Annotated in this window: 56 protein-coding genes and 1 tRNA gene; 35 read left to right on the forward strand and 22 right to left on the reverse strand. The window is 72.7% G+C overall.

The genetic code is table 11. The features are described 5' to 3' along the window. Positions 1-105 precede the first annotated feature (105 nt). Complete coding sequence (locus AB4880_RS11660) at positions 106-1374, forward strand: RNA polymerase sigma factor (protein WP_367919406.1); 1269 nt, start codon at positions 106-108, stop codon at positions 1372-1374. A gap of 12 nt (positions 1375-1386) precedes the next feature. Here the strand turns inward: AB4880_RS11660 and AB4880_RS11665 are convergent, their stop codons facing one another. From AB4880_RS11665 to AB4880_RS11685, 5 genes are all read right to left on the reverse strand, one after another. Further along, positions 1387-1770 (reverse strand): hypothetical protein, encoded by a 384-nt coding sequence (locus AB4880_RS11665; protein WP_367919407.1) that lies wholly within the window; start codon positions 1768-1770, stop codon positions 1387-1389. Then, positions 1767-2090, reverse strand: coding sequence for a hypothetical protein (locus AB4880_RS11670; RefSeq protein WP_367919408.1), 324 nt, complete (start codon positions 2088-2090; stop codon positions 1767-1769). Before AB4880_RS11670 ends, AB4880_RS11665 begins: the two co-directional genes overlap by 4 nt. Further along, positions 2087-3700 (reverse strand): radical SAM protein, encoded by a 1614-nt coding sequence (locus tag AB4880_RS11675; protein WP_367919409.1) that lies wholly within the window; start codon positions 3698-3700, stop codon positions 2087-2089. The genes AB4880_RS11670 and AB4880_RS11675 overlap by 4 nt, the downstream gene beginning before the upstream one ends. After that, a complete protein-coding gene (locus AB4880_RS11680) occupies positions 3697-4485 on the reverse strand; it encodes a prolipoprotein diacylglyceryl transferase (RefSeq protein WP_367919410.1) in 789 nt (262 codons plus the stop codon). Before AB4880_RS11680 ends, AB4880_RS11675 begins: the two co-directional genes overlap by 4 nt. Positions 4486-4554: 69 nt before the next feature. After that, positions 4555-5484 (reverse strand): AraC family transcriptional regulator, encoded by a 930-nt coding sequence (locus AB4880_RS11685; protein WP_367919411.1) that lies wholly within the window; start codon positions 5482-5484, stop codon positions 4555-4557. A gap of 189 nt (positions 5485-5673) precedes the next feature. Between AB4880_RS11685 and AB4880_RS11690 the strand changes: the two genes are divergently transcribed. Both AB4880_RS11690 and AB4880_RS11695 read left to right on the forward strand, forming a co-directional pair. Further along, positions 5674-6219 (forward strand): flavin reductase family protein, encoded by a 546-nt coding sequence (locus tag AB4880_RS11690; protein WP_367919412.1) that lies wholly within the window; start codon positions 5674-5676, stop codon positions 6217-6219. 10 nt (positions 6220-6229) lie between these two features. Beyond that, complete coding sequence (locus AB4880_RS11695) at positions 6230-7807, forward strand: 4-hydroxyphenylacetate 3-hydroxylase family protein (RefSeq protein ID WP_367919413.1); 1578 nt, start codon at positions 6230-6232, stop codon at positions 7805-7807. Positions 7808-7922: 115 nt separating this feature from the next. Here AB4880_RS11695 and AB4880_RS11700 read toward each other — a convergent pair whose 3' ends face one another. Continuing rightward, positions 7923-9176 (reverse strand): MFS transporter, encoded by a 1254-nt coding sequence (locus tag AB4880_RS11700; protein WP_367919414.1) that lies wholly within the window; start codon positions 9174-9176, stop codon positions 7923-7925. A 155-nt stretch (positions 9177-9331) separates the two neighbouring features. On the opposite strand from AB4880_RS11700, the gene AB4880_RS11705 reads away from it, so the two are divergent. Further along, entirely contained in the window at positions 9332-9829 is a 498-nt protein-coding gene (locus AB4880_RS11705) for a thioesterase family protein (protein ID WP_367919415.1), read from the forward strand. Between the two features lie 201 nt (positions 9830-10030). On the opposite strand, the gene AB4880_RS11710 is transcribed toward AB4880_RS11705, so the two are convergent. Beyond that, entirely contained in the window at positions 10031-10378 is a 348-nt protein-coding gene (locus AB4880_RS11710) for a DUF2568 domain-containing protein (protein ID WP_367919416.1), read from the reverse strand. A 2-nt stretch (positions 10379-10380) separates the two neighbouring features. On the opposite strand from AB4880_RS11710, the gene AB4880_RS11715 reads away from it, so the two are divergent. Both AB4880_RS11715 and AB4880_RS11720 read left to right on the forward strand, forming a co-directional pair. After that, a complete protein-coding gene (locus tag AB4880_RS11715) occupies positions 10381-11148 on the forward strand; it encodes a helical backbone metal receptor (protein WP_379229127.1) in 768 nt (255 codons plus the stop codon). A 77-nt stretch (positions 11149-11225) separates the two neighbouring features. Next, positions 11226-11411 (forward strand): hypothetical protein, encoded by a 186-nt coding sequence (locus AB4880_RS11720; RefSeq protein ID WP_367919418.1) that lies wholly within the window; start codon positions 11226-11228, stop codon positions 11409-11411. Positions 11412-11420: 9 nt separating this feature from the next. Here the strand turns inward: AB4880_RS11720 and AB4880_RS11725 are convergent, their stop codons facing one another. Further along, positions 11421-13046, reverse strand: a complete 1626-nt coding sequence (locus AB4880_RS11725; RefSeq protein WP_367919419.1) for a helicase HerA-like domain-containing protein — start codon at positions 13044-13046, stop codon at positions 11421-11423. 66 nt (positions 13047-13112) lie between these two features. On the opposite strand from AB4880_RS11725, the gene AB4880_RS11730 reads away from it, so the two are divergent. Both AB4880_RS11730 and AB4880_RS11735 read left to right on the forward strand, forming a co-directional pair. Next, positions 13113-13409: a type II toxin-antitoxin system VapB family antitoxin gene (locus AB4880_RS11730; protein ID WP_367919420.1), complete on the forward strand. Its 297-nt coding sequence runs from the start codon at positions 13113-13115 to the stop codon at positions 13407-13409. 30 nt (positions 13410-13439) lie between these two features. Beyond that, a complete protein-coding gene (locus AB4880_RS11735) occupies positions 13440-13976 on the forward strand; it encodes a LytR C-terminal domain-containing protein (protein WP_367919421.1) in 537 nt (178 codons plus the stop codon). A 12-nt stretch (positions 13977-13988) separates the two neighbouring features. Here AB4880_RS11735 and AB4880_RS11740 read toward each other — a convergent pair whose 3' ends face one another. Continuing rightward, a complete protein-coding gene (locus AB4880_RS11740; protein ID WP_367919422.1) occupies positions 13989-15482 on the reverse strand; it encodes a potassium/proton antiporter in 1494 nt (497 codons plus the stop codon). 71 nt (positions 15483-15553) lie between these two features. Here AB4880_RS11740 and AB4880_RS11745 point away from each other — a divergent pair, with 71 nt between their 5' ends. Continuing rightward, positions 15554-17035 carry an FAD-binding protein gene (locus tag AB4880_RS11745; RefSeq protein ID WP_367919423.1) on the forward strand — a complete coding sequence of 494 codons (1482 nt, stop codon included), beginning with the start codon at positions 15554-15556 and terminating at the stop codon, positions 17033-17035. 87 nt (positions 17036-17122) lie between these two features. Then, positions 17123-18292, forward strand: coding sequence for an aminotransferase class I/II-fold pyridoxal phosphate-dependent enzyme (locus AB4880_RS11750; RefSeq protein ID WP_367919424.1), 1170 nt, complete (start codon positions 17123-17125; stop codon positions 18290-18292). A 3-nt stretch (positions 18293-18295) separates the two neighbouring features. Here AB4880_RS11750 and AB4880_RS11755 read toward each other — a convergent pair whose 3' ends face one another. Next, on the reverse strand, positions 18296-19021 hold the full coding sequence (locus AB4880_RS11755; RefSeq protein WP_367919425.1) for a GntR family transcriptional regulator: 726 nt from the start codon (positions 19019-19021) through the stop codon (positions 18296-18298). A gap of 102 nt (positions 19022-19123) precedes the next feature. Between AB4880_RS11755 and AB4880_RS11760 the strand changes: the two genes are divergently transcribed. The 9 genes from AB4880_RS11760 to AB4880_RS11800 all read left to right on the forward strand — a co-directional run bounded on the left by AB4880_RS11760 (position 19124) and on the right by AB4880_RS11800 (position 29040). Then, positions 19124-20401: an amidohydrolase family protein gene (locus AB4880_RS11760; RefSeq protein ID WP_367919426.1), complete on the forward strand. Its 1278-nt coding sequence runs from the start codon at positions 19124-19126 to the stop codon at positions 20399-20401. Between the two features lie 30 nt (positions 20402-20431). Next, positions 20432-21121 (forward strand): hypothetical protein, encoded by a 690-nt coding sequence (locus AB4880_RS11765; RefSeq protein ID WP_367919427.1) that lies wholly within the window; start codon positions 20432-20434, stop codon positions 21119-21121. Continuing rightward, positions 21034-21627, forward strand: a complete 594-nt coding sequence (locus tag AB4880_RS11770; RefSeq protein ID WP_367919428.1) for a putative T7SS-secreted protein — start codon at positions 21034-21036, stop codon at positions 21625-21627. The genes AB4880_RS11765 and AB4880_RS11770 overlap by 88 nt, the downstream gene beginning before the upstream one ends. Before the next feature lies 1 nt (position 21628). Further along, positions 21629-22567, forward strand: coding sequence for a hypothetical protein (locus tag AB4880_RS11775; RefSeq protein WP_367919429.1), 939 nt, complete (start codon positions 21629-21631; stop codon positions 22565-22567). Next, a complete protein-coding gene (locus AB4880_RS11780) occupies positions 22564-23901 on the forward strand; it encodes a hypothetical protein (protein ID WP_367919430.1) in 1338 nt (445 codons plus the stop codon). The genes AB4880_RS11775 and AB4880_RS11780 overlap by 4 nt, the downstream gene beginning before the upstream one ends. A gap of 260 nt (positions 23902-24161) precedes the next feature. Continuing rightward, the gene (locus tag AB4880_RS11785) at positions 24162-25157 is read left to right on the forward strand and encodes an AurF N-oxygenase family protein (RefSeq protein WP_367919431.1); all 996 of its coding nucleotides are present in this window, start codon (positions 24162-24164) and stop codon (positions 25155-25157) included. A 3-nt stretch (positions 25158-25160) separates the two neighbouring features. Then, complete coding sequence (locus tag AB4880_RS11790; protein WP_367919432.1) at positions 25161-26855, forward strand: FAD-dependent oxidoreductase; 1695 nt, start codon at positions 25161-25163, stop codon at positions 26853-26855. A 20-nt stretch (positions 26856-26875) separates the two neighbouring features. Further along, positions 26876-27580 (forward strand): TetR/AcrR family transcriptional regulator, encoded by a 705-nt coding sequence (locus tag AB4880_RS11795; protein ID WP_367919433.1) that lies wholly within the window; start codon positions 26876-26878, stop codon positions 27578-27580. After that, positions 27580-29040, forward strand: a complete 1461-nt coding sequence (locus tag AB4880_RS11800; RefSeq protein WP_367919434.1) for a flavin-containing monooxygenase — start codon at positions 27580-27582, stop codon at positions 29038-29040. The genes AB4880_RS11795 and AB4880_RS11800 overlap by 1 nt, the downstream gene beginning before the upstream one ends. 96 nt (positions 29041-29136) lie before the next feature. Here AB4880_RS11800 and AB4880_RS11805 read toward each other — a convergent pair whose 3' ends face one another. Continuing rightward, positions 29137-30546, reverse strand: a complete 1410-nt coding sequence (locus tag AB4880_RS11805) for a VWA domain-containing protein (RefSeq protein WP_367919435.1) — start codon at positions 30544-30546, stop codon at positions 29137-29139. Position 30547: 1 nt separating this feature from the next. Beyond that, positions 30548-31432, reverse strand: coding sequence for an AAA family ATPase (locus AB4880_RS11810; protein ID WP_367919436.1), 885 nt, complete (start codon positions 31430-31432; stop codon positions 30548-30550). Positions 31433-31556: 124 nt separating this feature from the next. On the opposite strand from AB4880_RS11810, the gene AB4880_RS11815 reads away from it, so the two are divergent. Continuing rightward, complete coding sequence (locus tag AB4880_RS11815) at positions 31557-31934, forward strand: hypothetical protein (RefSeq protein WP_367919437.1); 378 nt, start codon at positions 31557-31559, stop codon at positions 31932-31934. A 77-nt stretch (positions 31935-32011) separates the two neighbouring features. Next, positions 32012-33367 (forward strand): helix-turn-helix domain-containing protein, encoded by a 1356-nt coding sequence (locus AB4880_RS11820; RefSeq protein WP_367919438.1) that lies wholly within the window; start codon positions 32012-32014, stop codon positions 33365-33367. 26 nt (positions 33368-33393) lie between these two features. Here the strand turns inward: AB4880_RS11820 and AB4880_RS11825 are convergent, their stop codons facing one another. From AB4880_RS11825 to AB4880_RS11835, 3 genes are all read right to left on the reverse strand, one after another. After that, a complete protein-coding gene (locus AB4880_RS11825; RefSeq protein ID WP_367919439.1) occupies positions 33394-34032 on the reverse strand; it encodes a hypothetical protein in 639 nt (212 codons plus the stop codon). 80 nt (positions 34033-34112) lie between these two features. Next, positions 34113-34259, reverse strand: a complete 147-nt coding sequence (locus AB4880_RS11830) for a hypothetical protein (protein ID WP_367919440.1) — start codon at positions 34257-34259, stop codon at positions 34113-34115. 208 nt (positions 34260-34467) lie between these two features. Further along, a tRNA-Ser gene (locus tag AB4880_RS11835) sits at positions 34468-34557 on the reverse strand. Between the two features lie 135 nt (positions 34558-34692). On the opposite strand from AB4880_RS11835, the gene AB4880_RS11840 reads away from it, so the two are divergent. The 3 genes from AB4880_RS11840 (at position 34693) to AB4880_RS11850 (ending at position 37902) form a co-directional block, all read left to right on the forward strand. Further along, entirely contained in the window at positions 34693-35919 is a 1227-nt protein-coding gene (locus AB4880_RS11840; RefSeq protein WP_367919441.1) for a GAF domain-containing protein, read from the forward strand. A gap of 94 nt (positions 35920-36013) precedes the next feature. Continuing rightward, the gene (exaC, locus tag AB4880_RS11845; RefSeq protein ID WP_367919442.1) at positions 36014-37537 is read left to right on the forward strand and encodes an acetaldehyde dehydrogenase ExaC; all 1524 of its coding nucleotides are present in this window, start codon (positions 36014-36016) and stop codon (positions 37535-37537) included. Continuing rightward, positions 37537-37902 (forward strand): DUF779 domain-containing protein, encoded by a 366-nt coding sequence (locus tag AB4880_RS11850; protein ID WP_367919443.1) that lies wholly within the window; start codon positions 37537-37539, stop codon positions 37900-37902. Before exaC ends, AB4880_RS11850 begins: the two co-directional genes overlap by 1 nt. Positions 37903-38018: 116 nt before the next feature. Here AB4880_RS11850 and AB4880_RS11855 read toward each other — a convergent pair whose 3' ends face one another. From AB4880_RS11855 to AB4880_RS11870, 4 genes are all read right to left on the reverse strand, one after another. Then, positions 38019-38450 (reverse strand): nucleoside deaminase, encoded by a 432-nt coding sequence (locus tag AB4880_RS11855; RefSeq protein ID WP_367919444.1) that lies wholly within the window; start codon positions 38448-38450, stop codon positions 38019-38021. A 20-nt stretch (positions 38451-38470) separates the two neighbouring features. After that, positions 38471-38953 carry a tRNA adenosine deaminase-associated protein gene (locus AB4880_RS11860; RefSeq protein WP_367919445.1) on the reverse strand — a complete coding sequence of 161 codons (483 nt, stop codon included), beginning with the start codon at positions 38951-38953 and terminating at the stop codon, positions 38471-38473. A gap of 125 nt (positions 38954-39078) precedes the next feature. Next, positions 39079-39750, reverse strand: a complete 672-nt coding sequence (locus AB4880_RS11865) for a class F sortase (protein ID WP_367919446.1) — start codon at positions 39748-39750, stop codon at positions 39079-39081. Positions 39751-39915: 165 nt separating this feature from the next. After that, positions 39916-40605, reverse strand: coding sequence for a response regulator (locus tag AB4880_RS11870; RefSeq protein ID WP_367919447.1), 690 nt, complete (start codon positions 40603-40605; stop codon positions 39916-39918). A 158-nt stretch (positions 40606-40763) separates the two neighbouring features. On the opposite strand from AB4880_RS11870, the gene AB4880_RS11875 reads away from it, so the two are divergent. The 4 genes from AB4880_RS11875 to pntB all read left to right on the forward strand — a co-directional run bounded on the left by AB4880_RS11875 (position 40764) and on the right by pntB (position 46942). Beyond that, positions 40764-43085: a sensor histidine kinase gene (locus AB4880_RS11875; RefSeq protein ID WP_367919448.1), complete on the forward strand. Its 2322-nt coding sequence runs from the start codon at positions 40764-40766 to the stop codon at positions 43083-43085. A 28-nt stretch (positions 43086-43113) separates the two neighbouring features. Next, positions 43114-43758 carry a uracil phosphoribosyltransferase gene (upp, locus tag AB4880_RS11880; RefSeq protein ID WP_367919449.1) on the forward strand — a complete coding sequence of 215 codons (645 nt, stop codon included), beginning with the start codon at positions 43114-43116 and terminating at the stop codon, positions 43756-43758. Between the two features lie 169 nt (positions 43759-43927). Beyond that, positions 43928-45502: a Re/Si-specific NAD(P)(+) transhydrogenase subunit alpha gene (locus tag AB4880_RS11885; RefSeq protein ID WP_367919450.1), complete on the forward strand. Its 1575-nt coding sequence runs from the start codon at positions 43928-43930 to the stop codon at positions 45500-45502. A gap of 15 nt (positions 45503-45517) precedes the next feature. Next, positions 45518-46942 carry a Re/Si-specific NAD(P)(+) transhydrogenase subunit beta gene (gene pntB / locus AB4880_RS11890; RefSeq protein WP_367919451.1) on the forward strand — a complete coding sequence of 475 codons (1425 nt, stop codon included), beginning with the start codon at positions 45518-45520 and terminating at the stop codon, positions 46940-46942. 186 nt (positions 46943-47128) lie between these two features. Here pntB and thpR read toward each other — a convergent pair whose 3' ends face one another. The 3 genes from thpR to mftR are packed head-to-tail and all read right to left on the reverse strand — an operon-like array spanning position 47129 to position 49063. Beyond that, a complete protein-coding gene (gene thpR / locus AB4880_RS11895) occupies positions 47129-47680 on the reverse strand; it encodes an RNA 2',3'-cyclic phosphodiesterase (RefSeq protein ID WP_367919452.1) in 552 nt (183 codons plus the stop codon). Next, the gene (locus AB4880_RS11900; RefSeq protein WP_367919453.1) at positions 47677-48426 is read right to left on the reverse strand and encodes a VIT1/CCC1 transporter family protein; all 750 of its coding nucleotides are present in this window, start codon (positions 48424-48426) and stop codon (positions 47677-47679) included. The genes thpR and AB4880_RS11900 overlap by 4 nt, the downstream gene beginning before the upstream one ends. Beyond that, entirely contained in the window at positions 48413-49063 is a 651-nt protein-coding gene (mftR, locus tag AB4880_RS11905) for a mycofactocin system transcriptional regulator MftR (protein ID WP_367919454.1), read from the reverse strand. Before mftR ends, AB4880_RS11900 begins: the two co-directional genes overlap by 14 nt. Before the next feature lie 54 nt (positions 49064-49117). Between mftR and mftA the strand changes: the two genes are divergently transcribed. Genes mftA through mftF form a run of 7 tightly spaced genes read left to right on the forward strand, consistent with a single transcriptional unit; the run spans position 49118 to position 54806 of the window. Beyond that, positions 49118-49240: a mycofactocin precursor MftA gene (mftA, locus tag AB4880_RS11910; protein ID WP_367919455.1), complete on the forward strand. Its 123-nt coding sequence runs from the start codon at positions 49118-49120 to the stop codon at positions 49238-49240. Further along, entirely contained in the window at positions 49240-49521 is a 282-nt protein-coding gene (gene mftB, locus AB4880_RS11915; protein ID WP_367919456.1) for a mycofactocin biosynthesis chaperone MftB, read from the forward strand. The genes mftA and mftB overlap by 1 nt, the downstream gene beginning before the upstream one ends. Next, positions 49518-50768, forward strand: a complete 1251-nt coding sequence (gene mftC, locus AB4880_RS11920) for a mycofactocin radical SAM maturase (RefSeq protein ID WP_367919457.1) — start codon at positions 49518-49520, stop codon at positions 50766-50768. The genes mftB and mftC overlap by 4 nt, the downstream gene beginning before the upstream one ends. Before the next feature lie 8 nt (positions 50769-50776). Further along, the gene (gene mftD, locus AB4880_RS11925; RefSeq protein WP_367919458.1) at positions 50777-52018 is read left to right on the forward strand and encodes a pre-mycofactocin synthase MftD; all 1242 of its coding nucleotides are present in this window, start codon (positions 50777-50779) and stop codon (positions 52016-52018) included. 9 nt (positions 52019-52027) lie between these two features. Continuing rightward, positions 52028-52711, forward strand: a complete 684-nt coding sequence (mftE, locus tag AB4880_RS11930; protein ID WP_367919459.1) for a mycofactocin biosynthesis peptidyl-dipeptidase MftE — start codon at positions 52028-52030, stop codon at positions 52709-52711. Next, complete coding sequence (locus AB4880_RS11935; RefSeq protein ID WP_367919460.1) at positions 52708-53436, forward strand: mycofactocin-coupled SDR family oxidoreductase; 729 nt, start codon at positions 52708-52710, stop codon at positions 53434-53436. The genes mftE and AB4880_RS11935 overlap by 4 nt, the downstream gene beginning before the upstream one ends. Continuing rightward, the gene (mftF, locus tag AB4880_RS11940; protein WP_367919461.1) at positions 53433-54806 is read left to right on the forward strand and encodes a mycofactocin biosynthesis glycosyltransferase MftF; all 1374 of its coding nucleotides are present in this window, start codon (positions 53433-53435) and stop codon (positions 54804-54806) included. Before AB4880_RS11935 ends, mftF begins: the two co-directional genes overlap by 4 nt. The last annotated feature ends 57 nt before the right edge of the window (positions 54807-54863 follow it).

Genomic DNA, 54863 nt, shown 5'->3' on the forward strand with positions numbered 1-54863 from the left:
CGGGCGGCCGCCCGCTTCGCGTTGAGTCGTGTGCCCGAGAACCCCTGTGGGCGGGTTCTCAGGCACACGACCCGCCCCGGCTCCGGCCGGCCCTAGGCTGGCCGCATGGCCGACGCCACCACCGCCGACACGATCACCGCCACCTGGCGGGAGGAGTCGGCCCGCCTGGTCGGCGCGCTGGTCCGGATGACCCGCGACGTCGAGCTCGCCGAGGATCTCGCGCAGGACGCGCTGGTCGCCGCCCTCGAGCGGTGGCCCGCCGACGGCGTCCCCGAGAACCCGGCCGCCTGGCTGATGACGACCGCCAAGCGCCGCGCCATCGACACCTTCCGTCGGGCCGAGAACCTGCGGCGCAAGACCCAGGAGCTCGGCCACGCCGCGGAGGAGGTGAGCACGATGCCCGATCTGGACGCCCAGGTCGACCACATCGAGGACGACGTCCTGCGGCTCGTCTTCCTCTGCTGCCACCCCGCGCTCACCCCCGAGTCCCGGGCCGCGCTCACGCTGCGACTGGTCGGCGGCCTGACCACCACCGAGATCGCGCGCGGCTTCCTGGTCCCCGACGCCACCATGGGCCAGCGGATCTCCCGCGCCAAGCGGACCCTCTCCACCGTCGGCGCCGAGCTCGAGCTGCCCACCGGCGCCGAGCGGATCCAGCGCCTCGACGACGTGATGGCCGTGGTCTACCTGATCTTCACCGAGGGCTATGTCGCCACCGCCGGCGACGACTGGGCGCGCCCCGACCTGGTCGCCGAGGCAATCCGCCTGGCCCGGCTGCTCGCCGACATCGCACCCGACGAGCCCGAGGTCCACGGCCTTCAGGCGCTGCTCGAGCTGCAGGGATCCCGGCTCGCCGCCCGGACCGACGCCGACGGCAACGCCGTCCTCCTCGACGACCAGGACCGCGCGCTGTGGGACGAGCTGCTCATCCGCCGCGGCCTCGCCGCCCTGGGCCGCGCCGAGGCGATCGCCGCGCGCGGGGTGCCCGTCGGGCGGTACTTCCTGCAGGCCGCCATCGCCGCCGAGCACGCCCGTTCCGCCACCGCCGAGGACACGGACTGGCCCCGCATCGCCCTGCTGTACGACGTCCTGGCCGACGCCGCGCCCGGCCCCGTCGTCGAGGTCAACCGCGCCGTCGCCCACGGCCGCGCGCACGGACCGGACGCCGGCCTCGCCGTCCTCGACGCGCTCCCGGCCGACGCGCTCGCCGAGTCGCCGCTCCTGCCCAGCGTCCGCGGTGACCTGCTCGCCCGCGCGGGGCGGCAGGCGGAGGCGGCGGAGGAGTTCGCCGCGGCCGCGCGTCGTACGCGCAACAACGGGGAGCGCTCCCTGCTCGAGCGCCGTGCCGCCGAGAGTCGGGCGGCGGCAGGCTAGCTGCGCCGGCGCCTACTCGTTCGACAGCAGGTAGATGAAGCCGGCGCACACGCCGCCGAGCACGATCATGGTCAGCGCCGCGCCCGCCAGGATCCCGACGCCCCACGGGCGCGTCTTCGGCGAGAACAGGAGCGGGACCGGGATCAGCAGCGGCAGCACCAGCCCGCTGATCAGGCCGACCGTGAGCGGGACGTTGGTGTCGCTGCCGGCGGGCGTCGCCGAGCCGCCGATCGTCACGCCCAGAATCGGACACATGATCGCCAGCAACGGGCCGACGAGCAGACCGCCGAGCAGATAGCCCAGCACCTTGCCGGACCGGTCGGACGCCCCGGGGCGGGGATGCTGCGGCGGGGGCTGCTGCGGGAACGGCGGAGGCGGGTAGGGCGGCTGGCTCATCGCACCCACGCCCACAGACCCACGCCACCGGCGGCGACCAGCGCGGCGAGGTAGAGGAGCACGAGGCGAGTATCCCCGAGCAGGCAGCGCGATCTCATCAGACCCGCCCGCCGGGCGCGCCAGTAGCCGACGAACCCGAGCGCCGCGAACCCGATGAGGGCCACCGGCCCCAGCAGCCAGCCGAGCAGGGCGACCGTCGCGAAGACGCACAGCCGGAGCGGGTCGTCAGCGCCCTCCGCCACGCCCTCCGCCCCGCCCTCCGCTCCGCCGTCTCCATGCGCGTCGACGCGCTGCGGCGACACCATGCGGGGGTCACTCACCGCCTCACCTCCCCGGCGAGCGTCGCTGATCCCGCCGCCGATCCCGTCGATCCCGTCGCCGTGGAGAGCCGCGTCCGCGCCAGCGGCACCCACGCCTGGAGAGCACAGAAGGGCGCGCACTGGTGGCCGCCCGACTCCTCGTTGACCGTCGCCACGTGCACGCAGCACTGGGTCAGCCGCTCCTCGATCATCGTGTTCATGTCCATGAACGGCTTGACCGTCACCCGCAGCACCCGCGCGCCGAGCAGCCGCCGCAGCCGCTGGTGCTGACCCGGCAGTCGGGACGACGCCAGCGTGGCCAGGGTGCCGATGCCCAGGTCGCAGCTCTGGCAGATGTCGCGCCAGATCGACGCCATCGACGGGTGGCTCAGGCTCGACTGCTCCGAGAGCAGGTCGAGCAGCGAGTCCTTGACGATCCGGCGCAGGTCGGCGGGCAGCGCGTCGTCGGCGATCCGGTTGGCGAGCAGGTCGGGCTCGAGGTCGAGCCACTGCTTGAGCCGCTCATGGCCGATCAGCGAGACCAGCGAGCGCCAGGTTCCGGCGTCGTCCTTGAGCAGGTAGCCCACCGAGCAGCAGTGCGGATGACTGCACGGCAACGCCGTCAGGTCGCGCCAGGTGACCAGGTCGCCGGTCTGCGGACCGAGCCGGGTCAGCACGCCGGTGTGGGTGAGCCTGTCGAGCGGGTCGATGCCGGTCGAGCGGCCGCTGCCGAAGACCGGCTGGATCGTCACCCCGCCGACGTACGGCGTGTCGAGCGCCCGCTTGACCACGAACCCGATCTCGTCGTCGTTGACGCCCAGCGCCGCCGTCATCGTGAGCGTGGTGAAGATGCCGCGGCTCGAGAGCCGGTCGATGGCGTCGTCCTTGAAGCGGCGGATGTCGGCGCCGCGGTGGTGGGTGGACGCCTCGGCACTGTGGCCGTCGTACTGGAGGTAGACCTCGACCCGCTCGCGGTGCCGGGTGAGCAGGTCGAGCAGCGCGTCGTCGCGCGCGATGAGCAGCCCGTTGGTGTTGATGAGGATGCGGACGACGGGCCGGCGGCCCACCTCGTCGAGCAGCTCGGCCAGGTGGGGATAGAGCGTCGGCTCTCCGCCGGAGAGCATGAGGACGTCGATCCGCCCGTTCTCACGGGAGATCCGGGTGTCGATCGACGCCAGCACCCGCTCGAGCGGCGCCACGCTCGCCAGCGCCGGCGACGACTCGGCGAAGCAGGTCGGGCACTTGAGGTTGCAGTGGTCGAGCAGGTCGGCGAGCAGGATGCAGGTGTGCTGGGTCTGCATCTCCGGCAGGCCGTCGGCATAGGCCGCCGGCACCGGCTTGAAGTTGCCGAGCAGGTCGGGGGTGTGGACCTTGGTCGGCGCGGTCCACTGCTCGAGGTAGCTCAGGATCTCGGGCGACTCGTCGTAGAGCGTGCGCACCAGGCCGTGGGTGGCGCAGCCGCGCTCGAGCCACACCCGGCCGTCGCGTACGGCGAGCCAGCCGCTGAGCCGGGCGACCTGGTCGAGCGGTCGCTCGGGATCGTCCTCGTGGCACAGCGGGCAGAACGCGTTGACGTAGCGGTGGATCCGCGCGTCGCGCAGCGGCATCCCCGCCCCCTTCGGAACGCTCATCCGACCTCCCCGACCGGTTGGGCGGCGCCTCGTGGCGCCGCGCGATAAGCGCCGCTGCACCACTGCCACGCGATCCGGGTGAGCACCAGCGGCACGGTCACCAGCAGGAACAGCTGGGGCCGGGTCAGGCCCAGCCAGGCGATCTCGTTGCCGCGCACGAACTCGACCAGGAAGCGGAAGATGCCGTAGGCCGCGACGTACCAGACGAAGGTCGTGCCCGGCGGCAGGTCGCGCCGCCGCAGCCACCACCAGAGCACCGCGAAGGCAACCAGGTGGAAGACGATCTCGTAGGCGAAGGACGGATGCAGCGGCACGCCCGGCGCGACGCCGAGCCGTGCCGCGTCGGCGTCGTCGAGCCGGATGCCCCAGCCCAGATGGGTCGGCGTGCCGGGCCTCTCGGTGAGCAGGCAGCCGACGCGCCCCACCGCCATGCCGAGCGCGACCGCCGGCGCGAACAGATCGCCGGTGCGCAGTCGGTAGCCCACCAGCCGCTTGGTGACGTGGACGCCGAGCCAGGCGCCGACCAGCCCGCCGAGGATCGACCGGTTGCCGTAGAGCCACTGCTCGGGCAGCGAGGCGTTGGCGCGCAGGTCGAGATGCTGGGCCCAGGTGCCGAGCCGCATCAGCAGCGCGCCGCCGACCAGCGCACCGGTGACGACATAGATCAGCCGCTCGTCGGTCTGCCCACGACGGCGCGCCTCGACGACGAAGACCACGGACGCGACGGCAACGCCCAGGCCCACGAACACCTCGTGGGTCGGCGCATTCCCGAGCGTCTGCAACATGCGGAGCATCGTCGCACGGGCCCCCGACGGAACCCGAGCGCATCCACAGGCACCGGCGAGCCGCGGCGATCAGAACGCGCGCAGGGTCTCCGACGGCGAGACGCCGTACCGCTCGCGGTAGGAGGCCGCGAACCGCCCCAGGTGGGCGAAGCCCCAGCGGTTGGCGACCTCGGAGACGCTGTGCCCGTTGCCGGTCAGCAGGTCGGCGTGCACCCGTTCGAGCCGGATGAGCAGCAGCTGCTGGGTCGGTGTCCGACCGAGATAGCGCTGGAAGCCCTGCTGCAGCCGCCGGATGCCGACGCCGGCCTCGCGCGCCAGCTCGGACGCCGTCCAGTCGCGGGCCGGGTCGGTCTCCATCGCCTCGACCACGCGGGACACGATCCGCGGTCGGACCGTGCCGCAGCCCGGCTCCTCGGGGAAGCAGGCGGCGACGAAGGCGGCGGTGAGCGTGCCGGCGAGGCGCCGGCCGACCCGGTCGTCGCGGGCGAGGGTGGGATTGCGGAGCGCCTCGGTGCCGATCGAGGCGAGCAGTCCGATCCAGGCGCGCCCGGCCTCGGTGCGCAGGTCGACCTGGGCCGGGAGCCGGTCGGTGTGCAGGCCCACCAGCGCGGTGACCTCGCCGACGAGATACGCACGCTCGACGCGCATCCCGACGATCGAGCAGTCGGCCGACCAGCGGGTCATCCGGGTCTGCTCGTCGGGCGGGCAGACCGTCGCCTGGCCGTCGAGGGAGAGCACGTGGTGGCCGCCGACCTGCGCCTCCAGGACGCCGCTGCGGGGCACGTTGACCGCCCACGCGCCGGGGTGGTCGGACTCGACCGAGACCTCGGAGCCCCAGCCGATCCGCGCCAGGCGGACCGGCCCGAGGTCGACGGCGCGCAGGTCGGCCGGCCCGGCGGGACCGCGCTTCACGACCAGCTCGTGCGGGAAGTAGGCGCGTGCGACGGCGGCCGAGAAGTCGCCCAGCTCCTGCGAGGACGCAGTCAGGGTGCCGGTCACGCGGCCCACCCCCCTTCTCGGTGACGCCGCTCACACTACCTGCGCACTTCTGTCCGCAAAACGCACTCGATCGAACCCGGTTCGCAATCCGGACAGGCCCTTCGCGCAGCGGATCGCAGGGACCGTCGTACCGGCCTAGCGTCCCCGTCCACCCACCTCTCGAGCCCCGGTCCCGGACGAGGAGCACCCATGGACCCGCACACCCTGCGCTCGACGTTCGGCCGTTTCGCGACCGGCGTCACCGTGATCACCTGCCGGACGCCCGACGGCGCCCACCACGGCGCGACCGTCACCGCGTTCACGCCGATCTCGCTCGACCCGCCGTTGGTCCAGGTCGCGCTGACCCGCACCTCGAAGGCGGCGGGCCTCCTGGACGGCGCGGCGTTCGCCGTCAACGTCCTGGCCGCCGACCAGGTCGACGTCGCGATGCACTTCGCGGGCCGGCCCAGCCCGGACCGCATCCCCTGGTCCGACGGTACGACGGCCCCCGCGCTCGCCGGCACCGCCGCGACCATCACCTGCCGCCCGTGGCGCACCGACGACGGCGGCGACCACCTGCTGTTCCTCGGCGAGGTGGTCGACGTCCGCACCACCGGCCGCCGTCCCCTGCTCTTCCACGACAGCGCCTTCCACCAGATCGGGAGCCGCTCGTCGGACGCGGTCTGGCTGGGCTGCCAGGACGACCCCCACACCAGCTGGTTCGGCGCGCTCGTGCCGGCCGACACCCACTACTGAGGAGAACCCGATGACCGACACCCTCGCCGAGGCCGCCTCGGACACCCCGACCGTCAACCCGGCGGCGAACGCGCCCGCCAACCAGCAGACCAACTTCGCCTCCCGGCCGATGACCGGCGACGAGTACATCGAGAGCCTCCGCGACGGCCGGGAGATCTACCTCCACGGCGAGCGGGTCAAGGACGTCACCACGCACCCGGCGTTCCGCAACCCGATCCGGATGACCGCCCGCCTGTACGACGCCCTCCACACCGGCCCGCACGTCGACGAGCTCACCGTGCCCACCGACACCGGCAACGGCGGCGTCACGATGCCCTTCTTCAAGACGCCGACGTCGTCCGCCGACCTGCTCAAGGAGCGCGACGCGATCGCCCGCTGGGCGAAGATGACGTGGGGGTGGATGGGCCGCAGCCCCGACTACAAGGCCAGCTTCCTCGGCACGCTGCACGCCAACAAGGAGCTCTACGCGCCCTTCGAGGCGAACGCCGAGCGGTGGTACCGCGAGTCGCAGGAGAAGGTCCTGTACTGGAACCACGCGATCATCAACCCGCCGGTCGACCGCAACCTGCCGCCGGACGAGGTCGGCGACGTCTACATGAAGGTCGAGAAGGAGACCGACGCCGGCCTCATCGTGTCGGGCGCGAAGGTCGTCGCGACCGGGTCCGCGATCACCAACTACAACTTCATCGCCCACTACGGCCTGCCGATCCGCAAGAAGCAGTTCGCGCTGATCTGCACCGTGCCGATGGACGCGCCGGGCATCAAGCTGATCTGCCGCTCGTCGTACACCGAGCAGGCGGCGCAGAACGGCGAGCCGTTCGACTACCCGCTGTCGAGCCGGATGGACGAGAACGACACCATCTTCATCTTCGACAAGGTGCTCGTGCCCTGGGAGAACGTCTTCATGTACGGCGACGTCGACCGGATCAACGCCTTCTTCCCGCAGTCCGGCTTCCTCCCCCGCTTCACCTTCCAGGGCTGCACCCGCCTCGCGGTCAAGCTCGACTTCATCGCCGGCCTGCTCATGAAGGCACTCGACGCCACCGGCTCCGGCGACTTCCGCGGCGTCCAGACCCGGGTCGGCGAGGTCATCGGCTGGCGCAACCTGTTCTGGTCGCTCACCGAGTCGATGGCCCGCGACCCCGAGCCGTGGGTGGGCGACGCGGTGATCCCGAAGCTGGAGTACGGCCTGACGTACCGGATGTTCATGATCCACGGCTATCCGCGGGTCAAGGAGATCATCGAGCAGGACGTCGCCTCGGGCCTGATCTACCTGCCGTCGGGTGCCGCGGACTTCAAGTCGGCGGAGGTGCGCCCCTACCTCGACAAGTACGTGCGCGGCTCCAACGGCGTGACCGCCGTCGACCGGGTCAAGGTGATGAAGGCGCTGTGGGACTCGATCGGCTCGGAGTTCGGCGGCCGCCACGAGCTGTACGAGCGGAACTACTCGGGCAACCACGAGAACGTGAAGGCCGAGCTGCTCTTCGCCGCGCAGGCGCGCGGTGACGTGGCGGCGATGAAGGGCTTCGCGGACGAGTTCCTCGCCGAGTACGACCTCGACGGCTGGACGGTGCCCGACCTCTTCTGACCCGCCGGAAACTGGCTCAGGATTCCCGCCGACCCGTCAGAAACTGGCTCAGGATTCCCGCCGACCCGGCAGAAACTGGCTCAGGATTCGCGCGGACCCGGCAGAAACGAGCTCGCTACGAAGCCACTTTCTGCCGGGTCGGCGTGATTTCGGGGGCAGTTTGTGCCGGGTGGGGCTGTGCCGCGTTGACCACGCCCGCCAGGACGACGACGCCCGCCGCCACGATCGGCAGGAACAGCGCCGCGTCGGTGCCGAACAGGTCGGCCACGCTTCCGGTGATCGCCGACGCCGTCGACTGCCCGACGATCACGGCCGAGCCGAGGATCGTCATCACCGTGGCCGAGCGGCCGAGCGGGCTGCGGTGGGCGCCGAGGCTGTACTGGGTGACCATGGTCGGCCCGATGCCCGTGCCGATGAGCAGCAGGACGGCGCACATCGCGCCCACCGACGACACGAACGGCAGCAGCACCGCGCCGCCCAGCATGATCGCGCCGAACACCAGCCAGCGTGCGCGCAGCGCGAAGGACGCCGGGAAGAGGGCCACGCCGAGTGCCAGGGCCGCGGAGCCGATGCCCATCACGCCGTACACGAGGCCGGCGCTCGCGGCGTCGCCGTGGTCGGCCATGAACGACGTGAGCGACGTCAGCATCGAGCCGAAGAAGAGCCCGACGCCGAAGATGCCCGCCACCACGGCGAGCAGTGCCGGGCGGGCGAGCTCGCGCGCCGGCGCGGGCGGCAACGCCTGCTCGTGACTGCCCGCGGCGGCCAGGGCCGAAGGGTGCAGCGCGAAGGCGGAGACGAAGACGAGGGTCAGCACGGCCGCGCCGGCCACCGGGGCCCACGGGTCGAGCGTCGTACCGAGCAGGCCGACGATGAACGGCCCGACGATGAACACCAGCTCGTCGGCCGCGGACTCGTAGGCCATGGTCGCGTCGAACGTCCGCGAGCGGCGCCCCGGCGCGATCCGCGCGCCGATGATCTGGACCAGCCGGCTGCGCGACATCGGCGCGATCTGCGGCGCGCTCGCGCCGACGAGGAAGGCCACCGCCAGGACGGCGTACGACGGAAGCGGGCTGTAGACCACCCACGCCATCAGGCCGAGCGCCGTCGTGGACGCGACCCCGCTGACCAGCAGCACGGTGCGCTGTCCGAACCGGTCGGCCGCCGCACCGAGCAGCGGCCCGACGCACGCCGCGCCGAGCCCGACGACCGCGGAGTTGAGACCGCCGAACGCGAGCGAGTCACGCCCCGCGACGACCAGCGTGAGGACCCCGACGACCATCATCGCGTAGGGGAGACGCGCGACGAGCGCGATCGGGAAGTACGAGCGGCCGGCGGCGCGGACCAGAGAAGGTGCGTGATCTGTCATGACCTCGTCCAAGGTTGGAACCGGTGCCGCCTTGGACCGCCGGCCTTGCACCGGCGCGAGGTAGATGCACCCACGGATGGGAACTACTCCGCCCAGGGTACGCCGGTGGTGTCGCTGGCGACCAATCCCCGGTCGACCCCGCTAGGGTCCGTTTCATGAGCACCCAGCCGACGTACGACCAGCTCGCCAGCCTGCCCGCCTACGCGGTCCAGCCGGTACCCAGCGCCTTCGAGGACAGCAACGGCTTCCTCAACGTCCGGCACTACCTCGGCATCGGCAGCGAGGGGCTCGACGAGTCGCTCTACTCGGTCGGCATCCCCTTCAACTGGCCGGTCATCTCCGGCTTCGCGTGCCTCTCGGCCGAGCACCACCTGACCTACCTGCACGAGCTGAAGACCGGCGACCAGATGTCGGTGCGGGTGCGCCTGCTCGGCCGCGCGGATCGGGCGGCGCACGCGCTCGTCTACATCCTCGACGACACCAACCAGCGGGTGGCGTGCGTGTTCGAGGAGATCTTCCTGTGCGTCGAGATCGCCGAGCGCAAGACCGCGCCGTGGCCGGCCGAGATCGCGGAGGGTCTGGACAAGAGGGTGGCGGAGGACGGCGGGATCGGGTGGGAGCCGGTCACGTCGGGGTGTCTCGCGCTGCGCTGACGGGCTCCGCGGGCTCGGCCACCGGTCATGTAACTCGGTGTCCGGGAATCCACCACAGGGTCATGACCGGTCATGAGCCTGTGGTGGACGACGAAGCACCGTGGTGGATACACGAACACCGAGTTACAAGCGGGCTCAGGCCGGCGCCCCGACCACGCCCCGAAGCCCAGCCCGCCCGGCGACGCTCGAGCCCCGAGGAGCTCAGTCCTCGTCGACCAGGACCCGGATGCTCGGCAGCTGCGCCAACCCGTTGACGACTACCGAGAACACCAACAGCGCGACGGCCAGCCCGTGATGCCCCGCCGCCCACAGCGCCAGGCACGCGACCGCGAAGACCACGACCTTCACGACCGGCCGCACCACCCGGCCGCCGTACATCGCTCGGGGCGAGGCGAAGAACGCCCACACGACCACTCCGACGAGCGGCAGCAGCCACACGAGCAGCCACCGGGGATCGTGGTCCCAGCCCCAGACGCCGAAGGCGATCATGGCGAGGATCTCGTCGACGAACACCAGCGCCAGCACCGACCATCCGAAGATCGCGTCCACGCATGGATCATAGGTCCGTGACCGTCGACGATCTCGGAGCTGACGTTGCGCTCCCCCAGGCGCCCACCCGCATCGTCTCGCTCGTCCCGTCGATCACCGAGGCGCTCGCGACCGACGCCCCCGAGCGGCTGGTCGGCGCCACCGACTGGTGCACGCACCCGGCCGACCTCGACGTCACGCGGGTCCGCGGCACCAAGAATCCCGACCTGGCCGCGATCCGCGCGCTGCGGCCCGATCTGGTGGTCGCGAACAAGGAGGAGAACCGCGCCCTCGACGTACGCCGGCTCCGCGACGCCGGCGTCCCGGTCTGGGTGACGGACATCGAGACAGTGCCGCAGGCGCTCGCCTCCCTCGCCCGCCTGTACGACGACGCGCTCGCCCTCCCCCGCCCCGCCTGGCTCACGCAGGCCGAGGCCCGCTGGAGCGGCCAGGCCGCGGTGCCACGAGGCCGCGTGGCGGTGCCGATCTGGCGCGACCCGTGGATGGTCGTCGGCCCCCGGACCTACACCGGCGACCTGCTCCGCCGCCTCGGCTGGGCCAACGCCTTCGACAGCGGGGACGGCGACGAGCGCTACCCCCACGTCGACCTCGCCGACATCGACCGCGCCGACATCGACCTGGTCCTGCTCCCCGACGAGCCCTACGTCTTCACCGCCGACGACGGCCCGGAGGCCTTCACCGAGGCGCCGACCAGGCTGGTGTCGGGCCGGCTGCTGACCTGGTACGGGCCCGCGATGGTCGAGGCGTACGACGTCCTGGCCGGCGTGTAGTCGCGATCACAGGCGACGACACCGAGTCGTAACCGCGGCGCGGCCGATCGGCAACCTGTCACCAGCACGCTGGAGGCATGGACAAGATCAACGACCTGGCCACCGAGGAGACCACCCCGCTGGACTCCAGCCTTGCCCGCCGCATCGAGCTGCGCGACCGCCACGCCGCCAAGCTGACCCGCCTGATGGACGAGCGCAGCGACCTGCGCGGCGTCCACCGGCTCGCCGACTTCGTCGACGACGCTGTCCGCTGGACCGCCTGAGCGACAGCCTCAGCGCCTCCGGCGGGCGGTGCCGAACATCCCCCGCGCGATCTCCGACGCCGCCGTGCGCATGAACTGCTTGAACGCCGACGACTGCACGACGTCCTTGACGATCTCGCCGGCCCCGCCGCCGTCGTCCTTCTTGGCCTTCGACTTCGGGGCCGCCTTCGGGGCCGCCTTCGGGGCCGGCTTCGGCGCCGACTCCGGAGCGGCCTCCTGCACGGCCTTCGCGCCCTCCTCCAGCTTCTTGGCGAGGATCTCGCGGGCCGACTCGCGGTCGACCTCCTCGGCGTACTTCGCCTGACGCGGGCTGGCCGCGACGGTCGCGGCCATCGACTCGGGCGTGCTCGGGGCCATCAGCGACTCGGGCGCGCGCAGGCGGGTCCAGGCGACGGGCGTCGGCGCGCCCTTCTCGCCCATGACGGTGACGATCGCCTCGCCGATGCCCAGGGTGGTGATCACCTCGCCGAGGTCGGCGTACGCGCTCTTCGGGTAGGTGTTGACGGTCGCCTTGAGCGCCTTGGCGTCATTGGGCGTGTGGGCGCGGAGCTGGTGCTGGATGCGGGAGCCGAGCTGCGCCAGGACGTCGTCGGGTACGTCGGTCGGGCTCTGCGTCACGAAGAAGACGCCGACGCCCTTCGATCGGATCAGCCGCACCGTCTGGGCGATCGACTCGAGGAAGGCCTTCGACGCGTCCTTGAACAGCAGGTGCGCCTCGTCGAAGAAGAACACCAGCTTGGGCTGGTCGACGTCGCCGACCTCGGGCAGGTCGTGGAAGAGGTCGGCGAGCAGCCACATCAAGAAGGTGGAGAAGATCGCCGGCCGGTCCTGCAGGTTCGGCAGCTCGACCAGGCTGATCAGGCCGCGGCCGTCGGGCGCCTGCTGCAGCAGGTCCGCGGAATCGAACTCCGGCTCGCCGAAGAACGCCTCGGCGCCCTGGTCGGCGAAGGCGATGAGCTCGCGCAGGATGACGCCCGCGGTCGCCGACGACAGCCCGCCGAGGTCCTTGAGGTCGGCCTTGCCCTCGTCGCTGGTGAGGTGCTGGACGACGGCCCGCAGGTCGGACAGGTCGAGCAGCGGCAGGCCCTGCTTGTCGGCGTAGTGGAACACCAGTCCCAGGCTGGACTCCTGCGTGTCGTTGAGCCCCAGCACCCGACTCAGCAGGGTCGGCCCGAACGCCGTCACGGTCACCCGCACCGGGACGCCGGTGCCCTGCCCGCCGAGTGCGTAGTACTCCACCGGGAAGGCCGTGGCCTCCCACTTCTGACCGACCGACGCGGTCCGCGCGAGCAGCTTGTCGTTGGCCTGGCCCGCGGTGGCGAGGCCGGAGAGGTCGCCCTTGATGTCGGCCGCGAAGACCGGTACGCCGGCGGCGCTCAGCTGCTCGGCGAGCAGCTGGAGGGTCTTGGTCTTGCCGGTGCCGGTGGCGCCCGCGACCAGTCCGTGCCGGTTGAGCATGGCGAGCGGGATCCGGATCGTGCTCGACGTCAGCTCGTCGGGGCCGGCCATCAGTCCGCCGAGCTCGAGCGCGGGGCCCGCGAAGGCATAGCCGGGGGCGATCGCCGCCTCGACCGGGTCGGCCGCGGCCTCGGCCGGGGCACTCGCAGTGGCAGGGGTCGTCTGCTCCTGGGTCATGCGGAGACTCTAGGCGGACACGGTGTCGCACGGGAGGCCTCAACCCGACCCGTAGACTCCGAATCCGTGATCTTCAAGCGCGTGGGGGTCGGGCGTCCCTATCCCGACCACGGCCTCACCTCCAAGGGGTGGGCGGCCGTGCCGCCGCGCCAGATCCGGCTCGACCAGCTGGTGACCACCAAGGACACGCTCCAGCTCTCGTCGCTGCTCGACGAGGACTCGACGTTCTACGGCGACCTGTTCGCCCACGTGGTGCTGTGGCAGGGCGACTACTACCTGGAGGACGGACTCCACCGCGCGCTGCGGGCGGCCCTGCAACAGCGCCACGTCCTGCATGCCCGCGTGATCCGGATGGAAGGCTGATCCCATGAAGACCACCCGAAGGGCGTGCTCGTGAACCTCGACGTGCGGGCGAACAGCCGCTCCGCGATCACCCTCGCCGTCCTCGCCGCGATCTTCCTGGCGGCCATCGTCTGGGCGTGGGCGAAGGTGACCGCGCCCTTCCCGGAGAAGGTCGTGCCGGCCGCGTGCAATGACACCCTCATCGCCGCCGGCGACGAGCTCGCGCCGCCGCAGGTGCTGGTCACCGTCCTCAACGCGGGCGGCGCCAACGGCCTGGCCGGCAAGACGATGACCCGGCTCACCGGCTTCGGCTTCGCCGAGGGCAAGAAGGGCAACCTGTCGGTCGACGGCGGCCCGATCGCCGCGCAGGTGTGGGCGAAGAACCCGAAGGACCCGGCCGCGATCCTGCTGGCGTCGTACCTCGGCAAGGGCACCCAGATCGTCGACAAGGCCTCCGCCTATCCGGGCATCACGATCGTGGTCGGCAAGAGGTTCCAGGGCGTGAAGCAGGGCCGCAAGACGGTCACCGCGCAGCAGGACTCCTACGTCTGCACGCCGCCACTCAGCTCGCAGCCGGACGCCGGCTAGGGGCTGACGGCGCTATTCGTGCAGCCACTGCGCGAGCCGGCCTCCCGCGCTGACCTGACGTAGCCGCTCCTCGGTCGCCTCGCGCAGCTTGCGCGGCGTGACGACGATCAGGTCGTCGCCGTGGCGCAGCACGGTACGACGCTCGGGCACCATCGTGACTCCGTCGCGCACGATCATCGAGACGTTGGCGCCCACGGGCAGCCGCAGCTCGCCCACCTCGACGCCGTGCATCTTCGAGCTCGGCGCGATCGTGATCTGGAGCAGGTCGGCGGCGACCCGGTCGAGTGGGGCGGCCTCGACCTCGATGCCGCGTGGCTCGGAACGACGGGCGACGCGCAGGATCCGGGCGGTCAGCGGCAGGGTCGGGCCGGTGATCAGCGTGTCGAGCACGACCAGCACGAAGACGATGTCGAAGAGCCGGGTCGCGCCGTGCACCCCCGCGGCGAGCGGGATCGTGGTCAGGACGATGGGGACGGCGCCGCGCAGGCCCGCCCAGGACAGGAACGCCAGCTCGGGCAGGGGCATCGGCCGCACCACCGAGCTGACCAGCACCGACAGCGGCCGCGCCACGAAGGTCAGGATGCTGCCCGCGACGATGGCGATGCCGATGATCGTCCAGCTGAGCCGGTCCGGCGAGAGCAGCAGGCCGAGCATGACGAACAGCCCGATCTGCGCCAGCCAGGCCAGGCCCTCGACGAACGAGCGGGTCGCGACCCGGTGCGGCAGCTCGGCGTTGCCGAGCACGAGCGCGGCGACGTAGACGGCGGCGAACCCGCTGGCGTGGACGGCGGCCGCGGCGCCGTACCCGATGAGCGTCAGGCAGAGCACCGCGATCGGGTAGAGACCGGACGACGGCAGCGCGACCCGGCGCATCACCCAGGCGCCGCCGAAGCCCGCGGCCAGGCCGAAGAGGACACCCGCGACCAGCTCGTAGGCGACGATGCCGGTGGTGCCGAGCAGGCCGTGCTCGGCGGCCGCGCCGGACGACACGAGCGTCACGAGGACGACGGTCGGCGCGTCGTTGAGACCCGACTCGGCCTCGAGCGTGCCGGTGATCCGCTTCGGCAGCGGGACGACCCGCAGCACCGAGAACACCGCCGCCGCGTCGGTCGGCGAGCAGACCGCGCCGAGCAGGATGGCGAGCTGCCACGACAGCCCGAGCAGGACGTGCGCCCCGACCGCCACGACGGCGATCGACACCAGCACGCCGATCGTGGCGAGGGAGAGCCCCATCCGCATCGCCGGCCGGGCGTCACGCCAGTTGGTCGTCAGACCGCCCTCGGCCAGGATGACCGCCAGTGCCCCGAAGCCCAGCGCGTGCGCGAGCTGCGCGTCCTCGAAGCCGATGCCGAGCCCGGACTCCCCCAGCGCCACCCCCATGAGCAGGTAGACCAGAAGACTGGGCAGGCCGAGCCCGGACGACATCCGGACCGCCAGCACGGCGAGGAAGGTGACCCCGGCGCCGATCAGCAGGAACATGTCGAGCTGGTGGACGTCGAAGCTCAAAGATCACTCGGCTCTCGTCGGGTGGGAGGATCGCTAGTCTATCCAATAGAACATGTTCTAGATTTAGGGGCATGACCACCGCGACTCCCGCCGGGCTGGCCCTTCCCGACGTCCTCGACGCCAGCATCCTCACCGCCGACACCGAGCGGTACGACGTCGTGGTCGTCGGCTTCGGCATCGCCGGCGGCTGCGCGGCGCTCGAGGCCGCACGCGCCGGCGCGCGGGTGCTGCTGCTCGAGCGGGCGGCCGTCCACGGCGGGACGTCGTCCATGTCCGGCGGCCACTTCTACCTCGGCGGCGGCACGGCCGTGCAGCAGGCGACCGGCCACGAGGACTCGGTCGAGGCGATGGTCGACTACCTGATGGCCAGCACCAAGAGCCCCGACGAGGAGAAGATCCGCGCCTACTGCGAGGGATCCGTCGCCCACTTCGACTGGCTCGAGGACCTGGGTTTCGAGTTCGAGCGCTCCTACTTCCCCGGCAAGGCGGTCATCCAGCCCGGTACCGAGGGCCTGATGTTCACCGGCAACGAGAAGGTCTGGCCGTTCCGCGACCAGGTCAGGCCCGCGCCGCGCGGCCACAAGGTGCCGGTCCCGGGCGACACCGAGGGCACGCGGATCGTCATGGACCTGCTGCGCGAGCAGTGCGAGAAGGCCGGCGTCGAGGTCCGCTACGAGACCGGCGCGACCAACCTCGTGGTCGACGGCGACCCGCACACCGGCAGCGTCGTCGGCATCGCCTGGAAGTCCTTCGACCGGACCGGCGTCGTCCGCGCGGACGGCGTCGTCATCGCCGCCGGCGGCTTCGTGATGAACCCCGACATGGTCGCCCGCTACACGCCCGCGCTCGGCTCGCGGACGCTGTTCACCCTCGGCTCGACGTACGACGACGGGCTGGGCATCCGCCTCGGCGAGTCGGTCGGCGCCGGCCTGGAGAACATGGACGAGCCGTTCATCACCGCGCCGTTCTACCCGCCGTCGTCGCGGTGCAAGGGGATCATCGTCAACAAGGACGGGCAGCGCTTCGTCGCCGAGGACAGCTACCACGCGCGGACCTCGTACCAGGTGCTCAAGCAGCCCGACGCGGTCGCCTACCTGATCGTCGACAGCGAGCACCTCGGCGAGGACCACATGCCCCTCGTCCCGCTCAAGGACGGCTTCGAGACGCTCGAGGAGATGGAGGCCGGCCTCGACATGCCCACCGGCTCGCTGGTCAAGACCGTCGAGCGCTACAACGAGTACGCCGCCCAGGGCGAGGACCCCGACTTCCACAAGCACCCTGACTGGATCGCGCCGCAGACCGCCGGCCCGTGGGCGGTCCTCGACCTGTCGCTGGGCGTCGCGCTGTACGCCGGCTTCACCATCGGCGGCATGACGACGACCGTCGACGGCGAGGTCCGCCGCACCGACGGCTCGGTGGTGCCGGGTCTCTACGCCGCCGGCGCGTGCGCCTCGAATATCGCCCAGGACGGCGCCGGCTACTGCTCCGGCACCCAACTCGGTGAGGGCTCCTTCTTCGGCCGTCGCGCGGGTCGCCACGCCGCCACCCGCTGACCCGTGGCCGTCGTACCCGGACGCTTCGGTCGCCGAAAGCCCCCGGGGGCGACCGAGACGTCCGGTGCTTCGCCGTAGGGTCGGAACGTGACCGACCGCCTCACCGCCGCCGCCCGGGCGAACGTCCCGCCCTTCTATGTCATGGACCTGCTCGCCGCGGCGGCCGAGCGGCAGCGCACCCACGGCGACCTGGTCAACCTGGTCGCCGGCCAGCCGAGCACCGGCGCGCCGGCGCCCGTCAACACGGCGGCGATCCGGCTGCTGGGCAGCGGTGACCCGCTCGGCTACACGACTGCGACCGGCATCGTCGAGCTGCGCGAGGCGATCGCCGGCCACTACCGCCGCACGTACGACGTCGCGGTCGCGGCCGACGACGTCATCGTCACGACTGGGTCGAGCGGCGGCTTCCTGCTGGCGTTCCTGGCCGCCTTCGACGCGGGTGCCCGCGTCGCGATCGCGCGACCGGGCTACCCCTGCTACCGCAACGTGCTGGCCGCGCTCGGCTGCGACCTGACCGAGATCCCGACCGGCCCGGCGACCCGCTTCCAGCCCACCGTCGAGCAGCTCGCCGAGGCACACGCGCGGCAGCCGCTCGACGGCCTGGTCGTGGCCAGCCCGGCCAACCCGACCGGCACCATGCTGCTGCCCGAGGAGCTCGCCGCGATCGCCCGCTGGTGCGAGGAGAACGGCGTCCAGCTGGTCTCCGACGAGATCTACCACGGCATCCAGTACGCCGGCTCGCGCGCGGGCTGCGCCTGGGAGACCTCCCGCGAGGCGATCGTCTTCGGTTCGTTCTCCAAGTACTTCTCGATGACCGGCTGGCGGCTGGGCTGGATGCTCGCGCCCGAACGGCTGCGCCGACCGGTCGACGTGCTGACCGGCAACTTCTCGATCTGCCCGCCCGCGCTGGCCCAGCACGCCGCGCTCGCCGCCTTCGACGACACGTCGTACGCCGAGCTCGACGGCCACGTCGCGCGCTATGCCCACAACCGCGGCCTGCTCCTCGACGGTCTGCGCCGGCTCGGCATCGACCGGCTCGCCCCGGCCGACGGCGCGTTCTACGCCTACGCCGACGTCCGCCACCTCACCGACGACTCGATGGCCTACTGCCGCGACCTGCTCGCGCGCACCGGCGTCGCGGTCGCGACCGGCGTCGACTTCGACGTCGTCGAGGGCGGGCGGTTCCTGCGGTTCAGCTTCGCCGGGACGGCCGACGACATCACCACCGCTCTCGACCGGCTCGACGGCAGCCTGTAGGGCTCAGCGCCAGTCGGCGCGGCGCACCATCGCGTAGCGGAAGGCGCCGCGGACGTGGAGCTCCGACGTCCAGTAGCAGACCTGGCCGGTGCGGGCGACGCCCGTGACGTCGAGCGCGAGAGCTGGCTCGCCGACCGGTCGGTCGACCTGCGCGGCCTGCTCGGCGTCGAAGGCCTCGGCGCCGGGCCGGACGACCTCCCACTCGACCCGCTCGCCGGTCAGCGCGACCGCGATGTCGACCATGGGCAGCGCCGGGTCGACGTCACCGGCATCGCCCTGCAGCACCGGGACGGCGTCGCGCGCGAGCAGCACCGGGACGCCGTCGGCCGACCACCGCTTCACCACCCGCAGCACCGCGGTGCCGGGGCTGAGGTCGTGGGTGGTGGCCTCGTCGAGGGTGATCCGCTCGACCGCCGACGCGAGGACGTCGAGCCGCGGCTCCTGCCCCATCGCCCGGATCAGCTCGGACTCCTCGATCCGCCTGTCGAAGCGGGCCGGGATGTCGAGCAGCGCCTGGTTGACCGTGGTGTCGGCGCCCTTGCGGCGGTGGATGTAGCCGCGCTCCTCGAGCCGGATCAGCGCCTCGCGCACGGCCGGGCGGCTGCTCGAGAGCGCCGCCGCGAGCGCGGGCTCGCCGGGGAGCCGGCGTCCGCTGCGCGCGGCGTCGACCCACATCCGCTCGAGGCGTTCCTCGAGCGAGGCGGGCGCACTCTCGGCCGGGTCGCTCACGCCGGAACCCTATCGGCCTCCCGGCCCGCGGAGACGCTGGTCAACCTGTCAGACATCTTGTACGTTACCTGTCAGACATGTTGGCCCACTGAGGAGAACACGATGACCGAGACGCTCGACCTGCTGGTCCACGACGCCCGCCTGCTCGACGGACGGGTGGTGAGCATCGGCGTCGCCGGCGGGCAGATCAGCCTGGTCCGCGAGGCCGGGGCGCCCACGCCCGAGGCGACGACCACGATCGACGCGGGCGGCGCGCTCGTGACGTCGTCCTTCGTCAACGGGCACATGCACCTCGACAAGGTCTACACGCTGCCGCTCGCCGGCGACGGCGCGCTGACGGCGTACACCTCCGACACGATGGGCAACGCGATGCGCTCGATCGTCGAGGACGCCTCGGCCGTCAAGAAGCACTACGACCGCACCTGGATCATGCCCAACGTACGACGCGCGCTCGACGAGGCGCTCACCTACGGCACGCTCCACGTCCAGGCGTTCGTCGACGTCGACACGACCGCGGGGCTCGAGGGCATGGCGGCGGTGCTCGCCGTCCGTGAGGAGTACCGCGGCCTGGTCGACCTGCAGGTCGTCGCCTTCCCGCAGGACGGCCTGCTCCGCGATCCCGGCGCGGCCGAGCTGTGCGAGGAGGCGATGCGGATGGGCGCCGACGTGGTCGGCGGCATCCCGTGGCTGGAGAGCACCGACCGCGAGGCCCGCGAGCACGTCGACTGGGCGTGCCGGGTCGCCGCGGCCGGTGGTCACCGGGTCGCGATGCTCGTCGACGACGCGGGAGACCCGAGCCTGCGCACCACCGCGATGCTGGCCGAGGCGATGATCGAGCACGGGCTGCAGGGCCGCGGCGTCGCCTGCCACGGTCGCGCGATCGGCACCTACCCGACGCCGTCCGTGCTCCGGCTGATCCAGCTGGCGAAGGCCGCGGGGCTCGGCTTCGTGTCCGACCCGCACACCGGACCGCTGCACCTGCCGGTGCGCGCGTTCCTCGACGACGGCCTCGCCGTGGCGCTGGGCCAGGACGACATCGAGGACGCCTACTACCCCTTCGGCCGGCACAACATGCTGGAGGTCGCCTTCCTGGGCGCGCACCTCCTGCAGTTCCTGACCGGCCCCGACCAGGTGCGCCTCGTCGAGCTGGTCACCGACCGCGCGGCGCGCGTCCTCGGCCTGCCGGGCGACGGGATCGCCGAGGGCACGGCCGCCGACCTGTGCGTGCACGGCTCCGAGCGGGTCGTCGACCTGCTTCGCGAGCACGCGGCGCCGCGCTGGGTGGTCCGCGGCGGCCGGGTCGTCGCCGAGACGGAGACCCGCACCCGCCTGCACCGCGCCACCGCCACGACCACCGCCACGACCACCGCCGCCGGCTGAGGCCGGGGGCCGGACGGTTAGGGTGCCGGCGTGGTCGACCGTCGGGAGCTCGAGCAGCGCAACGACGCGATCCACGCCGAGCACCGGGCCGCCGTCGCACGCGGCGAGGAGCGGGTCCTGCGGCTGACGCGCACCGGCGAGCTGCACAGCTATCGGCCCGACGAGATCGGCCTCGGGCCGGTCACCGCCGGCATCCAGGTGACCAGCTGGTGGGGGCTGGCGATCCTCACCGCGTTCTTCGTGGCGATGTTCGTCGCCTCCTGGCTGGTCGTCCTCGTCCCGGTCGCCCGGGGCGGCTCGCCGGCGTGGGGCGGCCTGGCCATGACCGCGCTGAGCGCCCCGCTGGGGATCTTCACCGCGCACCTCTCCCGCGAGCAGTACCGCGCCCGCCGGACCCGCCAGGCCCGCGGCCTCCCCGAGCCGAGCGACTATCCCGTGCCCGACCGCTGGTACGACCACGAGGCCGCCGCTGCCCTGCTCGCCCGGGCGCGGACGCCCCACCCGCGAGCAGACCGCTGGCGCAAACGGCCGTGGTGGTGGGTGCTGCTGCGGGCCGCGCTGTCCGTGGCCCTGGCGCTCGGCCTGATCGGCATCCTCACCGAGCCCGGTGACGAGAGCTCCACCGACGGCCTGTGGTTCGCCGGCGTCGGGCTGCTGCTCACGATCGCGCTTCCCGTCGTCCTGGCGGCGCGGCGGGTGCGCATCCGGTCCGAGGTTTGACCGGGGGCGGACGGGGTAGGGCGCGACTCATGTACGGCGACAGCGAGATCATCCGGCGCCGCGTCTCGGAGCTTCGTGACCAGGGGGCCGACGTGCGCGCCCTCGCCGACGAGCTGGTCGCTCGCGTCGAACGGCTGGGCTGGACGGGTCGGGCGGCCGAGTCGATGCGCGAGCGGGTCACCGACCGCGCCAGCCACCTCCGCGCCGCCGCCGACCGGCACACCAGCGCCGCCGACGCGCTGGCCGACCACGCCGAGAGCGTCGACGGCGTCCTCGACGAGATCGGAGCGACCCAGGCCCGCGTCACCGCGCTCGTCGCCGACGCCCGGGCGCGGATCGCCGCCATCGACCGCCGCAACGCCGACACCGCCGACACCGCCGACGGCCCCGACGGTGCCGCGCAGATCGCGCCCGACCCACTCGACGAGGCGCTGGTCGCGTTCACCCCGCCTCCGCCCGGCCACCGCGACTGGCTCACGGTCGACGTCCCCGGACTGGAGCGCTGACGTGCCCACCATCGACCTCACCACCGTCGCCGTCCGCCCCGAGCCGGCCGCCGCGCCCAACCCGATCGCCGCCGCGCCCCGCCGGGTCGGCCTCACCCTGGCCGAGCTGCAGCTCGCCGCCCGGCTCGCCGGCGACGCGCCGCTGCCCTTCGAGGTCGCCGAGCCGCGGCGGACCGACGCCATGCAGGCCCGGCTCGGCCAGAGCCCGACCGCGCTCGACGACGAGGCCTACCGGTCGGCGGTCGCCGCGCTGCACGACCCGGCCGAGTCGCTCGCCCGGCGCGGGCTCACCGACGGCGACGTCCTCGACCCCGGTGTCGCCGGCGCGATCGGCCTGCTCGCCGCGCCGCGGTTCGCACTCGACGCCGACGTGAGCATGGTCGGCATGCAGGCCAAGGTCTGGCACCGCCACGACGGCGCCGCCGTCGCCTCGCTCGCGACCGCCGACGGGATCGTCTTCGAGCTCGGCTGGTTCGCCACGGACGCCTGGCCCGTCGAGCTGGCCCGCGTGGCCGCGCTGTCGGAGGAGGTCGCGGTCGGCCACTCTGCCGTCCCGTCGTACGTCGACCTGCCGTTCGAGCTCGCCGACGCCGCGGCCGAGGCGTGCACCGCCGGGCGTGGCGACCTGCTCCCGGTGCTCGCGGCGCGCCACACCGGCGCCGTCCGCGCCGGCGCGGGGGTGCTCGCCGACGACGCCGTCGTCCGGATCCTCGGCGCCCTGTCCAGCGAGGCCCAGGGCCGGCTCCGCGCGCTCGTCGCCGACGTGTCCGGCGCGGCGGTCGACACCGTCGGCGTCGTCTCCTGGACGCTGCTCGCCGACGGCTGGCGCGCGCTGCGCCCCCACCACGACGACGGCGTGCTGCGGCTGGAGGTCCGGGCGGCCGCGCCCGACGAGCTCGCCGCGGTCGTCGCCCCGGCTCTCGGGGAGGTGGCCCGTTGAGCGCCGAGCAGCCGCTGAGCGCGGTCGAGGCGGCCGATCTGGCCGACAAGTACGACCAGATGCTGCGCCTGGCCGACCTCTTCGACGACGCCGGCGCGCAGATGCGGGAGTGGTCGCAGCTCGGCCACGACGTCCTCGCCGATCCCGAGGTCGCCGACTCCGCGCCGCTCTCGCCGACCACCTGGGCGACCGCCGAGGAGGAGGTCCGCGCCGCGACGACCGGCAAGAGCGGCCTGCTCAGCCGGTCGATCGAGCTCGACGCCGACGCCCTGGTGCTCCGCGCCACCGTGCTCACCTACCGCTGGATCGACGAGCTGCAGGCGGCGGCGTACCAGACGCTGGGCTCGATCGCCGGCAAGGCGATCGGCTACCTCGCGCCCGAGGTCAACCTCGGCGGCGCGATCGTCGCGGCCGGACTGATCGAGACCGACGCGCTCGACCGCGACGGCGTCGCGGCCTATCTCGGCGAGCTGGCCGAGGCCAACCCCGAGCTGATGGAGCACGTCACCACCGGCGGCGGCGTCCTCGACAGCCTGCAGATGCGCGGCCTGCTCACCGCCGGCGTCCTCAGCGGCGACGCGGGCCGGTCCGCCCGCGCCGGCGGCCTGCGCGCCTCCGGCATCGCCCCGCTCACCGACGACTGGAGCGCCGCGCTGCGCGACGTCGCCGTCGACCTGCCCGCCGAAGCGCCGGTCGCCGGCGCGGCCGCGGTGGCCGACAGCCCCGAGGCGCCCGCGGGCCTCGGTGACCTGATGACGCTGCTCACCGACGCCCGCGGCGCCGAGAGCGTCCGGATCCTGCGGGTGGCGCCGGGCCGACTCCTCGCCCTGCTGTCCGGTACGACGACGCCCGCGCCCGCCGCGGGCCGGCTGCGGCTGGTCTCCGGCGACGCGTCGAGCCAGGCGTCCGTCGTCCTCAAGGCGCTGGCCGACGCGGCCTCCGAGCACGGGGGCGACGACGAGCCCACCCGCGTGATGCTCGTCGGCTCCGGCAGCGGCGGCGCGGCGGCGCTCGAGATCGCGACGCACGCCGACCTGCCCGGCATCGTCGTCGACCAGGTGGTCACCGCCAACGCGCCGTCCGCGCAACTACCGATGCTGCCCGCCGACGTCCAGGTGCTCTCGCTCGAGGACCGCACCGACCCGGTCGCCCTGCTCGGCTCGCTGATCAACGCCGGCGCGGCCAACCGGCTCACCGTCGTCTACGACGCCGGCGCCGAGCCCGGCGTCCCCGCGCTCGTCGCAGGCGGCCGGGCCGCCGATCGCGCCGACCACCCCGACCTGGTCGCCGCCCTCACCCGCTGGCGCGCCGCCGGCTTCCTGCGCTCAGCCTGAGCGGTCTCACCCGGCATATCCGTCCGGATCCGGCCGCTTTCGCGACGGAAACGCCGGGTGAGACCGCGACCCGGCGATCCGAGCCCCGAGAAGGAGGCGCACCCGCGCGATCCACGTCACACGCCGAGCGGCCCGACCGGGCCGCTCGGCCCCGTTTTCCGCCGATTTGCTTGACAAAACCGGGGTCAATGTACGCAACATGGTGTTGCGCTAACAGCGAGCACGCTCCCGATTTCGATGATGAGAACGGACCGAGACCCATGACTGCGACCGCCGACGCCCCGATCGACACCACGCACCTCGACGGCCTGAGCTACCAGGACACCCTGCGGGTCCTGTCCCAGGCATCGGTCGACCAGCACTTCGACGCGTTCAAGGACATCGCCTGGGACAGCCCGGAGCTCGAGGTCGTCGCCGACGACCCACGCTGGATCCTCCCCACGGTCGACTCGCTCGGCGGCACCGAGTGGTACCGCTCGCTCCCCCGCGAGCGCCAGATCGAGATCGGCATGTACCGGATGGCGAATATCGCCAAGGTCGGCCTGCAGTTCGAGCAGATCCTCATCGGCGGCATCATGAGCCACCTCATCGCGATGCCCAACCAGCGTGCGGAGTTCCGCTACTCCACGCACGAGGCGACCGAGGAGTGCCACCACACCCAGATGTTCCAGGAGGCGGTCAACCGGATCGGCATCGACGTCCAGGGCGGCCCGAAGTGGTTCGTCAAGGTCGCGCCCTTCCTGTCGCTGGCCGGCGGCCCGCTGCCCAACATCTTCTTCTTCGGCGTCCTCGCCGGCGAGGAGCCGATCGACTACCTGCAGAAGTCGGTGCTCCGCTCGGGTCACGAGATGCACCCGATCATCACCCGCGTGATGCAGATCCACGTGGCCGAGGAGGCCCGCCACATCGGCTTCGCGCACTCCTACCTGGTCGAGCGCTCCAAGGACTACGGTCGCCTCCAGCGCGCCGGCCTGTCGCTCGCCTTCCCGGTCATCATGCGCGTGCTGTGCGACGTGATCATGAAGCCGAGCCGGCAGATGCAGAAGGACCTCGGCATCCCGAAGAGCGTCATGCGCGAGGTCTACTGGAAGTCCGACTCCTCCCAGAAGCTGCTGCGCGACACCTTCGGCGACGTCCGGATGCTCGCCGACGAGCTGGGCCTGATGAACCGCGTCTCCCGCCTGGTGTGGCGCGCGCTCGGCATCGACGGCCGTCCCTCGCGCTTCCGCAGCGAGCCCAAGTCCGCCGCGGCCTGAGCCATGGCGTACGTCGTCACGCAGTCCTGCTGCGCCGACGCCTCGTGCGTCGTCGCCTGCCCGGTCAACTGCATCCACCCCGCCCCCGGCGAGCCGGGCTTCGGCACCACCGAGATGGTCTACGTCGACGCCACCGCCTGCGTCGGCTGCGGCGCCTGCGCCACGGCCTGCCCGGTCGGCGCGATGGTCCCCGATGCCGCGCTGACGACGAAGCAACTGCCCTTCCTCGAGCTCAACGCCGCCTACTACGACGGGTTCCCCCACGCCGACCGCACGCCGGTCGCGCTGGTCCCGCCGCAGCGCCGGCTCACCCGCAGCGGCCCGTTCCGGGTCGCCGTCATCGGCGCCGGCCCGGCGGGGCTCTACACGGCCGACGAGCTGCTCAAGCACCCCGAGATCGGCGGAGTCGACGTCTACGACCGGCTCCGCACGCCGTACGGGCTGGTGCGCCACGGCGTCGCCCCCGACCACGCCTCCACCAAGCTGGTCACCCGGCTGTTCGAGGCGATCGAGCGGCAGCCGCGGTTCCGCTACTTCCTCGACGTCGAGGTGGGCACGCCCGACGGCGTGACGCTCGCCGACCTGCGCGCCCACTACGACGCCGTCGTCTACGCCGTCGGCGCCTCCGCCGACCGCAGCCTCGACATCCCCGGCGAGGGGCTCGCCGGCTCGCTCCCCGCCACCGCCCTCGTCGGCTGGTACAACGGCCACCCCGACCAGCAGGCGCTCGACGTCCCGCTCGCCGCTGAGTCCAACCCGTCGGGGCGCGCGGTCGTCGTCGGCAACGGCAATGTCGCCCTCGACGTGGCGCGCATCCTGGCCCGGCCGCTCGCCGCCCTCGAGCGCACCGACCTGGCCCCCGGCCCCCTCGAGCAGCTGCGGACGAGCGCGGTCCGCGAGGTCGTCGTCCTGGGCCGGCGCGGCCCGGCGCAGGCGGCGTTCACCGTCCCCGAGCTGATCGGCCTGGCCGCGCTCGACGACGTCGACATCCTCGTCGACGCCGACCCCGCCCTGCTCACCGGCGACGACCAGCGCAGCGCACTGCTCCGCGACCTCGCCGAGCGCCCGGTCGACCCGGCGTCGACGCGGCGCCGGATCGTGCTCGCCTTCGCCGCTTCGCCGGTCGAGATCCTGGGCGACCACGGCCGCGTCACCGGCGTCCGGGTCGCCCGCAACGAGCTGGTCGAGGGCCCCAACGGCGCGGTCCGCGCGGTCGCGACCGATGACGTCCGCACCATCGAGGCGGGCCTGGTGATCCGCTCGGTCGGCCACCGCGGCCGGCCCGTCGCCGGGCTGCCGTTCGACGAGGCGGCGGCCGTCGTCCCCAACGACCGGGGGCGGGTCCGGCCCGGCGTCTATGTCGTGGGCTGGATCAAGCGCGGCCCGGTCGGCTTCATCGGCACCAACAAGACCGACGCGCAGGAGACCGTCGCGACCCTCCTCGACGACCTCGACGCGGGCCTCCCGGCCCCCACCGGCTCGGCCGACGCCGTCGCCGCGCTGGTCGCGGCCCGCCACCCCCAGTCCGCCGACCTCGCCGCCTGGCAGCGACTCGACGCCGCCGAGCGCGAGCGCGGCGCCCGGACCGGCCGCCCGCGCGCCAAGATCACCGACGTCGCCGAGCAGCGCGCGGTGGCCACGCCGACCGTCGCGCGCCGCCGCGGACTGCTGCGTCGTACGGTGTCGCTGACATCGTGAGCACGCGAGGAGGTGTCGTCGTGGCCACCAGGCGGGATTCGACCGACGGCCGCAAGCGCCGTTGGCAGCAGCACAACGCCGACCGCCGGCAGGCCGTCATCGACGCCGCGCTCACCGTGCTCGCGCGCCTCGAGCCCGGCGCCGAGCTGAGCGTCCAGCAGATCGCCGACGAGGCGTCGGTCCACCGCACCGTCCTCTACCGCTACTTCGAGGACCGCACCGACCTCGACGTCGCGATCCAGCAGGAGATCTGCACCCGCGCCGGCGAGCTGCTGCTCGCGGCCGTGACCCTCGAGGGCACGCCGCGCGAGATCGTGCACCGGATCATCGACGCCTACGTCGGCTGGGGCGTCGACAACCTCCAGCTGATGCGCTTCGCCGAGCGCGACATCCCCGGCGCCGCGTCGAAGCCGCTCGACGTCGCGATCGGCCAGATCGCGGAGCAGATCGAGCTGGTCATCGGCGGCTTCCTCGCGCTGCTCGACGCCGAGGTCGGCGACGACGACCGCGACGCGCTCACGCCGTACGTCTTCCTGCTGGTCGGAGGCGTGATGGCCGCCGTGCGCAGCTGGAGCGGGCGCGCCGAGCTGCGCCCCGACGTACCGCAGTTCACCCGGCTGCTCGCCGACGTGACCTGGCTGCAGATCGAGGGCCTCGCGGCCTCTCGCAAGATCGAGGTGCCCGACCTGCCGGTCGAGCAGCTCCTCAACCTCAAGGAAGCCTGATGAGCGACTCCTCCGCCACCCACTTCGACGTGCTCATCGTCGGCGCCGGACTCTCCGGCATCGACGCGGCCTACCACGTCGGCAAGGCGTTCCCGGAGCGCACCTACGCGATCCTCGAGATGCGCGACGCGCTCGGCGGCACCTGGGACCTGTTCCGCTACCCCGGCATCCGCTCCGACTCCGACATGTACACCCTCGGCTTCGGCTGGAAGCCGTGGAAGGGCCGCAAGGCGATCGCCGACGGCGCCGACATCCGCTCCTACCTGCAGGAGGCGGCGCGCGAGAACGGCATCGACCAGCACGTCCGCTACCACCACCGGCTGGTGCACGCGGAGTTCTCCACCGCCGACGCGCGCTGGACCGTCACCGTCGAGCGCACCGACACCGGCGAGACGCTCGAGCTCACCGCGAGCTTCCTGTGGTCGACGTCCGGCTACTACCGCTACGACGAGGGCTTCACCCCCGACTTCGAGGGGCTCGGCGACTTCCAGGGGCAGGTCGTCCACCCGCAGCACTGGCCCGAGGACCTCGACTACCAGGGCAAGCGGGTCGTCGTCATCGGCTCCGGCGCGACCGCGGTGACCCTCATCCCCGCGCTCGCCGACTCGGGCGCCGGCCACGTCACCATGCTGCAGCGCACCCCGACCTTCATCGTCAGCCAGCCGCTCACCGACCCGCTGTCCTACCGGCTGCTGCACACCCTGCCCGACAAGATCGCCGGCAAGCTGGTGCGCGGCCGCTACCTCGCGATGACGATCGGCTTCTACGAGTTCTGCCGGGCGCGCCCGCGCGAGGCGCGCGCGCTGATCCGCCGGATGAGCGAGCGGCAGCTGCCCAAGGACGTCTCGTACGACGAGCACTTCACGCCGCCGTACGCCCCCTGGGACCAGCGGCTGTGCGTCGTCCCCCGCGGCGACCTGTTCAAGGCGCTGCGCAAGCACACCGTCGACATGGTCACCGACCGGATCGCCCGCTTCACCGAGAAGGGCATCCTGCTCGAGTCGGGCCGCGAGCTCGAGGCCGACATCATCGTCACCGCCACCGGCCTCAACCTGCAGGTGTTCGGCGGCGCGACGCTCGCCGTCGACGGCGTGAAGGTATCGCTGCCCGAGACCATGGCGTTCAAGGGGATGATGCTCAGCGACATCCCCAACTTCGCGTTCATCGTCGGCTACACCAACGCCTCCTGGACGCTGAAGGCCGACCTGGTCTGCCAGTACGTCGTCAAGGTCCTCCAGCACATGGAGGCCACCGGCAACCGGATCGTGATGCCGCGCCGCGACCCCGCCGTCGCCGAGGAGCCCTTCCTCGACTTCGAGGCGGGCTATGTGATGCGCTCGATCACGCAGTTCCCCAAGCAGGGGGCGATCGAGCCGTGGCGGCTGAAGATGAACTACTTCAAGGACCTGCGGGTGTTCAACAAGCCGCCGACGGATCCGGCGCTGGAGTACAGCGCCTGACGCTGCGCACGGGCTGCAGGAATCCCCGCTTCAGCGGGGATTCCTGCGCTTCCTGACGGTTGCAACGGCCAGGAAGCGCAAGTTTCCGTCAGGAAGTCACCACGCCAGCTCGTGCACGAACTCGCTGAGCTGGGTGAGGTTGCGGCACTCGATCATCCGCACGATCTCGCCGTACGGCAGGGCGGCCGAGTCGCCGGTGCCCCAGTTGCGCTGGTGCTCGGGGTTGAGCCAGAACGACCGCTTCACCGAGCCGGCGAGCTGCTTGAGCGTGTCCTCGTGCAGGTCGCTGTAGTTGGAGCGCGCGTCGCCGAGGATCAGCAGCGTCGTCTTCGGCGTCAGCGCGTCGGCGTGCTTCTCGGCGAACTTGGTGAACGCCCGGCCGTAGTTGGTCCGCCCCCACAGCGCGGCATGGCTCGCCGACGCCGACAGGTCGGCGAGGACGTCGACCGGGTCGGCGCCGGGTCGGAAGTGGCCGGTCACCTCGTGGACGTGGTCGATGAAGGTGAACGCCCGCATGCTCTGGAAGACCTCGCGCAGCGCGAACACGAAGAGCAGCGTGAACTGGGCGAAGTTGGCCACCGACCCGCTGATGTCGCACAGCACCACGAGGTCGGTGCGGTGGGGGCGCTTGGGGCGGTGGTGGGTGGTGATCGGGACGCCGCCGGTCGCGATCGACGCGCGCACGGTACGGCGGAAGTCGAGCGGCGCAGTGCGTGCGTGGCGGGAGTGCTGCTCCTTCGCGAGCCGGGTGGCGAGCCGGCGGGCGAGCGGGAAGATCTCCTTGCGCATCTCCTCGAGGTCGGTCCGGCGCGCGGCCATGAACGCGAGCTTGTCGATGCTGGGCCGGACGGCGACGTCGGCGACGTGGTCGGGGCCCTTCTCCTCGGCGATCCGGCGGCGGGCGTCGTCCTCGACGAGCGCGGTGAAGGCGCCGATCCGGCGGTTGGCGACGCGGCGGGCGTCGTCCCCGTCGCCCTGGTCGCTCGCGGCCATCAGCGCGGCGACGAGCCGGTCGACGAGCTCCTGCGGCGCGACCCGCTGCAGGGCGGTGTAGGCCGACCACGACGACAGGCCCGGCCCGCGGCCCGGCATCGACCCGAACCGGCCGACCATCTCGGCCGCCAGCCGACGCATCTCGGCGGGGTCGACCTCGCCGGCCTCGAGCAGCTCGGCCAGCCGGTCGCGGAAGTCGACGAGGGCGGTGGCGTTGTCGCGGACCGCGCCCTCCGTCGTACCGGCCTCGTCGGCGGCGGCGGCCGCGCCGTTGCCCACCATCGGCGGGAAGTAGACGTCGAAGAGTGCGTCGAAGGTGGTCCGCTGCGCCTGCTTCTTCACCAGCGTCGCGGCGAAGGCGTCGCGGACCGTCGTCCGGTCGGACCAGTGGACGGCGGCGAGCGCGGCGACCGCGTCGAGGTCCTCGGCGAGCGAGACCGCCAACCCGGCGCCGCGCAGCGCCTCGACGAACGCCAGGTGGCGGTCGAGGAGTCCGGACTGCTCGGGGCCCATGTCAGGCCCTCGCCAGCTTGAGCTCCTTGACCGCGCGCTCGTGGTCGGACTGGTGCTTGAGGACGGCGCCCAGCGTCCGCACGATCGCGGCGTCGTCGAGGTCGCGGATCTCGAGCGCGATGAGGGTGCGCGCCCAGTCGACGGACTCGGCGATCGAGGGCGCCTTCTTCAGCTCCAGCTCGCGCATCCGGCCGACGGTCTCGACCAGCTGCTCGGCGATCCGGTCGTCGAGGCCGGGGACCTGCTGCTGCAGGATCTGCCGCTCGCGGGTGTGGTCGGGGTAGTCGATGTGCAGGTAGAGGCAGCGTCGCTTGACCGCCTCCGACAGCTCGCGGCTGGCGTTGGAGGTGAGGACGACGTACGGGCGGCGGGTCGCGGCCACCGTGCCGAGCTCGGGGATGGTCACCTGGAAGTCGCTGAGCACCTCCAGCAGCAGGCCCTCGACCTCGATGTCGGTCTTGTCGACCTCGTCGATGAGCAGCACCGTCTGCTCCTCGCGGCGGATCGCGGTCAGCAGCGGCCGCGTCAGGAGGAACTCCTCGGTGAAGATGTCGTCGTGGGTCGCGCTCCAGTCGACCCCGTCGCTGCCGCTGCCGGCGGCGTTGGCCGCCTGGATGCGGAGCAGCTGCTTCTTGTAGTTCCACTCGTACAGCGCCCGCGCCTCGTCGAGGCCCTCGTAGCACTGCAGCCGGACCAGCTCGGCGCCCGTCGCCCGCGCCACCGCCTTGGCCAGCTCGGTCTTGCCCACGCCGGCCGGCCCCTCGAGCAGCAGCGGCTTCTCCAGCGCGCCTGCCAGGTACGTCGTGGTGGCCGTCGCGGCATCGGCCAGGTAGCCGGCCTCGGCCAGCCGGGTGTCCGCGTCGGACGGAGAGTCGAACCAGGTCATGGCCCCATCCTGCCGGGTCGGTCCCGGTCGTGACCCGGAGGCGTCCAGGTCGTTGAGATCCACGACGGACAAGACGCCGACATCGAGCCGACATCGAGCCGACATCGAGCAAGGGGGGGACGCTGTGCAGGACGTTCCCGCGCCCTCGCGCTGGTTCCGTGCCGCGGTCCACTCGGTGCGGACGGCGACGACCGTCGCCGCGCTCACCCTGCTGGTCGGCTTCGGCGCGATCAGCGTCATCACGCCCCCTCCGCCGAGCGCGCCGTCGCAGCAGATCGGCATGTCGTCGGGTCCGCTCGACGACCTGATGCAGCGCAACCGCTGCTCCTACACCGGCTTCGACCGCACCGTCATCCCGAGCACCGCCATCGTGCGCCGTCCCGACGGCGCCACCGAGCTGGTCTCCTTCGACCGCGGATGGGCGGTCTTCACCGGGCAGGCCGACGGCGAGCTTGTCGCTGTCTGCCTGGGTCCGGAGGCTGCCGCGGGCGTCCTGCGGTGAGCCCGCGTCACTCCCGTCCGACCGACACACCGTCGCGCCGGTACCGCTGAGTGGCGCGTCAGGGAAGAATGGGGCTCGTGGACGCACACCTCGCGGAACTCAGCCGCACCATCGACGCCGCCGAGCTCGGCCGGCGGATGCGCATCGCCCGGGTCGCCGCCGGCATGACGCAGGCCCAAGTCGCGGGCGACGACGTCTCCGCGGCCTACCTCTCGCGCATCGAGGACGGCCAGCGCCGCCCCGAGGCCGGCCTGCTCGAACGGATGGCGGGCCGGATGGGCGTGACGCTCGAGGCGCTGCTGCTCGACGTCCCCCGCGACAAGGTGCACGAGCTCCGGCTCGCGGTCGACCACGCCGAGCTGGCACTGCGCGCCGGCGACCCGGCCGCGGCGCTCAAGGGCGTCGACGCCGTCCTGGCCGACTCGGCCACCGAGCGCGTCGACTTCCTGCAGCGCGCCGCCCAGCAGGTCCGGGCCAGTGCGCTCGAGGCCGCCGATGACCTCGACGGCGCGATCCTGCTGCTCGAGGACCTCACCTCCGGCCCCACCCCCGACGCCGGCTGGCTCACCCCGCTGATCGCGCTGTGCCGCTGCCACCGCGACAGCGGCGACTACGCCCGCGCGGTCACCGTCGGCGAGCAGGCCGCGGCGCTGATCGCCGAGCTGGGCCTCGACGGGCTGTCCGAGGCGGTCCAGCTCACCGTGCTGGTCGCCGGGGCGCACGAGATGCAGGGCGACCCCGCCCAGGCGCTGCGGGTGTGCACGCAGACGCTGGAGGCGGCGGGGAAGTACGGCGCGGCGATCGACCGCGCCACGGCCTACTGGAACGCGAGCGTGGCCGAGTCCGGCCGCGGCGCCGTCCACGCCGCCCTCGACCTGAGCCGCAAGGCGCTCGCCCTGTTCGAGCTCAGCGACGACCACCGCAACCTGGCCCAGCTGCGGGCCACCTACGCCGGCCTCCAGCTGATGGCCGACCCGCCGAACGCCGAGGCGGCCCTCGCCACGCTCACCGACGCCGAGCGCGAGCTCGCCTGGTCGGGCGCGTCGGCCACCGAGATCGGCCAGGTCCACCTGGTCCGCAGCCGGGCGCACTTCCTGCTCGGCGACCTGTCCAGCGCCCGCGAGCACGTCGAGAAGGCGGCCGCCCAGGTGCCCGCGTCGGCCTCCGTGCTGCGCGCGTCGACCGCCGTCATGCGGGGCCGGATCGCGTTCGCCGAGGGCGACGCCGACAACGCGCGCGAGCTGTTCCGCGAGGGCGTCGCCGCGCTCAACGACGCCGGCTCCGACCGCCGGGCCGCGCAGCTGTGGTTCGAGCTCGCTGAGCTGCTCACCGAGGTGGGCGACACCGAGGGGGCCGTCGAGGCGTTCCGGAGCGCGGCCGCCTCGACCGGGCTGCGGGTGCCGACGCGCACCAGCGCGGTGCCGCAGGCCTGAGGCTGTCGGGCCCGGCCGCGCCGGGCCTAGTGCCAGGTGCTCGGGCGCCGCGCGACGTCGTACAGCGACTCGACGGCGGCCGGCGCCAGCGTGTCGCCGTGGCGCAGCAGCCAGTCGGCCAGCAGGCGCTGCGGCACCACCGCGACACCGGACGACCGGCTCGTGACCCCCACCTCGTCGGAGTCGGCCGGCACCACCAGCCCCTCGACGGCGACCGGGTGCCCGTACGCCGCACCCAACCGGCGCCCGGCCCGCTCGGCCTGGTGGCGCGCGCTGCGGAGGACGCGGACGCCGGCGCCCGGACGGCGCGTGGTGGTGATCGTGAACACCCCGCCGGGGCCGATCACGAGCTGGTTGATGGCGCCGGCCCGGGGACCGGGCGGGATCGCGTGCAGGACCCGCCAACGGCCGTCGTCGGCCTGCGCGCCCAGGACCCGCGTCAGCACCGAGGTGATCGGCGCCGGCGGGTGACGGCCCTTCCAGTCCGCGATCGCGCACAGGAGGAGCGGCTCGTACGGCGGCGCGCTCGGGTGCGCGGTGCCTGCCTCGAGGTCGCCGTAGCCGACCTTCGTGCCGTCGGCCAGCTCGACGTACAGCCGATCCTGGCCGTGCCGGCGCCACCTCTTCACGACCCAGGTCGGGACGCCGCCGCTCGGGACATCCACGACAGCATCATGAGGCAAGTCCAGTCATCATGCGCCGCTTCCGACTGCCTGCCGAGACGGGCGCACCCCTCGGCCGGCGCTCAGCCGGCGCGTACGGCGGCGAGCTGGCCGAGGTCGAAGTACTCCTCGATCCGGGCGATCCGGCCGTCGATGACATAGCCGCGCAGGATCGCGGGCACCCGCGCCGCGCGCTCGCCACGCTCGATGACGATGTCGTGCTGACGCACACCACGGTCACGTCAAGGTCCGGACCAAAAGACGATGGGCTGCCGCGCGAAGCACCGACCCAAAGGTGCGGACCTAGACGGGGGAACAGGGGGTAGCGAGACGAGCGGCCGTAAACGGCGAGAGCCGCCCTCGCCCCGGTCTCCCGGGCCTCAGGCGGCTCTCTTCAGACTTTCGTCTGCCTGGCTACCGATCGATGTCTGTAGCCGCTGGCGGTGACGGAGGGATTTGAACCCTCGGTGGACTTGCGCCCACAAACGCTTTCGAGGCGTTCTCCTTAGGCCGCTCGGACACGTCACCGCGGGAGACATTACCGGAGCCCGGGTCCGCCCCCGAAATCGGCCGGGCGCATCGGCCGGGAGGGGCCGTGCAACCTGTTTGCAACCTTCGACCGGGATCGTCGGGTCGGGAGAGGCTGGCCAGGTGGGAGACGAGATGTCCACGGGACTGATGACGAAGGACGCGGGCACGCGCCGGATGCGCGCGGAGGTCGCCGCGTCCTGGGAGCGCTCGGCCGCGGCGGGCGTCGACGTGGAGCAGGCGGACGCGCCGATCGCGCTCGAGGCGCCCGACCTTCGGGGGCAGCGGGAGGCGCACCCGCTGGCGCGGGTCCTGCCGCTCCTCGACGACGTCCTGGGGCGCGAGGTGCGCGACTGCGGCGCGGTGATGGCGCTGGCCGACGCCGAGGGCACCCTGCTGTGGGTCTGCGGGACGCCGGACCGGCTGCGGGAGGCGGAGCGGATCGGGTTCGTCGAGGGCAGCAACTGGGACGAGCGGCTGGCCGGGACCAATGCGCCCGGGCTCGCGCTGGCGACCGGGCGCGAGGCGCTGGTGACCCGCGAGGAGCACTTCCGTACGGCGGTCCGCGCGTGGACCTGCGCCGCGACGCCGATCCACGACCCCGGTACCAGCCGGCTGCTCGGGGTGCTCGACGTGACGGGCGGCGACGCGCTCGTCGTACCGCAGACGATGGCGATGGTCCGCGCGGCCGCCCGGCTCGCCGAGGCGGAGCTCGCGCGCCAGGCCCCGTCGCAGCCGGCGCCGCCGCCCGACCGAGCGACCGGGCTGCGGCTGGTGCTCGAGATCCTCGGTCGCGACGAGGCGCTGCTGAGCGTCGACGACGGTCGCGGCCGGCCGTCGCAGCTGCGGCTGAGTCGGCGGCACAGCGAGATCGTCGCGCTCCTCGCCTCCTCCCCCACCGGCCTCACCGGCGACGAGCTGGGCGTCCTGCTCTACGAGGAGGACGGCGGCACCTCCACCCTCCGCGCCGAGCTCAACCGGCTCCGCGGCCTGCTCGGCGACGACCTGCTCGCCAGTCGCCCCTACCGCCTCGCCGCACCCGTCAGCGGCGACTGGCTCGCCGTCGAGGCGCAGCTCGCCGCGGGCGACGTCCGCGCCGCCCTCCGTGGGTACGACGGGCCGGTGCTGCCGCGCTCGACCGCGCCCGGCGTCGTCCGGCTCCGGGAGGCCGTCGCCGCTCCCCTGCGGCAGGCGCTCCTGCGCTGCGCCATGCCCGACCTGATGTCAACCTGGACCCGGTCCGGGTGGGGGCGCGACGACTACGACATGTGGGTGGCCCAGCAGCGCGTCGTACCGCTGACGTCGCCGATGCGCGCCCTCGTCGACGGCCAGCTGGCCCGCCTCGACGCCGAGCTCGGATGAGGTCGCGGGCGTCGCAACGAGGCCGCAACGTTCGCGCTCCTAGCGTCGTGATCGCCGTCACATCGACGATCCCGACTCACCTCTGGAGCACGCCATGACCGTCTACGCAGCACCCGGCCAGCCCGACTCGCTCGTCACCGTCGCCGGCCGGTACGGCCACTACATCGGCGGCCAGTGGGTCGACCCGATCCAGGGCGGCTGGTTCGAGAACATCTCGCCCGTCAACGGCAAGCCGTTCACCGAGATCGCCCGCGGCACCGCCGAGGACATCGAGGCGGCGCTCGACGCCGCCCACGCCGCGGCACCCGCGTGGGGCAAGACCTCGACCACCGAGCGCGCCAACGTCCTGCTCCGGATCGCCGACGTGATGGAGGCCAACCTGGCCGCGATCGCCGTCGCGGAGACCTGGGAGAACGGCAAGCCGGTCCGCGAGACGCTGGCCGCCGACATCCCGCTCGCCATCGACCACTTCCGCTACTTCGCCGGCGTCCTGCGCGCCCAGGAGGGGACGATCGGCGAGATCGACGAGAACACCGTCGCCTACCACTTCCACGAGCCGCTCGGCGTCGTCGGCCAGATCATCCCGTGGAACTTCCCGATCCTGATGGCGGTCTGGAAGCTCGCGCCCGCGCTGGCCGCCGGCAACGCCGTCGTCCTCAAGCCGGCCGAGCAGACGCCCTGGTCGATCCTCAAGCTGATGGAGCTCGTCGGCGACCTCCTGCCCGCCGGCGTCCTCAATGTCGTCAACGGCTTCGGCGTCGAGGCCGGCAAGCCGCTCGCGTCGTCGCCGCGCGTCGCGAAGGTCGCGTTCACCGGCGAGACCACGACCGGCCGGCTGATCATGCAGTACGCCAGCCAGAACATCATCCCGGTCACCCTCGAGCTCGGCGGCAAGAGCCCGAACATCTTCTTCGAGTCGGTCGCCGACCAGCGCGACGCCTTCTACGACAAGGCGCTCGAGGGCTTCGCGATGTTCGCGCTCAACCAGGGCGAGGTGTGCACCTGCCCGAGCCGCGCGCTCGTCCAGCGCTCGATCTACTCCGACTTCGTCCACGACGCCGTCGCCCGGGTGGAGCGGATCAAGCAGGGGAACCCGCTCGACGACACCACGATGATCGGTGCGCAGGCGTCGAACGACCAGCTGCAGAAGATCCTGTCGTACATCGAGATCGGCAAGGAGGAGGGCGCCAAGATCCTCACCGGCGGCGAGCGCAACGTCCTGGACGGCGACCTCGCCGAGGGCTACTACGTGACGCCGACCGTCTTCGAGGGCGACAACTCGATGCGGATCTTCCAGGAGGAGATCTTCGGCCCCGTCGTCTCGCTGACCGGCTTCGACGAGGAGGCCGACGCGCTCAAGGTCGCCAACGACACGCTCTACGGCCTCGGCGCCGGCGTCTGGTCGCGCGACGGGTCGCAGGCCTTCCGCGCCGGCAAGGAGATCCAGGCCGGCCGGGTGTGGACGAACTGCTACCACGCCTACCCCGCCCACGCGGCCTTCGGCGGCTACAAGCAGTCGGGCATCGGCCGCGAGACGCACAAGATGATGCTCGACCACTACCAGCAGACCAAGAACCTGCTGGTGTCGTACAGCCCGGACGCGCTCGGCTTCTTCTGATGTCGCGCGTGGACGTCACCGGTGAGGCGGCGGCGCTGGTCCGCCGCCTCACCGAGGCACACGGGCCGGTCATGTTCCACCAGTCCGGCGGATGCTGCGACGGGTCCGCGCCCATGTGCTACCCGGACGGCGAGTTCCTGCTCGGCGACGCCGACGTCCATCTCGGCGACCTCGACGTCGGCCTCGACCGGGCGGTGCCGGTGTGGATGTCGCGGGCCCAGTTCGCGTACTGGTCGCACACCCACCTGACGATCGACGTGGTGCCCGGCCGGGGCGCGGGCTTCTCGCTGGAGGCGCCGTACGGCGTGCGCTTCCTCATCCGCTCGCGGCTGCTGACCGACCACGAGGTCCCCGCAGCCCAGTGACGCCCACCCGTCACAAACTGCCCCCCAAATCACGCCGACCCGGCAGAAAGTGGCTTCGTAGCGAGCCACTTTCTGCCGGGTCGGCGCGAAGTGTGCGCAGTTTTCTGCCGGGTCGGCTATCGGTGGGTGGCGAAGAAGCCGTCGAGCAGCGCGACCGACTCGTCGGCGAGGACCCCGGCGACCACCTCCGGGCGGTGGTTGAGCCGGCGGTCGCGGACGACGTCCCAGAGCGAGCCGACGGCACCGGCCTTGTCGTCGTAGGCGCCGAAGACGACGCGGTCGACCCGCGACAGGACGGCGGCGCCGGCGCACATGGTGCACGGCTCGAGGGTCACCACGAGGGTGCAGCCGGTGAGCCGCCACTCGCCACGGGCCCGGGCGGCCTCGCGCAGCGCGACCACCTCGGCGTGGCCGGTCGGGTCGGCGTCCCGCTCGCGGACGTTGCGTCCGGTGCCGATGACGGCGCCGGACGGGTCGACCACGACCGCGCCGATCGGGACGTCACCGGTGGCCAGCGCGGCCGACGCCTCCGCCAGCGCGGCACGCATCGGCTCGACCCAGGCCGCCCTCACGCGGACGTGAGGCCGACGACGTCGTCGTACAGGTCGCCGAAGCCCAGGCCCCGGGCGACCTCCGAGAGCATCTCGTCGGGGTAGAGCTCGTCGTCGTCGAGGATCGCGGCGAGGTCCATGGCGTCGACACCGAGGTCGCTCAGCAGCTCGAGGTCGCCGGCGGGCTCGGGGTCGTCGTCGTCCTCGACGGGCGGCAGCCCGAGGTGCTCGACGACGATCGCGGCGAGCTCCCACTCGGTCGCGGCGGTGACGTCGGACAGCATCACCCGCGTGCGCGGGCCGGCGACGCGGACGACGATGAAGAAGTCCTCGTCGACGGCGACGAAGCCGACCGCGCCCCCGTCACCGGGGAAGCGGCGCAACGCCGACGCGAGCGTCTCGACGTCGGTCGCATGGTCGGGGGCCAGCTCGGCAACCTGCCAGACGCCTTCCTCACGGTAGGCGGCCAGCGCGAAGTCGACGGCGTCGCTTGCGGGCATGTCTTCAGCGTGACATGGGATCGGGCGCAGGACCAGAGGAATTCCCGGCGCCCTCGGTCACGTCCGCGGTCAGCGTGGTGACGTCGTCGTCGGCGGCTTCGCGCCGCCGTCGGCCGGTCCGGGCGTCAGCGGGCCACCACCACGAGCGGCTCGGCGTACCAGACCGTACGACGGGTCCACCGGCCCGCGCCGAGCCGACGGCCCGAGCACACCACGATCACGGCCTGTTCCGGTCCCCAGTCACGGAAGGCCTTGGCTCGGGGCAGTCGGGCCGCCGGGTAGGACCGCCGCGCGCTCACCCGATAGCAGACGGTGCGTCCGTCGGCCGCGCGCAGCGAGAAGGTGTGACCGGGCCGGAGCCGGCCCAGCAGCGCGTTGCCCAGTGCCGAGCCGTCCGGCCAGGTGTGGGCGTCGAGGATGACCGAGCCGACGCCGGCGCCGGGCCGGGTCGCCCGGTCCCAGCCGACCAGACTCTTGCCGGCCTTCGTCACCGGCGGGGTGCCGATGGCGCCGTTCGCCGTACGACGCACCGGCACCACGCGGACGTCGCGCCCGAGCACGTCGACCCGCGCGCCCACCGGCCGGAAGCCGGACCTAGCGGTCGTGGCGCAGGCCGTCCGCGCCGCGGGCTCCGCGCCCGCGACGGCCGGGCCCGGCAGCAGCGTGGCGACGGTGGCGAGCGCCAGCAGCAGGAATCTCAAGGGGAGCGTCACCAGGCCGTCGACCGCGAACGGCTCGGCACCCGCACCGAGGCCCGGCCGGGCCCACGCCCGAACCCCGTCAGCACCTGTCTGCACCGTGCACCCCTCCGCGTCCTCCACAAGAAATCTGTCGGACGCCGATTCAAGGCGAATGCGTGGGTCGAGAACGAGAAAGAAGCGGCTGAGGAACGAATTGACCTCCTTATAGGGGTCACGTCCCGGCGGGAAATGACCCCTATGATGGGGTCAGGACACCGGCTCTCATCCGTCGGTCGCCGGCAGCAGGCCGTCGCGTGCCGCCTCGCGGTGCAGCTCGATCTTGGTACGCGCGGGCCTGCCCGCGTCGGCGTACTTCACCTTCACCCGGTCGAGGTACTTCTTGGCGGTGTCCCGCTTGACGCCGAGCGCGCGGGCCACCGCGTCGAGGGTGAGGCCCGACGCGTAGAGCACCAGGGCGCGCTCCTCCTGGTCGCTGAGAGGCGGCCGGGCGGAGTCGGCCGCCATCACACTCGCCATCTCCGGCGTGATCCAGTGTCCGCGTCCCAGGACTGCCCAGGTCGCGGCGACGATGTCCTCCTCGGAGTCGCGTTTGCCCACGAAACCGTTGACACCGGCGCGGATCATCGCGCGTACCTGCGGCGCCGAGGCGAGCGCCGAGAGCACCAGCACCCGCATCCCCGAGCCGATCAGGTCGGCCACGACCCGCGGGTCGGCGTCCGCCCCGCGGTCGACGACGAGGTCGAGGACGATCAGGTGCGGCCGGCCACGGACGTCAGTCGTGGCGAGCCAGGGAACCAGCTCGGCGAGGCTCTCGGCCGTGCGGACGACGCGCAGCCCGGACTGGCCCGACAGCAGCTCCTCGGTGCGCATCCGCTGCAGGCGGTGGTCCTCCACGATCGCGACCCGCCAGAAGCGATCCTCGGCCGGCCGGCTCTCCTCGCTCGACGCCAATTCCTCGCTCCTTCTCGAATTCGTTCCCGAGCGAGAGCGAATGATGCCACGCGCCGAATATCCACGCCGTCCTCCAGAGGAATTCACGGAATTGAGGACCGACGGCCGCACCCCATATTCTCGACCGTCCCGTCCCCCATACGGCCCCCAGGAGAGTCATGCGCGCTGCGCTGCCCGTGGCGTGGCGTCGGTTCGTCTCCGGCTTCGAGCCGGACGCGCCGCAGGCCGGCTGGGCGACACGCAGCACGTACCTGGCGATCCGCAACGCCTTCCTGGTCGCCGTGCTCGTCTTCCAGGCGCTGGTCGCCGTCGCGCTCCTCGCCGAGGGACACGACCACGCGTGGCTGCTCCCGATCCTCGGGGCGCACGCCGCGCTCGCGCTCGCGGCCTGGCGGGCACTGCGCGGCGGCTTCCCCGCCGGCCTGCTGCCCGTGCTGCTCTACGCGCTCGCGGCCCTCGACATCGGGCTGACCTCCGACCAGCAGGGCGTGATCGTCTACACCGCGTCCTGGATGGCGCACCTGGCGAACGCGCTCCCGTCGTTCTTCCTCCCCGGGCGCCGCGCCTTCGTGGCGCAGCTGACCGGGTTCGGGGTGTACGCGGGCGTCGTGCTGAGCGTGCACCCCGACTGGGGGCCGATCATCGTCCGCGGCGAGACGATCGCCGGGTTCTCGATCTTCCTCGGGACGCGCGCGGCCGTGGCGGTGCTCGCCGAGCTGACCGCACGCGCCGATGAGCGCGCCGCCGAGGCGGCGGCCGAGGCCGAACGCGCCGCCTGGCTGCGCCAGGTCGGCCAGGAGGCCGCCGAGGCCGCGCGGGTGCTGCACGACACCGTGATCAACACGCTGGCGGCGCTCGCGTCGGGCGGCGGCGCGACCCGCGACGCCGCCGTGGTCCGCGACCGGTGCCGCAGCGACGTCGCCAAGGTGACGGCGCTGCTCGACGCGACGCCGCCGCCCGAGCCGAGCGCCGGGCCGCTGGACGCGCTGTTCCACACCGGTCTCGACATCCGCCGGACCGGACTCGACGACGACGCCCTCGTCGCCGCGCTCGACGACGTTCCGACGGCGGAGGCGCTCGGCCGGGCGGCGTACGAGGTGGCCCAGAACGCCGCCAAGCACGCCGGCGTCGACGAGATCGAGGTCGACGTCCGCCGGACCACGGGCGGCGTGCGGGTCACCCTCGTCGACCGAGGCGTCGGCTTCGACCCCGCACGCACCGTGCTGCGCGGGCTCGCGACGTCGGTGCGGCAGCGCGCCGGGGCCGTCGGCATCGAGGTCGACCTGACGTCGGCACCGGGCTCCGGCACGACCGTCGTCCTGACCGCGCCCGGCACTGCGCCACGGCCCGCCCCCCAAGGCCTCGCAGCCTGGTCGACCGACGACCTCGCGGCCGTGGTGAGCACGGTGCGGACCGGCGCCGTGTGGATGTGGTCGATCGGTGTGCTGCTCGCCGGGATCGTGCTCGAGGTGGGGACCTATCCCGGCCGGCTGACGCCGACGTACCTGACGCTCGCGCTCGGCGCGCTCGCCGTCCTGGTCATGTGGCGCACGCGCACCGCCTCGGCGAGGGTACGGCGACTCGCGCTCGGCACGCTCGTCGTCCTCGACGTCGTGGGGCTCGCGCTGTCGATCTCGACGTCGGAGTGGGCGCAGGTCGACCCCGTGCTGTGGCAGACGGTGTCGACGACCGGCATCCTGCTGCTCCTCCACGTCCACTCCGGCTCGCGGCTGGCCGGCCGTTTCGGCCTCGGCGCGCACCTCGCGACCGCCGTGGTCATCGCCGCCGCCGTTGCGCCTTGGTCGACGTCCTCGGCGCTCATCGTGCTCACCGGCGGCACGATCGGCGTGCTCCTCGTCCTGGCCTTCGGACGCTTCGACCGGGCCCTCGGCGAGATCGGCACGCTGCTCGCCGCCGACGACCGGGCGCTCCACGCGTCCCGGGTCGAGGCCCAGGAGCGGCAGGCGGCCACCGACGCCCGCACCCGGTGGCGCTCGGCCGGGCTGCAGCCGGCGCTGGCGCTCCTCGCCGACATCGGTGCCGGCCGTCTCGACCCGACCGACCCCGCCGTGCGGGCCGCCTGCGGGCACGAGGAGTCGTACCTGCGCCAGCTGATCCAGCTCGACCCCGAGCTGGTGCGGATGGGCCCGTGGTTCGTGCGGGCGCTGAGCAAGGCGCGCGAGCGGCAGGTGCGCTTCGCGGTGCGCAGCGGCGACCGCGAGCCGGAGGAGCCGGCCGACGCCCGCGCGCTCGGGCGGCTGGTGCTCGCCGCGGTCCGGACCGTGCCGAGCGACGCCGAGCTCACCGTGACCCTGTTCGGCAGCGGCGACGGCCTCACCCTCACCGTCGTCGGCACACACCCGGGGCTCGAGCCGGTCGCCGACCGCTGGCGCGCGCCCGCCGGCGCGACGGCCACGTTCACCCCGCTCGGGGCACAGGACCTGGTCGAGGTGCGGCTTCCCGCTCCGGCGTTCTCCTGAGCGAGGTCCGTCACACTAGGCTGCGCCCATGCGCACCATCGTCGTGGACCACCCCCTCGTCGCCCACAAGCTGACCGTGCTCCGCGACAAGGACACCGACTCACCCACCTTCCGGTCGCTGGCCGACGAGCTGGTGACGCTGCTGGCCTACGAGGCGACCCGCGACGTGCGTGTCGAGCCGACCGACATCGAGACGCCGGTGGCCCCGACGACCGGCACCCGGCTCGCGACGCCGCGCCCGCTCGTCGTACCGATCCTCCGGGCAGGGCTCGGCATGCTCGACGGCATGATGCGGCTGCTCCCGACGGCGGAGGTGGGCTTCCTCGGGATGGTCCGCAACGAGGAGACGCTCGAGGCGGTCACCTACGCCGAGCGGCTGCCCGACGACCTGACCGGGCGCCAGTGCTACGTCGTCGACCCGATGCTCGCGACTGGCGGCACGCTCGCCGCGGCGATCCGCTTCCTCGTCGACCGGGGCGCCGACCACATCACCGCCGTATGCCTGCTGGCCGCCCCCGAGGGCTGCGCCCGGCTCGAGCAGGAGCTCGCCGACCTCGACATCCCGGTGACCGTCGTCACCGCGGCGATGGACGAGCGGCTCAACGAGAAGGGCTATATCGTCCCCGGCCTCGGCGACGCGGGCGACCGGCTGTACGGCATCGCCGCGGGCTGAGCCCGCCCTCCGCGCCTGAGCTACCCCCGAAAGGGGCTTCACGCCACACCAGTACCGGTGAACGCAACGGGCATCCCCTAGATGTACGTCACACGTAAGACGCGCCCCGTGAGGGGGTGAGGTCTGTGTAGGTTGACTCGCGTTTATCCACAGAAGGGCTGGAGGCTTGATGCTCATCGGCATCCCGCGCGAGTCGAAACCGGGCGAATCCCTGGTTGCGGCGACCGCCAAGACCGTATCCCAACTGACCAACCTCGGCTACGACGTGATCGTCGAGTCGGGCGCCGGCGACCTCGCCGACCAGCCCGACACCGCGTTCACGGCTGCTGATGTGGCCGACGGCCGGGTGGTCAGGATTGGCACGACGCAGGAGGTGTGGGCCGCCGACGTCGTCGTCAAGGTCAACGCCCCCACCGACGAGGAGATCGGCCGCCTCAAGCAGGGTGCGACGATCATCTCGATGATGGCGCCGGGCCGCAGCCCCGAGCTGCTGGACAAGCTGCAGGCGCAGGGCGTGACCGGTCTCGCGATGGACGCCGTCCCGCGGATCTCGCGCGCGCAGTCGATGGACGTGCTGTCCTCGATGGCCAACGTCGCGGGCTACCGCGCGGTCGTCGAGGCGGCCCACGAGTTCGGCCGGATGTTCACCGGCCAGGTCACCGCCGCCGGCAAGATCCCGCCGGCCCGCGTGTTCGTGGTCGGCGCCGGCGTGGCCGGTCTGGCCGCGATCGGCGCGGCGTCCGCGATGGGCGCGATCGTGCGGGCGTTCGACGTCCGCCCGGAGGTCGCCGAGCAGGTCGAGTCGATGGGTGCGCAGTTCGTGCATGTCGACATGGAGCAGGAGGTCTCCTCCGACGGCTACGCCAAGGAGATGTCCGAGGCGCAGGTCGCCGCGACCGCCGCGATGTACGACGAGGAGGCCCGTGCGGCCGACATCGTCATCACCACCGCCCTGATCCCGGGACGCCCCGCGCCGTCGCTGATCACCGCCGAGACCGTCGCCGGCATGCGCAACGGCTCGGTGATCGTCGACATGGCCGCCGCCAACGGGGGCAACGCCGCCGGCACCGTGACCGACCAGAAGGTCGTCACGGCCAACGGCGTCACGATCCTCGGCTACACCGACCTCGCCGGCCGCCTGGCCGCGCAGACGTCGCAGCTGTACGGCACGAATATCGTCAACCTGCTCAAGCTGCTGACCCCGGAGAAGGACGGCGTCCTGACGCTCGACTTCGACGACGTCGTGCAGCGCGGCATCACCGTCGTACGTGCCACTGCAGATGGGGCGGAGTCGACCTGGCCGCCCCCGGCCGTGCAGGTCTCAGCCGCCCCCGCCAGTCAGTCGGGCGCTGCCGTCGAGGCCGCTCCGGCGAAGGAGCCGAAGGCTCCGATGAGCGCGGGCAAGAAGGTCGGCGTCGCGCTGGCCGCGATCGCCCTGTTCTGGCTGATCAACGCGATCGCCCCGACCGACGAGCTGCGCCGGCACTTCACGGTGCTGATGCTGTCGATCGTGATCGGCTACTACGTGATCGGCAAGGTCGCGCACGCCCTGCACACGCCGCTGATGTCGGTCACCAACGCCATCTCCGGCGTCGTGGTCGTCGGCGCACTGGTGCAGATCGGCACCGACGACACGCTCGTCATCGGCCTGTCGGCCGTGGCGATCCTGCTCGCGTCGATCAACGTCTTCGGTGGCTTCGCGGTGACCCGCCGCATGCTCGCGATGTTCAGCAAGGGAGCCTGACCAATGAATGTCGGAATGGACATCAACTCCATCACCGGTGCGGCGTATATCGTCGCCGCCCTGCTGTTCATCCTGTCGCTGGCCGGTCTGTCGAAGCATGAGTCCGCCAAGAACGGCCTCACGTTCGGCATCGTCGGCATGGCGGTCGCGCTGATCGCGACCGTGGTCGGCGTGATCGACGGCAGCGAGTTCCTCGACAACCGCGCGCTCGTCATCATCCTGATGCTCGCCGCCGTCGCGATCGGCGCCGCGGTCGGCCTGTGGCGGGCGAAGATCGTCGAGATGACCGGCATGCCGGAGCTCATCGCGATGCTGCACTCGTTCGTGGGTCTGGCCGCCGTCGCCATCGGCTGGAACGGCCACGTCCTCGGCTCGCACGACGACCTGGCCAGCCTCATCAACATCCACGAGGCCGAGGTCGCGATCGGCATCTTCATCGGTGCGGTCACCTTCACCGGCTCGATCGTCGCCAACCTGAAGCTGTCGGCGAAGATGAAGTCCGCCCCGCTGATGCTGCCGGGCAAGAACTTCATCAACGTCGGCTCGCTGGCGCTGTTCGCGGTCCTGACCGGCATCTACGTCGGCATGGACACCCACGACAACACGGACGCGACGATCCTGCTCGCGGTCATCACCGTGCTCGCGCTGGCGCTCGGCTGGCACCTGGTCGCCTCCATCGGCGGCGGCGACATGCCGGTCGTGGTGTCGATGCTCAACTCGTACTCCGGTTGGGCCGCGGCCGCCTCGGGCTTCCTGCTCAACAACGACCTGCTCATCGTCACCGGCGCCCTCGTCGGCTCCTCCGGTGCGTACCTGTCGTACATCATGTGCAAGGCGATGAACCGCTCGTTCATCTCCGTCATCGCCGGTGGCTTCGGCATCGAGGCCGGCCCCGCCGACGACAAGGACTACGGCGAGCACCGCGAGATCCAGGCCGACGCCGCCGCCGAGCTCCTCGCCGGCGCGTCCTCGGTCGTGATCACGCCGGGCTACGGCATGGCCGTCGCGCAGGCGCAGTACCCCGTCGCGGACCTCACCGCGAAGCTGCGCGCCAAGGGCGTCGACGTCCGCTTCGGCATCCACCCGGTCGCGGGTCGCCTGCCCGGGCACATGAACGTGCTCCTCGCCGAGGCGAAGGTGCCCTACGACATCGTGCTCGAGATGGACGAGATCAACGACGACTTCCCCGAGACGGACGTCGTCCTGGTCATCGGCGCCAACGACACCGTCAACCCCGCCGCGGCCGAGGACCCCACCTCGCCGATCGCGGGCATGCCGGTCCTGGAGGTCTGGAACGCGAAGGACGTCATCGTCTTCAAGCGCTCCATGGCCGCGGGCTACGCCGGTGTGCAGAACCCGCTCTTCTTCCGCGAGAACAGCCAGATGCTGTTCGGTGACGCGAAGGACCGGGTCGAGGACATCGTCAAGGCGCTCGGCTGACACCCGTCGTACGACGAAGGGCCGGCTCCCCGCGTGGGGGGCCGGCCCTTCGGCTTTCGTCGGCCTGTGCGGCGGCGGGGTGATCGACCCGGCAGAAGTTTGCGCCGGGTCAGTGCGTTTTGCGGGCCAGTTTGTGCCGGGTCGGCGCGTTTTGCGGGCCAGATTGTGCCGGGTCGACCGACCCTGTCACAGCAGCACCTCGGCCAGCAGCTCGTACCGCGGCGTCCCCCGGGGCCCCTCGCCCAGATGCGACCCGATCACCGCCACCGAGCCCACCGACCACGCCGGCCCGGCGTAGTCCGACAGCAGGCGCACCCACGAGGTCAGCTCGACCTTCCGCCCACCGGTCCGCGCGACGGTGACGTGCGGCCGGAACCGCTGGCCGTCCACCTCGATCCCACTCGCGACGGCGGCGTTGCGCACACGCACGGCGAGCTGCTCGAGCGGGGCCGGGCCGGAGACGCCGACCGCGAGCACCCGCCCCTCGACGACGTTCGGGAAGGCGACGGCCCCGGTGAGGGACGCCGGCGCGGGGGCGATGTCGTCGAGCGACTCGGCGAGGCGGTCGACGTAGGCGTCGAGGTGGCGCTCGGGGGCGTCGGCCATGAAGGCGAGGGTGAGGTGCATCTGCTCGGGGCGGGCCCACCGGAAGTCGGCAGCGGAGCGGCGGGGCTCGAGGAAGGCGTCGAGGTGGTCGATCGCCGCGGCGGCGGGGACGATCGCGGTGAAGGCCCTCATCCGACCTGCGTGCCGACCAGCTGGCCGATGCCGTGGGTGACGAGCATGGCGAGCAGGCCCCCCAGCACATTGCGTACGACGGCCCGCGAGGGCGATCCGTAGCCGAACCGCGCGCTCGCCCACCCGGTCAGCGCCAGCGCCACGACGACGGCCCCGATAGTGACGGGCACGCGCGCGTCGACGCCGAAGAGCAGGATCGTCAGCAGCGGCAGGATCGCGCCGAGCGTGAACGACAGCATCGACGCGAAGGCGGCCTTCCACGGATTGGTGAGGTCGTTCGGGTCGATGCCGAGCTCGACCTCGGCGTGGGCGGCGAAGGCGTCCTTGGCGGTGAGCTGCTTGGCGACCTCGAGGGCGAGGTCGGGCTCGAGGCCCTTGTCGACGTAGAGGCCGGCGAGCTCGGCGAGCTCCTCCTCCGGGTCCTCGCGCAGCTCGCGGCGCTCCTTGGCGAGCAGCGCCTCCTCCGAGTCGCGCTGGGTGCTGACCGAGACGTACTCCCCCGCGGCCATGCTCATCGCGCCGGCGGCGAGGCCCGCGACGCCGGCGATCAGGATGGCCGTCCGGTCGGACGTCGCGCCGGCCACGCCGAGCACGATGCCGGCGGTCGAGACGATGCCGTCGTTGGCGCCCAGGACGCCGGCGCGCAGCCAGTTGAGGCGATCGTTGAAGCCTTGCTCGTGCGGTTCGTCGTCGTGGGGGCCGAGGGCATCCTCGGGGATCTCGGACTCCGTGTCAGCGCCGGTCATGGGTCCATGATCCCCCGGCGGGTGGAGTCGCCGCGACCGGTGCGCCGCCGAGATAGCCGAGGAGCCCGGCCATCGCGGCGTCGAGCAGGTCCTCCAGGACGGCGTCCTCGTCGGCCAGCCAGGCGTCGTACGCCGTGAGCGCGAGCGCCAGCGACACCTGCGCGACCAGGCGGGGCAGCAGGTCGTCGGGCGTACGACCGGTCCGCTCGGCGACGTAGTGGGCGATGACGGCGCGCCAGTCGGCGTACCGCAGCACGGAGTGGGCCTGCAGCTCGGGCGTGGTGAGGATCAGCCGCATCCGGTCGCGGTGGCTGGGCCGCGCGTCGGCGGGGAACCGGTTGAAGGCCACGACCGCGCGGTGCACGGCCACGTGCAGCGGGAGGTCGTCCGGCTGGCCGGCGAGCAGCTCGCGGAAGCCCTCGAGGGTGAGGTCGAAGCGGCCCCACGGGATGTCGTTCTTCGACTCGAAGTAGCGGAACAGCGTCCGCCGCCCGACGCCGGTGGCGCGCGCGATGTCGTCGAGGGTGGTCGAGGCGAACCCGCGCTCGGTGAACAGCGCGAAGGCCGCCTGCTCGATGGCGGCATGGCTGGTGGCGACGGGGCGGCCCCGTGCCGACGTCCGCGCGCTCTCGACCATGTCGCCGCAAGTTAGCACGCCCCACCCCTTCCTTTTTGGCCACGAGTGCCATTAGTGTGCCCTGAACCACACCGAAGAAGGAGGAGCACGATGAACCCTGAGAACGAGCAGGCTGAGCTCGTCGCCGAGGACCTCATCGAGGAGGTCTCGATCGACGGCATGTGCGGCGTCTACTGATGGACGCCCTGCTGGGAGAGCCGTGGACGCTCTCGCCGTCGGTGGCCCTGCGGCCCGAGCCCTTCGGGGCGCTGGCCTACCACTTCGGCAACCGGAGGCTGACCTTCCTCAAGCGGCCCGAGCTGGTCGCGGTGGTCCGCGGCCTCGGCACGGCGCCCGACGTACGGACGGCGCTCGAGGACGCCGGCGTCCCGGCCTCCCAGCATGCGGCCTATGCGGCCGCCCTCCGCGGCCTGGCCGCGACCGACATGATCCGGCCCCGAACGGAGACCTCCGCATGACCGCCCTGACCGAGCGCCCCACCCAACGACCCGAGACGGGCAGCCTGGTCCAGCAGTTCGAGTACGGCCTCGACGCCCCGATCTGCCTGACCTGGGAGCTCACCTACGCCTGCAACCTCGAGTGCGCCCACTGCCTGTCGAGCAGCGGCCGCCGCGACCCCCGCGAGCTGACCACCGAGCAGTGCAAGGCGGTCATCGACGAGCTGCAGCGGATGCAGGTCTTCTACGTCAACATCGGCGGCGGCGAGCCGACCATCCGCCCGGACTTCTGGGAGCTGGTGGAGTACGCCGTCGGCCACCAGGTCGGCGTGAAGTTCTCCACCAACGGCGTGCGGATCACCCCGGAGCGGGCGCGCTTCCTCGCCTCCACCGACTACGTCGACGTGCAGATCTCCCTCGACGGCGCGACCGCCGAGGTCAACGACTACGTCCGCGGCCCGGGCTCGTACGACACCGCCCTGCGCGCCCTGCAGAACCTCAAGGACGCCGGCTTCCGCGACGCCAAGATCAGCGTCGTGTGCACCCGCGAGAACATCGGCCAGCTCGACGAGTTCAAGGCCCTCGCCGACAAGTACGGCGCCACGCTGCGCCTCACCCGCCTGCGCCCCAGCGGCCGCGGCGCCGACGTCTGGGACGAGCTGCACCCGCTGCCGGAGCAGCAGCGCGAGCTCTACGACTGGCTGATGGCGCACACCGCCGACGGATTGACGCGCGGCGAGCAGGTCCTGACCGGCGACTCGTTCTTCCACCTCGCCGCCTTCGGCGAGTCCCTGCCCGGGCTCAACCTCTGCGGCGCCGGCCGCGTGGTGTGCCTGATCGACCCGATCGGCGACGTCTACGCCTGCCCGTTCGCGATCCACGACGAGTTCCTGGCCGGCAACCTGCTCGCCGACGGCGGCTTCCAGCAGGTGTGGCAGACCTCCGCACTCTTCCAGGAGCTGCGCTCGCCGCAGACCGGCGGCGCCTGCGCCTCGTGCCGGTTCTACGACTCCTGCCGCGGCGGCTGCATGGCGGCGAAGTTCTTCACCGGGCTGCCGCTCGACGGGCCTGACCCCGAGTGCGTCCAGGGGTACGGCGAGTCCGCGCTGGCCCAGCTGGGGAGGGATCGCGTCATCCCCGCCGCCAGCCAGGACCACTCCAAGGCCACCCCCACCCGCAACCAGCCGGTGATGCTGCAGCTGCTCACCCGGCCCCCCGTGTCGGCCTGCGCCGAGAGTCCCCTCGCCGGCTTCGAGCCCCAGATCTGAGAGCAGCCATGAAGTTCGAGAACCCCTGGAAGCAGAACCCCTGGTTCGAGTCGGTCGCGGTCGCCCAGGAGCGGGCCCGCAAGCGCCTCCCCCAGCCCGTGTACGGCGCGCTGGTGGCCGGCTCCGAGCGGGGCCAGAGCGTCACCGACAACCAGGCCGCATTCGCCGAGCTCGGCCTCGCCCCGCACGTCGTCGGCCAGCTGCCCGAGCGCAGCCAGTCGACGACCGTCTTCGGGCACACCATCGGCAGCCCGGTGATCATCAGCCCGACCGGCGTCCAGGCGGTGCACCCCGACGGCGAGGTGGCCGTCGCCCGCGCCGCGGCCGCGCGCGGCACGATCATGGGCCTGTCGAACTTCGCGTCCAAGAGCGTCGAGGAGGTCACCGCCACCGGCGCGACGACCTTCTTCCAGATGTACTGGACCGGCGACCGCGACACCATGATCCAGCGCATGACGCGTGCCCACGACGCGGGCACGAAGGGCCTGATCGCCACCCTGGACTGGTCGTTCTCGATGGGACGCGACTGGGGCAGCCCCGAGATCCCCGAGAAGGTCGACCTCAAGGCGATGATCCGGCTGGCGCCGAAGGTGGCGACCAAGGGCCGGTGGATGTGGCAGTTCGGCCGCGAGTTCCGCGAGACCGGCAGGCTCCCCGACCTGACCGCCCCCAACCTGGCGCCTCCGGGAGGCGCGGCGCCGACCTTCTTCGGCGCCTACTACGAGTGGATGACCACCCCGCCGCCCACGTGGGACGACGTCGCGTGGATGCGCGAGACCTGGCAGCAGATCAGCGGCACGCCGTTCGTGCTCAAGGGCGTCTGCCGCGTCGACGACGCCCTGCGGGCCGTGGATGCGGGCGTCGCCGGCATCTCGGTGTCCAACCACGGCGGCAACAACCTCGACGGCACGCCTGCCGCGATCCGGATGGTCCGCCCGATCAGCGAGGCCGTGGGCGACCAGATCGACGTGGTCATGGACGGCGGCGTGCGGCGCGGCTCCGACGTGGTCAAGGCGCTCGCGCTCGGCGCGAAGGCGGTCATGATCGGACGCGCCTACCTCTGGGGTCTCGCGGCCAACGGCCAGGCCGGCGTGGAGAACGTCCTCGACGTCCTCTCCGGCGGCGTCGACTCGGCCTTGCGCGGGCTGGCGCTGTCGTCGACCGCCGAGCTGCGGCCCGAGCACCTGCTCATCCCCGACGGCTTCGACCGCGCGCTCGGGCTGCCCGAGCCGGCCGACGCCCGGAGCTGAGGCCGAGCCGTGGACGGCGCGCTCGCCGAGGCCACCTCGCCGGACATCCCGGTCGCGCCGACCGTGCTGGTGCCGGTCGGCTCGATCGAGCAGCACGGGCCGCACCTGCCGCTCGACACCGACACCGTCATCGCGACGGCGGTGGCGACGGAGGCCGCGCTGCACCTGACGATGGCCGGGCACGACGTCCTGGTGGCGCCCGCGCTGACCTACGGCTCGAGCGGCGAGCACCAGGCCTTCGCCGGGACCAGCTCGATCGGTACCGACGTCCTGCACCAGGTGGTCGTCGAGCTGACCCGCTCAATGACCGCCTGGGCCGCGCGCGTCGTCCTCGTCAACGCCCACGGCGGCAACCTGAGGGCGCTCGAGCGCGCGGTGAGGCAGCTGACCGACGAGGGACATGACGTCGGCTGGGTGGCCTGCGCCACCGAGGACGTCGACCTGCACGCCGGCCGCACCGAGACCTCGCTGATGCTCCACCTGGCGCCGTGGAACGTCCGTATCGACCGCGCCGAGGCCGGCAACACCGGCACCCTCGACGAGCTGCTGCCCGCGATGATCGCCGGCGGCGTGAAGGCGGTGTCGCCGAACGGCGTCCTCGGCGACCCGGCCGGCGCGAGCGCCGAGGAGGGCGTCGCCGTGCTGGCGTCGATGACGGCGGACGTCGTCCGGTTCGTGGCGGACCGGTCGTGAGCCGGGTCGTCCTGGTGACGGGCGCGGCCCGCGGCATCGGCGCGGCGACCGTCCGCGCGCTGGTCGCGCGCGGCGACCGGGTGGTGGCGGTCGACGAGCTCGTCGTACCGTCCGAGGACGCACAGGTCGTCGGTCAGCTGGCCGACGTCCGCGACCGCGACGCGCTCGCGGCAGCCGTCGACCTGGCCGTCGAGCGGTGGGGCCGGCTCGACGCGGCCGTCTCCGCCGCGGCGGTGATCGCCGGCGGTCGACCGCTCTGGGAGACGCCCGAGGCCGACCTCGACCTGCTCTGGGACGTCGACGTGAAGGGCGTGTGGAACACCGCCGCCGTCGCCGTCCCCGCGATGCTCGCCGGCCCCGACCCGGCGGGCGCCCGCTTCGTCGCGGTCGCGTCGGCCGCGGCCCACCACGGCCTGCACCACCTGGCGGCGTACAACGCGGCGAAGCACGCGGTCGTCGGCCTGGTGAAGGGGCTCGCCGCCGACCTGGTCGGCACCGGCGTCACCGCCTGCGCGGTCTCCCCCGGCTCGACGCGGACGCCGATGCTCGACGCGACCGCGGCGCTCTACGACCTCCCGGACGTCGAGGGCTTCGCCGCCAACCAGCTGCTGCGGCGGCTGCTCGAGCCCGACGAGATCGCGGCCACCATCGCGTTCTGCTGCAGCCGAGAGGCCGCCGCGCTCAACGGCTCGGTCGTGCAGGCCGACGGCGGGTTCGCGCCGTGAGTCCGCTGCCCAGCGGCTTCGCGGTCCGGCTGCGGGACGACGTCACCCGCGCCGACGACGGCGACCTGCTGGTGGGCGGATCCCCCCTGCGCGCGCTGCGGCTCAGCCCGCGCGCGCGGGCGCTGCTCGACGGCGACCGGCTCCTCGTCCGCGACCGGGCCAGCGGCCTGGTCGCGCGACGCCTGCTCGACGGCAACCTGGCCGATCCCGAGCTCTCCGGGCCGGGCATCGACGTCGGCCTGCTGACCGTCGTGATCCCGGTCCGCGACCGGGCCGCCCAGCTCGACCGCGCCCTCGCGGCCGTCGCACCACTGCAGGCGATCGTCGTCGACGACGCGTCGCACGACCCCGCCGCGGTCGCCGAGGTCGCCAGCCGGCACGACGCCGAGCTCGTCCACCTGCCGTGGAACCTTGGGCCTGCCGGGGCGCGGAACGCCGGATTGGAGCGGGTCGGCACGCCGTACGTCGCCTTCGTCGACTCCGACGTGAGCGTCGACGCCCCCACCCTGCGGCGGCTGGCCCGCCACTTCGAGGACCCGGCCGTCGTCCTCGTGGGCCCGAAGATCGTGGGCCGCTCGCGCAGCGACCGGCCCCGCTGGTTCGAGCGGTACGACGAGAAGGCCTCCTCGCTCACTCTCGGGTCGCGCGCCTGCGCGGTCCGGCCGGGCGCGGCTGTTGGCTGGCTGCCGAGCGCCTGCCTGGTCGCGCGCACCGACGCGGTCCGCCCGGGCTTCGACGCGACGATGCGGGTCGGCGAGGACGTCGACCTCGTCTGGCGGACCGTCGCCGCGGGCGGAGTGGTGCGGTACGAGCCGGAGGAGGTCGCGCTGCACGACGTACGGCCGGGGATGGCGGGGTGGCTGGGCCGCAAGCTCGCCTACGGCACCGGCGGCGCGCCCCTCGCCGCGCGGCACGGCGACGCGATCGCGCCGGCCGTGCTGTCGCTGCCGATGGCGGTCGCGGGCGCCGCGGCGCTGGCGCGGAAGCGTTGGTCGGCGCCCGTGGTGGTCGCGAGCCTGGCGATCGGAATGGCGTCCGTCGAGCGCCGCCTGCCCGCCCACACCGGGCGTCGCCGGCTGGCGGCCGGCCTGGTGGCCCGCGGCTTCGGGTGGTCGGTGCGCCAGGAGTCGGCGCTGCTGCTGCGGCACTGGTGGCCGCTCACCGTGCTGGCGCTGCCGAGCCGGACCGTACGGCGGATGGTCGCGTCGGCGCTGGTGGTCGACGCGGTCGTGGCGCGGGTGGAGCACCCCGGCGCGCCGTACCGGATGGTGGCGCGGCGCCTCGACGACCTGGCCTACGGCGCCGGGCTGTGGCTGGGGGCGCTGCGCGCGCGGTCGGTGCGCTGCCTGCTGCCGCGGCGTCCGCGCTGAGCCGCTGAGCCGCCGGGGCGCCGGGGCGCCGGGGCGCCGGGGCGCCGGGGCGCCGGG

The sequence above is a fragment of the Nocardioides ginsengisoli genome (assembly GCF_039537225.1).
In the GTDB taxonomy this organism is placed as follows: domain Bacteria; phylum Actinomycetota; class Actinomycetes; order Propionibacteriales; family Nocardioidaceae; genus Nocardioides; species Nocardioides ginsengisoli.

Coding starts and splice junctions, on each gene's coding strand:
- AB4880_RS11745 (WP_367919423.1), top strand. CDS start 15,554: ATGACCACCGCGACTCCCGCCGGGCTGGCCCTTCCCGACGTCCTCGAC.
- AB4880_RS11660 (WP_367919406.1), top strand. CDS start 106: ATGGCCGACGCCACCACCGCCGACACGATCACCGCCACCTGGCGGGAG.
- AB4880_RS11810 (WP_367919436.1), bottom strand. CDS start 31,432: ATGACCTGGTTCGACTCTCCGTCCGACGCGGACACCCGGCTGGCCGAG.
- AB4880_RS11725 (WP_367919419.1), bottom strand. CDS start 13,046: ATGACCCAGGAGCAGACGACCCCTGCCACTGCGAGTGCCCCGGCCGAG.
- mftR (WP_367919454.1), bottom strand. CDS start 49,063: ATGGTCGAGAGCGCGCGGACGTCGGCACGGGGCCGCCCCGTCGCCACC.
- AB4880_RS11790 (WP_367919432.1), top strand. CDS start 25,161: ATGGCGTACGTCGTCACGCAGTCCTGCTGCGCCGACGCCTCGTGCGTC.
- upp (WP_367919449.1), top strand. CDS start 43,114: ATGCGCACCATCGTCGTGGACCACCCCCTCGTCGCCCACAAGCTGACC.
- AB4880_RS11900 (WP_367919453.1), bottom strand. CDS start 48,426: ATGACCGGCGCTGACACGGAGTCCGAGATCCCCGAGGATGCCCTCGGC.
- AB4880_RS11720 (WP_367919418.1), top strand. CDS start 11,226: ATGGACAAGATCAACGACCTGGCCACCGAGGAGACCACCCCGCTGGAC.
- AB4880_RS11805 (WP_367919435.1), bottom strand. CDS start 30,546: ATGGGCCCCGAGCAGTCCGGACTCCTCGACCGCCACCTGGCGTTCGTC.
- mftC (WP_367919457.1), top strand. CDS start 49,518: ATGACCGCCCTGACCGAGCGCCCCACCCAACGACCCGAGACGGGCAGC.
- AB4880_RS11695 (WP_367919413.1), top strand. CDS start 6,230: ATGACCGACACCCTCGCCGAGGCCGCCTCGGACACCCCGACCGTCAAC.
- AB4880_RS11800 (WP_367919434.1), top strand. CDS start 27,580: ATGAGCGACTCCTCCGCCACCCACTTCGACGTGCTCATCGTCGGCGCC.
- AB4880_RS11715 (WP_379229127.1), top strand. CDS start 10,381: ATGGATCATAGGTCCGTGACCGTCGACGATCTCGGAGCTGACGTTGCG.
- AB4880_RS11840 (WP_367919441.1), top strand. CDS start 34,693: ATGTCCACGGGACTGATGACGAAGGACGCGGGCACGCGCCGGATGCGC.
- thpR (WP_367919452.1), bottom strand. CDS start 47,680: ATGAGGGCCTTCACCGCGATCGTCCCCGCCGCCGCGGCGATCGACCAC.
- AB4880_RS11860 (WP_367919445.1), bottom strand. CDS start 38,953: ATGCCCGCAAGCGACGCCGTCGACTTCGCGCTGGCCGCCTACCGTGAG.
- AB4880_RS11850 (WP_367919443.1), top strand. CDS start 37,537: ATGTCGCGCGTGGACGTCACCGGTGAGGCGGCGGCGCTGGTCCGCCGC.
- AB4880_RS11760 (WP_367919426.1), top strand. CDS start 19,124: ATGACCGAGACGCTCGACCTGCTGGTCCACGACGCCCGCCTGCTCGAC.
- mftD (WP_367919458.1), top strand. CDS start 50,777: ATGAAGTTCGAGAACCCCTGGAAGCAGAACCCCTGGTTCGAGTCGGTC.
- AB4880_RS11690 (WP_367919412.1), top strand. CDS start 5,674: ATGGACCCGCACACCCTGCGCTCGACGTTCGGCCGTTTCGCGACCGGC.
- AB4880_RS11675 (WP_367919409.1), bottom strand. CDS start 3,700: ATGAGCGTTCCGAAGGGGGCGGGGATGCCGCTGCGCGACGCGCGGATC.
- AB4880_RS11855 (WP_367919444.1), bottom strand. CDS start 38,450: ATGCGTGCCGCGCTGGCGGAGGCGTCGGCCGCGCTGGCCACCGGTGAC.
- AB4880_RS11665 (WP_367919407.1), bottom strand. CDS start 1,770: ATGAGCCAGCCGCCCTACCCGCCTCCGCCGTTCCCGCAGCAGCCCCCG.
- AB4880_RS11785 (WP_367919431.1), top strand. CDS start 24,162: ATGACTGCGACCGCCGACGCCCCGATCGACACCACGCACCTCGACGGC.
- pntB (WP_367919451.1), top strand. CDS start 45,518: ATGGACATCAACTCCATCACCGGTGCGGCGTATATCGTCGCCGCCCTG.
- AB4880_RS11885 (WP_367919450.1), top strand. CDS start 43,928: ATGCTCATCGGCATCCCGCGCGAGTCGAAACCGGGCGAATCCCTGGTT.
- mftB (WP_367919456.1), top strand. CDS start 49,240: ATGGACGCCCTGCTGGGAGAGCCGTGGACGCTCTCGCCGTCGGTGGCC.
- AB4880_RS11680 (WP_367919410.1), bottom strand. CDS start 4,485: ATGTTGCAGACGCTCGGGAATGCGCCGACCCACGAGGTGTTCGTGGGC.
- exaC (WP_367919442.1), top strand. CDS start 36,014: ATGACCGTCTACGCAGCACCCGGCCAGCCCGACTCGCTCGTCACCGTC.
- AB4880_RS11705 (WP_367919415.1), top strand. CDS start 9,332: ATGAGCACCCAGCCGACGTACGACCAGCTCGCCAGCCTGCCCGCCTAC.
- AB4880_RS11700 (WP_367919414.1), bottom strand. CDS start 9,176: ATGACAGATCACGCACCTTCTCTGGTCCGCGCCGCCGGCCGCTCGTAC.
- AB4880_RS11875 (WP_367919448.1), top strand. CDS start 40,764: ATGCGCGCTGCGCTGCCCGTGGCGTGGCGTCGGTTCGTCTCCGGCTTC.